General features: G+C 66.6%; 58 protein-coding genes, 3 tRNA genes and 1 pseudogene (1 of these 62 running past the window's edge). 41 read left to right on the top strand and 21 right to left on the bottom strand.

Features of this window, described 5'->3' with window-relative positions:
* The first annotated feature begins 78 nt into the window (after window positions 1-78).
* The 3 genes from carB (at window position 79) to QZX62_RS00715 (ending at window position 4,624) form a co-directional block, all read left to right on the top strand.
* Entirely contained in the window at window positions 79-3,438 is a 3,360-nt protein-coding gene (carB, locus tag QZX62_RS00705) for a carbamoyl-phosphate synthase large subunit (protein ID WP_294171437.1), read from the top strand.
* A gap of 87 nt (window positions 3,439-3,525) precedes the next feature.
* Window positions 3,526-3,999, top strand: coding sequence for a transcription elongation factor GreA (greA, locus tag QZX62_RS00710; RefSeq protein ID WP_294171438.1), 474 nt, complete (start codon window positions 3,526-3,528; stop codon window positions 3,997-3,999).
* 1 nt (window position 4,000) lies between these two features.
* Window positions 4,001-4,624, top strand: a complete 624-nt coding sequence (locus QZX62_RS00715; RefSeq protein ID WP_294171440.1) for a rhomboid family intramembrane serine protease — start codon at window positions 4,001-4,003, stop codon at window positions 4,622-4,624.
* Here the strand turns inward: QZX62_RS00715 and QZX62_RS00720 are convergent.
* From QZX62_RS00720 to QZX62_RS00740, 5 genes are all read right to left on the bottom strand, one after another.
* Window positions 4,621-4,845, bottom strand: coding sequence for a DUF4170 domain-containing protein (locus QZX62_RS00720; RefSeq protein ID WP_294171442.1), 225 nt, complete (start codon window positions 4,843-4,845; stop codon window positions 4,621-4,623). The two genes, QZX62_RS00715 and QZX62_RS00720, sit on opposite strands and share 4 nt — an antisense overlap.
* A 121-nt stretch (window positions 4,846-4,966) precedes the next feature.
* The gene (locus tag QZX62_RS00725) at window positions 4,967-5,509 is read right to left on the bottom strand and encodes a hypothetical protein (RefSeq protein ID WP_294171444.1); all 543 of its coding nucleotides are present in this window, start codon (window positions 5,507-5,509) and stop codon (window positions 4,967-4,969) included.
* The gene (locus QZX62_RS00730) at window positions 5,509-5,862 is read right to left on the bottom strand and encodes a hypothetical protein (RefSeq protein WP_294171445.1); all 354 of its coding nucleotides are present in this window, start codon (window positions 5,860-5,862) and stop codon (window positions 5,509-5,511) included. Before QZX62_RS00730 ends, QZX62_RS00725 begins: the two co-directional genes overlap by 1 nt.
* Entirely contained in the window at window positions 5,859-6,212 is a 354-nt protein-coding gene (locus QZX62_RS00735; protein ID WP_294171447.1) for a phage holin family protein, read from the bottom strand. The genes QZX62_RS00730 and QZX62_RS00735 overlap by 4 nt, the downstream gene beginning before the upstream one ends.
* A gap of 4 nt (window positions 6,213-6,216) precedes the next feature.
* A complete protein-coding gene (locus QZX62_RS00740; RefSeq protein ID WP_294171449.1) occupies window positions 6,217-6,990 on the bottom strand; it encodes a hypothetical protein in 774 nt (257 codons plus the stop codon).
* Window positions 6,991-7,137: 147 nt separating this feature from the next.
* Here QZX62_RS00740 and eno point away from each other — a divergent pair, with 147 nt between their 5' ends.
* From eno to QZX62_RS00755, 3 genes are all read left to right on the top strand, one after another.
* Window positions 7,138-8,424, top strand: coding sequence for a phosphopyruvate hydratase (gene eno / locus QZX62_RS00745; protein WP_294171450.1), 1,287 nt, complete (start codon window positions 7,138-7,140; stop codon window positions 8,422-8,424).
* A gap of 2 nt (window positions 8,425-8,426) precedes the next feature.
* Window positions 8,427-8,855, top strand: a complete 429-nt coding sequence (locus QZX62_RS00750; RefSeq protein WP_294171451.1) for a nuclear transport factor 2 family protein — start codon at window positions 8,427-8,429, stop codon at window positions 8,853-8,855.
* Between the two features lie 131 nt (window positions 8,856-8,986).
* On the top strand, window positions 8,987-9,310 hold the full coding sequence (locus tag QZX62_RS00755) for a hypothetical protein (protein WP_294171452.1): 324 nt from the start codon (window positions 8,987-8,989) through the stop codon (window positions 9,308-9,310).
* A 6-nt stretch (window positions 9,311-9,316) separates the two neighbouring features.
* Here QZX62_RS00755 and QZX62_RS00760 read toward each other — a convergent pair whose 3' ends face one another.
* On the bottom strand, window positions 9,317-9,766 hold the full coding sequence (locus QZX62_RS00760; protein ID WP_294171453.1) for an Lrp/AsnC family transcriptional regulator: 450 nt from the start codon (window positions 9,764-9,766) through the stop codon (window positions 9,317-9,319).
* 291 nt (window positions 9,767-10,057) lie between these two features.
* Here QZX62_RS00760 and QZX62_RS00765 point away from each other — a divergent pair, with 291 nt between their 5' ends.
* The 6 genes from QZX62_RS00765 to QZX62_RS00790 all read left to right on the top strand — a co-directional run bounded on the left by QZX62_RS00765 (window position 10,058) and on the right by QZX62_RS00790 (window position 14,548).
* Window positions 10,058-10,375, top strand: a complete 318-nt coding sequence (locus QZX62_RS00765) for a septum formation initiator family protein (RefSeq protein WP_294171454.1) — start codon at window positions 10,058-10,060, stop codon at window positions 10,373-10,375.
* A gap of 74 nt (window positions 10,376-10,449) precedes the next feature.
* Window positions 10,450-11,505 (top strand): pyruvate dehydrogenase (acetyl-transferring) E1 component subunit alpha, encoded by a 1,056-nt coding sequence (gene pdhA / locus QZX62_RS00770; RefSeq protein WP_294171455.1) that lies wholly within the window; start codon window positions 10,450-10,452, stop codon window positions 11,503-11,505.
* Window positions 11,505-12,935, top strand: a complete 1,431-nt coding sequence (locus QZX62_RS00775) for a pyruvate dehydrogenase complex E1 component subunit beta (RefSeq protein WP_294171456.1) — start codon at window positions 11,505-11,507, stop codon at window positions 12,933-12,935. The genes pdhA and QZX62_RS00775 overlap by 1 nt, the downstream gene beginning before the upstream one ends.
* Before the next feature lie 43 nt (window positions 12,936-12,978).
* A complete protein-coding gene (locus QZX62_RS00780; RefSeq protein WP_294171457.1) occupies window positions 12,979-13,551 on the top strand; it encodes a hypothetical protein in 573 nt (190 codons plus the stop codon).
* 111 nt (window positions 13,552-13,662) lie between these two features.
* Window positions 13,663-14,079: an EF-hand domain-containing protein gene (locus QZX62_RS00785; RefSeq protein ID WP_294171458.1), complete on the top strand. Its 417-nt coding sequence runs from the start codon at window positions 13,663-13,665 to the stop codon at window positions 14,077-14,079.
* 58 nt (window positions 14,080-14,137) lie between these two features.
* Complete coding sequence (locus QZX62_RS00790) at window positions 14,138-14,548, top strand: BLUF domain-containing protein (protein ID WP_294171459.1); 411 nt, start codon at window positions 14,138-14,140, stop codon at window positions 14,546-14,548.
* Here QZX62_RS00790 and trmFO read toward each other — a convergent pair whose 3' ends face one another.
* Complete coding sequence (gene trmFO / locus QZX62_RS00795) at window positions 14,549-15,877, bottom strand: methylenetetrahydrofolate--tRNA-(uracil(54)-C(5))-methyltransferase (FADH(2)-oxidizing) TrmFO (RefSeq protein WP_294171461.1); 1,329 nt, start codon at window positions 15,875-15,877, stop codon at window positions 14,549-14,551.
* A complete protein-coding gene (locus tag QZX62_RS00800) occupies window positions 15,874-17,160 on the bottom strand; it encodes a sugar transferase (protein ID WP_294171462.1) in 1,287 nt (428 codons plus the stop codon). The genes trmFO and QZX62_RS00800 overlap by 4 nt, the downstream gene beginning before the upstream one ends.
* 164 nt (window positions 17,161-17,324) lie before the next feature.
* Between QZX62_RS00800 and QZX62_RS00805 the strand changes: the two genes are divergently transcribed.
* A complete protein-coding gene (locus tag QZX62_RS00805) occupies window positions 17,325-17,711 on the top strand; it encodes a hypothetical protein (protein WP_294171463.1) in 387 nt (128 codons plus the stop codon).
* Here QZX62_RS00805 and QZX62_RS00810 read toward each other — a convergent pair.
* Window positions 17,708-17,920 carry a hypothetical protein gene (locus QZX62_RS00810; RefSeq protein WP_294171464.1) on the bottom strand — a complete coding sequence of 71 codons (213 nt, stop codon included), beginning with the start codon at window positions 17,918-17,920 and terminating at the stop codon, window positions 17,708-17,710. The genes QZX62_RS00805 and QZX62_RS00810 overlap by 4 nt on opposite strands.
* Window positions 17,921-18,067: 147 nt before the next feature.
* Here QZX62_RS00810 and lon point away from each other — a divergent pair, with 147 nt between their 5' ends.
* The 3 genes from lon (at window position 18,068) to QZX62_RS00825 (ending at window position 20,933) form a co-directional block, all read left to right on the top strand.
* Window positions 18,068-20,470 (top strand): endopeptidase La, encoded by a 2,403-nt coding sequence (gene lon / locus QZX62_RS00815; RefSeq protein WP_294171465.1) that lies wholly within the window; start codon window positions 18,068-18,070, stop codon window positions 20,468-20,470.
* A gap of 75 nt (window positions 20,471-20,545) precedes the next feature.
* A complete protein-coding gene (locus QZX62_RS00820) occupies window positions 20,546-20,818 on the top strand; it encodes an HU family DNA-binding protein (RefSeq protein WP_294171466.1) in 273 nt (90 codons plus the stop codon).
* Between the two features lie 40 nt (window positions 20,819-20,858).
* Window positions 20,859-20,933 (top strand) — tRNA-Val (locus QZX62_RS00825).
* A 9-nt stretch (window positions 20,934-20,942) separates the two neighbouring features.
* Here the strand turns inward: QZX62_RS00825 and QZX62_RS00830 are convergent.
* A complete protein-coding gene (locus QZX62_RS00830) occupies window positions 20,943-21,371 on the bottom strand; it encodes an HIT family protein (RefSeq protein ID WP_294171467.1) in 429 nt (142 codons plus the stop codon).
* A gap of 64 nt (window positions 21,372-21,435) precedes the next feature.
* Here QZX62_RS00830 and QZX62_RS00835 point away from each other — a divergent pair.
* The 9 genes from QZX62_RS00835 (at window position 21,436) to QZX62_RS00875 (ending at window position 27,491) form a co-directional block, all read left to right on the top strand.
* Window positions 21,436-21,512 (top strand) — tRNA-His (locus QZX62_RS00835).
* A gap of 28 nt (window positions 21,513-21,540) precedes the next feature.
* The gene (locus QZX62_RS00840; protein ID WP_294171468.1) at window positions 21,541-22,590 is read left to right on the top strand and encodes a Glu/Leu/Phe/Val dehydrogenase dimerization domain-containing protein; all 1,050 of its coding nucleotides are present in this window, start codon (window positions 21,541-21,543) and stop codon (window positions 22,588-22,590) included.
* Between the two features lie 45 nt (window positions 22,591-22,635).
* Window positions 22,636-23,400, top strand: a complete 765-nt coding sequence (locus tag QZX62_RS00845) for a heme ABC transporter permease (RefSeq protein ID WP_294171469.1) — start codon at window positions 22,636-22,638, stop codon at window positions 23,398-23,400.
* Window positions 23,397-23,528, top strand: a complete 132-nt coding sequence (locus QZX62_RS00850) for a hypothetical protein (RefSeq protein WP_294171470.1) — start codon at window positions 23,397-23,399, stop codon at window positions 23,526-23,528. Before QZX62_RS00845 ends, QZX62_RS00850 begins: the two co-directional genes overlap by 4 nt.
* Window positions 23,525-23,974 (top strand): cytochrome c maturation protein CcmE, encoded by a 450-nt coding sequence (gene ccmE / locus QZX62_RS00855; RefSeq protein WP_294171471.1) that lies wholly within the window; start codon window positions 23,525-23,527, stop codon window positions 23,972-23,974. The genes QZX62_RS00850 and ccmE overlap by 4 nt, the downstream gene beginning before the upstream one ends.
* Entirely contained in the window at window positions 23,971-25,890 is a 1,920-nt protein-coding gene (locus QZX62_RS00860) for a heme lyase CcmF/NrfE family subunit (RefSeq protein WP_294171472.1), read from the top strand. The genes ccmE and QZX62_RS00860 overlap by 4 nt, the downstream gene beginning before the upstream one ends.
* Window positions 25,883-26,413: a DsbE family thiol:disulfide interchange protein gene (locus QZX62_RS00865; RefSeq protein ID WP_294171473.1), complete on the top strand. Its 531-nt coding sequence runs from the start codon at window positions 25,883-25,885 to the stop codon at window positions 26,411-26,413. The genes QZX62_RS00860 and QZX62_RS00865 overlap by 8 nt, the downstream gene beginning before the upstream one ends.
* 26 nt (window positions 26,414-26,439) lie before the next feature.
* Window positions 26,440-26,817, top strand: a complete 378-nt coding sequence (locus QZX62_RS00870; RefSeq protein ID WP_294171474.1) for a cytochrome c-type biogenesis protein — start codon at window positions 26,440-26,442, stop codon at window positions 26,815-26,817.
* On the top strand, window positions 26,817-27,491 hold the full coding sequence (locus QZX62_RS00875; protein WP_366926170.1) for a tetratricopeptide repeat protein: 675 nt from the start codon (window positions 26,817-26,819) through the stop codon (window positions 27,489-27,491). Before QZX62_RS00870 ends, QZX62_RS00875 begins: the two co-directional genes overlap by 1 nt.
* A gap of 36 nt (window positions 27,492-27,527) precedes the next feature.
* Here the strand turns inward: QZX62_RS00875 and QZX62_RS00880 are convergent, their stop codons facing one another.
* Together QZX62_RS00880 and ald are read right to left on the bottom strand one after the other, a co-directional pair.
* Window positions 27,528-27,752, bottom strand: a complete 225-nt coding sequence (locus tag QZX62_RS00880; RefSeq protein WP_294171476.1) for a DUF3072 domain-containing protein — start codon at window positions 27,750-27,752, stop codon at window positions 27,528-27,530.
* Window positions 27,753-27,815: 63 nt separating this feature from the next.
* A complete protein-coding gene (ald, locus tag QZX62_RS00885) occupies window positions 27,816-28,919 on the bottom strand; it encodes an alanine dehydrogenase (protein WP_294171477.1) in 1,104 nt (367 codons plus the stop codon).
* A 119-nt stretch (window positions 28,920-29,038) separates the two neighbouring features.
* On the opposite strand from ald, the gene QZX62_RS00890 reads away from it, so the two are divergent.
* From QZX62_RS00890 to QZX62_RS00900, 3 genes are all read left to right on the top strand, one after another.
* On the top strand, window positions 29,039-31,000 hold the full coding sequence (locus QZX62_RS00890) for a potassium transporter Kup (RefSeq protein WP_294171479.1): 1,962 nt from the start codon (window positions 29,039-29,041) through the stop codon (window positions 30,998-31,000).
* A 115-nt stretch (window positions 31,001-31,115) separates the two neighbouring features.
* The gene (locus QZX62_RS00895; protein ID WP_294171481.1) at window positions 31,116-31,682 is read left to right on the top strand and encodes a PRC-barrel domain-containing protein; all 567 of its coding nucleotides are present in this window, start codon (window positions 31,116-31,118) and stop codon (window positions 31,680-31,682) included.
* A complete protein-coding gene (locus QZX62_RS00900) occupies window positions 31,679-32,182 on the top strand; it encodes a 2'-5' RNA ligase family protein (RefSeq protein ID WP_294171483.1) in 504 nt (167 codons plus the stop codon). The genes QZX62_RS00895 and QZX62_RS00900 overlap by 4 nt, the downstream gene beginning before the upstream one ends.
* On the opposite strand, the gene QZX62_RS00905 is transcribed toward QZX62_RS00900, so the two are convergent.
* A complete protein-coding gene (locus QZX62_RS00905) occupies window positions 32,179-32,592 on the bottom strand; it encodes a DUF3775 domain-containing protein (RefSeq protein WP_294171485.1) in 414 nt (137 codons plus the stop codon). The two genes, QZX62_RS00900 and QZX62_RS00905, sit on opposite strands and share 4 nt — an antisense overlap.
* A gap of 155 nt (window positions 32,593-32,747) precedes the next feature.
* On the opposite strand from QZX62_RS00905, the gene QZX62_RS00910 reads away from it, so the two are divergent.
* A tRNA-Met gene (locus QZX62_RS00910) sits at window positions 32,748-32,824 on the top strand.
* Between the two features lie 95 nt (window positions 32,825-32,919).
* On the opposite strand, the gene QZX62_RS00915 is transcribed toward QZX62_RS00910, so the two are convergent.
* Window positions 32,920-33,798, bottom strand: a complete 879-nt coding sequence (locus QZX62_RS00915; RefSeq protein ID WP_294171486.1) for a phosphatase PAP2 family protein — start codon at window positions 33,796-33,798, stop codon at window positions 32,920-32,922.
* 449 nt (window positions 33,799-34,247) lie between these two features.
* Between QZX62_RS00915 and proS the strand changes: the two genes are divergently transcribed.
* From proS to dnaE, 5 genes are all read left to right on the top strand, one after another.
* Window positions 34,248-35,570, top strand: a complete 1,323-nt coding sequence (gene proS, locus QZX62_RS00920; protein ID WP_294171487.1) for a proline--tRNA ligase — start codon at window positions 34,248-34,250, stop codon at window positions 35,568-35,570.
* Window positions 35,567-36,817: a lipoprotein-releasing ABC transporter permease subunit gene (locus QZX62_RS00925; RefSeq protein ID WP_294171488.1), complete on the top strand. Its 1,251-nt coding sequence runs from the start codon at window positions 35,567-35,569 to the stop codon at window positions 36,815-36,817. Before proS ends, QZX62_RS00925 begins: the two co-directional genes overlap by 4 nt.
* A complete protein-coding gene (locus QZX62_RS00930) occupies window positions 36,810-37,505 on the top strand; it encodes an ABC transporter ATP-binding protein (RefSeq protein WP_294171489.1) in 696 nt (231 codons plus the stop codon). The genes QZX62_RS00925 and QZX62_RS00930 overlap by 8 nt, the downstream gene beginning before the upstream one ends.
* A gap of 444 nt (window positions 37,506-37,949) precedes the next feature.
* Window positions 37,950-38,900, top strand: a complete 951-nt coding sequence (locus QZX62_RS00935) for a hypothetical protein (RefSeq protein WP_294171490.1) — start codon at window positions 37,950-37,952, stop codon at window positions 38,898-38,900.
* 60 nt (window positions 38,901-38,960) lie between these two features.
* On the top strand, window positions 38,961-42,395 hold the full coding sequence (dnaE, locus tag QZX62_RS00940; protein ID WP_294171491.1) for a DNA polymerase III subunit alpha: 3,435 nt from the start codon (window positions 38,961-38,963) through the stop codon (window positions 42,393-42,395).
* Window positions 42,396-42,483: 88 nt separating this feature from the next.
* Here the strand turns inward: dnaE and QZX62_RS00945 are convergent, their stop codons facing one another.
* The 5 genes and pseudogenes from QZX62_RS00945 to QZX62_RS00965 all read right to left on the bottom strand — a co-directional run bounded on the left by QZX62_RS00945 (window position 42,484) and on the right by QZX62_RS00965 (window position 45,807).
* Entirely contained in the window at window positions 42,484-43,131 is a 648-nt protein-coding gene (locus QZX62_RS00945; protein WP_294171493.1) for a hemerythrin domain-containing protein, read from the bottom strand.
* A 369-nt stretch (window positions 43,132-43,500) separates the two neighbouring features.
* Window positions 43,501-44,238: pseudogene (mtgA, locus tag QZX62_RS00950) on the bottom strand (monofunctional biosynthetic peptidoglycan transglycosylase); the annotation flags it as partial.
* A gap of 38 nt (window positions 44,239-44,276) precedes the next feature.
* On the bottom strand, window positions 44,277-44,456 hold the full coding sequence (locus tag QZX62_RS00955) for a hypothetical protein (RefSeq protein WP_294171494.1): 180 nt from the start codon (window positions 44,454-44,456) through the stop codon (window positions 44,277-44,279).
* Window positions 44,457-44,563: 107 nt separating this feature from the next.
* Entirely contained in the window at window positions 44,564-45,085 is a 522-nt protein-coding gene (locus QZX62_RS00960) for a pyridoxamine 5'-phosphate oxidase family protein (RefSeq protein ID WP_294171496.1), read from the bottom strand.
* Between the two features lie 71 nt (window positions 45,086-45,156).
* Window positions 45,157-45,807, bottom strand: a complete 651-nt coding sequence (locus QZX62_RS00965) for a carbonic anhydrase (RefSeq protein ID WP_294171498.1) — start codon at window positions 45,805-45,807, stop codon at window positions 45,157-45,159.
* Between the two features lie 187 nt (window positions 45,808-45,994).
* On the opposite strand from QZX62_RS00965, the gene QZX62_RS00970 reads away from it, so the two are divergent.
* From QZX62_RS00970 to QZX62_RS00980, 3 genes are all read left to right on the top strand, one after another.
* Window positions 45,995-46,327, top strand: coding sequence for a hypothetical protein (locus QZX62_RS00970; protein WP_294171499.1), 333 nt, complete (start codon window positions 45,995-45,997; stop codon window positions 46,325-46,327).
* An 88-nt stretch (window positions 46,328-46,415) separates the two neighbouring features.
* Window positions 46,416-47,330, top strand: a complete 915-nt coding sequence (lipA, locus tag QZX62_RS00975) for a lipoyl synthase (protein ID WP_294171534.1) — start codon at window positions 46,416-46,418, stop codon at window positions 47,328-47,330.
* 8 nt (window positions 47,331-47,338) lie between these two features.
* A complete protein-coding gene (locus tag QZX62_RS00980) occupies window positions 47,339-47,800 on the top strand; it encodes a type II toxin-antitoxin system RatA family toxin (RefSeq protein WP_294171500.1) in 462 nt (153 codons plus the stop codon).
* Here the strand turns inward: QZX62_RS00980 and QZX62_RS00985 are convergent.
* Window positions 47,761-48,267, bottom strand: coding sequence for a CinA family protein (locus QZX62_RS00985; protein ID WP_294171502.1), 507 nt, complete (start codon window positions 48,265-48,267; stop codon window positions 47,761-47,763). The two genes, QZX62_RS00980 and QZX62_RS00985, sit on opposite strands and share 40 nt — an antisense overlap.
* Window positions 48,264-49,403, bottom strand: a complete 1,140-nt coding sequence (locus tag QZX62_RS00990) for a bifunctional 2-C-methyl-D-erythritol 4-phosphate cytidylyltransferase/2-C-methyl-D-erythritol 2,4-cyclodiphosphate synthase (protein ID WP_294171503.1) — start codon at window positions 49,401-49,403, stop codon at window positions 48,264-48,266. Before QZX62_RS00990 ends, QZX62_RS00985 begins: the two co-directional genes overlap by 4 nt.
* Before the next feature lie 50 nt (window positions 49,404-49,453).
* Here QZX62_RS00990 and dusB point away from each other — a divergent pair, with 50 nt between their 5' ends.
* The 4 genes from dusB to hfq all read left to right on the top strand — a co-directional run.
* On the top strand, window positions 49,454-50,449 hold the full coding sequence (gene dusB, locus QZX62_RS00995; protein WP_294171505.1) for a tRNA dihydrouridine synthase DusB: 996 nt from the start codon (window positions 49,454-49,456) through the stop codon (window positions 50,447-50,449).
* A 67-nt stretch (window positions 50,450-50,516) separates the two neighbouring features.
* The gene (locus tag QZX62_RS01000; protein WP_294171506.1) at window positions 50,517-52,838 is read left to right on the top strand and encodes an ATP-binding protein; all 2,322 of its coding nucleotides are present in this window, start codon (window positions 50,517-50,519) and stop codon (window positions 52,836-52,838) included.
* Window positions 52,828-54,213 carry a sigma-54 dependent transcriptional regulator gene (locus QZX62_RS01005; RefSeq protein WP_294171508.1) on the top strand — a complete coding sequence of 462 codons (1,386 nt, stop codon included), beginning with the start codon at window positions 52,828-52,830 and terminating at the stop codon, window positions 54,211-54,213. The genes QZX62_RS01000 and QZX62_RS01005 overlap by 11 nt, the downstream gene beginning before the upstream one ends.
* Window positions 54,214-54,227: 14 nt before the next feature.
* A protein-coding gene (hfq, locus tag QZX62_RS01010; RefSeq protein ID WP_294171509.1) for an RNA chaperone Hfq crosses the window boundary here: on the top strand, window positions 54,228-54,428 show its 5' portion. Its footprint extends 294 nt past the window's final position; the window shows 201 of its 495 coding nt (coding positions 1-201); the start codon lies at window positions 54,228-54,230; its stop codon lies beyond the right edge, outside the window.

Raw genomic sequence — 54,428 nt, forward strand, 5'->3', positions numbered from 1 at the left:
CAGCTGCGTGACCCGCTGGGCGCGTGCCAACGACCTCAACGCCGTGTTCATTAGCTCCATCAAGTTTCCGGAACCCTGATGCCCCGCCGCACCGACATCTCCTCCATCCTCATCATCGGCGCGGGTCCGATCGTCATCGGGCAGGCAGCGGAGTTCGATTACTCGGGCAGCCAGGCGGTCAAGGCGCTGCGCGAGGAGGGCTACCGGGTCATCGTGGTCAACTCCAACCCGGCGACGATTATGACCGACCCCGAGCTGGTGCTTGGCGGGAGCCAAGACGGCGCGACCTATATCGAGCCGATCACGCCCGAGGCGGTGACGCGGATCATCGAGGCGGAGCGACCGGATGCGCTGCTGCCGACCATGGGCGGGCAGACGGCGCTGAACACGGCGCTGGCGCTCGACAAGGATGGAACGCTGGAGCGGCTCGGGGTGGAGCTGATCGGCGCCAATGCGGCGGCGATCGAGAAGGCGGAGGACCGGCAGAAGTTCCGCGACGCCATGGACCGCATCGGGCTGGAGTCGCCCAAATCCGCTATCGTTCATTCGGTCGAGGAAGCGATGGCGGCGCTCGACACCGTTGGCCTGCCGGCAGTGATCCGCCCGAGCTTCACGCTGGGCGGGACCGGCGGGGGCATCGCCTACAACCGCGACGAATATGCGGCGATCGTCCGGTCGGGCCTCGAAGCCTCACCCACGACCGAGGTGCTGATCGACGAAAGCGTGGTCGGCTGGAAGGAGTATGAGATGGAGGTGGTCCGCGACCGGGCCGACAATGCGATCATCATCTGCTCGATCGAGAACGTCGACCCGATGGGGGTGCATACGGGGGATTCGATCACCGTCGCCCCGGCGCTGACGCTGACCGACAAGGAATATCAGCGGATGCGCTCGGCCTCCATCGCGGTGCTGCGCGAAATTGGTGTGGAAACAGGGGGTTCCAACGTCCAGTTCGCAGTCGATCCGAAGACCGGGCGGATGCTGGTGATCGAGATGAACCCGCGGGTGTCGCGATCCTCGGCGCTGGCGAGCAAGGCGACCGGCTTCCCAATCGCCAAGGTCGCGGCCAAGCTGGCGGTCGGCTACACGCTGGACGAGATCGCCAACGACATCACCGGCGGCGCGACCCCGGCCAGCTTCGAGCCGACGATCGACTATGTCGTCACCAAAATCCCGCGCTTCACCTTTGAGAAGTTCAAGGGCGCGGCGGGGACGCTGTCGACCGCGATGAAGTCGGTGGGCGAGGTGATGGCGATCGGGCGCTCCTTCCCCGAAAGCCTGCAAAAGGCGCTGCGGGGGCTGGAGACCGGGCTGTCCGGACTCGACCGGGTGCGCGACCTGGAGCTGGCGTCGGACGAGCAGATCGAGGCGGAGTTGAGTGTGCCGACCCCCGACCGGCTGCTGGTCGCGGCCGAGGCGCTGCGGCATGGTTTCACGGTGGAGCGGATCAACGCCATCGCCGGTTTCGATTCCTGGTTCCTGGAGCGGCTGGCGGAGATCGTCCGGGCCGAGGGGCAGGTGCGGGCGCTCGGACTGCCGAACGATACGGCCGGGCTCCGGCGCTTGAAGGGGATGGGTTTCTCGGATTGGCGGCTGGCGCAATTGTCGCTGCGCTCGATCGGCGCGCCGCGCGGCATGAGCGAGGCGGTGGCGGCGAGCGGCGGCGGCATCGTCCATGACGCCATGCGGGCGATGTCGGGCGGGGTCACCGCTGACGAGGTGCGGCGGCTGCGCGAGCGGCTTGGCGTGCATCCGGTCTACAAGCGGATCGACAGCTGCGCGGCCGAGTTCGACGCGGCGACGCCCTATCTCTACTCGACGTACGAGGCGCCGCTGTTCGGCGAGCCGGAGGACGAGGCGGAGGTCAGCGATCGGCGCAAGGTCATCATCCTGGGTGGCGGTCCGAATCGGATCGGGCAGGGGATCGAGTTCGATTACTGCTGCTGCCACGCTGCCTTCGCGCTGCGCGACGCCGGGCTCGAGACCATCATGGTCAACTGCAATCCGGAAACGGTGTCAACCGATCCGGACACGTCGGACCGGCTGTATTTCGAGCCGCTGACGGCCGAGGACGTGCTGGAGATCGTGCGGCGGGAGCAGGCGCGGGGGCAGCTGCTGGGCGTGATCGTTCAGCTGGGCGGGCAGACGCCGCTCAAGCTGGCCGCCGAGCTGCAGGCCGCGGGCGTGCCGATCCTGGGGACCTCGCCCGACAGCATCGACCTGGCGGAGGACCGGGAGCGGTTCGCGGCGCTCGTGTCGCGCCTGCGGCTCAAGCAGCCGGAGAACGGCATCGCCCGCAGCCGCGACGAGGCGCTCACGGTGGCCGAGCGGATCGGCTATCCGGTGCTGCTGCGGCCGTCCTACGTGCTCGGCGGGCGGGCGATGGAGGTGGTCGACGGGCCCGCGCAGCTCGACAACTATATCGCGACCGCGGTGGCGGTGTCGGGGTCGAGCCCGGTGCTGATCGACCGCTATCTGCGCGACGCGATCGAGGTCGACGTCGATGCGCTGTGCGACGGCACCGAGGTGGTGGTCGCCGGCGTGCTGGAGCATATCGAGGAGGCGGGGGTTCACTCGGGCGACAGCGCCTGCTCCATTCCGCCGCACAGCCTCTCGCCCGAGATCGTGGCCGAGATCGAGCGGCAGACGCGCGAACTGGCGCTGGCGCTGAAGGTCCGCGGGCTGATGAACGTGCAGTTCGCGGTCAAGGATGAGCTGGTATACCTGATCGAGGTCAACCCCCGCGCAAGCCGTACGGTGCCCTTTACCGCCAAGGCGCTCGGGGCACCGATCGCTAAGGTGGCGGCCAAGCTGATGGTCGGCGGCAAGCTGGCGGAACTCGCCGCACTGCCGGAGATCCGCGGCCACATCGCGGTCAAGGCGCCGGTGTTCCCATTCGCCCGCTTCCCCGGCACCGACCCGGTGCTTGGACCGGAGATGAAGAGCACCGGCGAAGTCATGGGGATCGCTGGCGATTTCGACGTCGCCTTCGCCAAGTCGCAGCTCGGCGCCGGGGTCAGGCTGCCGCAGGGCGGGACGCTGTTCGTGTCGGTCAAGAACAGCGACAAGGAACTGGTCGTGCCCGCAGTGCAGGAGATGATCGACCTTGGCTTCTCGGTCATCGCCACCGGCGGGACGTGCGATCATCTGAGAAACTGCGGGCTGCCGGTCGAACGGGTCAACAAGGTGGCGCAGGGCCGCCCGCACATCGTCGACCGGATCGTCGACGGCGAGGTGGACATCATCTTCAACACCACCGAGGGCTGGCAGTCGCTGAAGGACAGCCAGTCGATCCGGGCCACCGCATTGAACCGCAAGGTGCCCTATTTTACAACGGTCGCCGCCAGCCAGGCGGTGGCCCGCGCGATCGGTGCAATGCGGGGGCGCTCGCTTGAAGTCCGCTCCTTGCAGTCCTATTATTCCGCCCTCGAAAGATAACTCCCTTCATCCAGCCAAGCGAAGCGTTCCCGGCCCAGGCGGACGCGGCGCGGCGGATACCAGAACAAGAAAAGGAACGGGGCTACCATGGCGAGCGACAAGGTGCCGATGCTGGCCGAGGGCTATCGCCAGTTGGAGGACGAGCTGAAGCGGCTCAAGTTGGAGCGGCCGCAGATCGTCGACGCGATCGAGGAAGCGCGTGCCCACGGCGACCTGTCGGAGAATGCCGAATATCATGCCGCCAAGGAGCGCCAGGGCCAAGTCGAGGCATCGATCGCGGAGATCGAGGACCGGCTGAGCCGCGCGCTGGTGATCGATCCGACGACTTTGAGTGGCGACAAGGTGGTGTTCGGTGCGACCGTCAGCCTGATCGACGAAGATGAGAAGAAGATTCGCTATCAGTTGGTCGGCCAACAGGAGGCGGACGCCAAGGTCGGCCGGATCAGCTACAATTCGCCGCTCGGCCGCGCGTTGATCGGCCGGCAGGTCGGCGAGGAGGTGGAAGTGACCACCCCGTCCGGCGATCGCTATTACGAGATCGAAGGCATCGAGTTCGTTTGAGGTGACTCTTCGCAGCGCCACCCTTGTCCTCGCGGCGCTGACGAGCGTTGTGTCATTGGCGCTACTCGCCGGTGGCATGGTCGATGCGGCGGCGGGGATGATGGGCTTCATCCCGGCGCGGTTGTCCGGAATGCTGGACCTGCCGGGCGCGCTTCCCGCGATTTCGACGCCGTTCAGCTGCACGCTGGTCCACGGCGGCTTCTTTCACCTGTTCTTTAACATGTTCATGCTGCTGGTCTGCGGCGTCGCGGTCGAGCGCGTGCTCGGGGCGGGGGCGCTGGTGGCGCTGTATCTGGTGAGCGCGATCGTCGCGGCGCTGGCACAATTGAGCGTCGACCCGTCCGGGGTAGCTCCGGTGATCGGAGCGAGCGGAGCTGTCAGCGGGGTGCTCGGCGCCTACGCGTTGAGCTTCGGTCGGCCCAAGCGCCTGTCGGCGTCACCGGCAGTGAACCGGGCCGTGCACATCGTCTGGCTGGCGCTGGCCTGGACCGTGCTGCAAGTGGCAGTAGGCTATGCCGCCGGCGCGCAGGGCCTGATGCTCGCCACGCCGGCGCATGTGGGCGGGTTCCTGACTGGCCTGGTGCTGCAGCGACCGCTGCTGCTGTGGCGGTATCGGAAGGCCTAGGCCTTCCGCTCCACCTCGGGCTCGAGCAGCCGATGCAGGTGGACGACCACATATTTCATCTCGGCATCGTCCACCGTGCGCTGGGCGTTGGCGCGCCAGGCGTCCTCGGCGTCCGCATAATTGTCGAACAAGCCGACGATGTGCATGTCATTGAGATTGACGAAGTCCAGGCCCTGCGGGTCCTGCACGCGGCCGCCGAATACGAGGTGAAGCTTGCTCATGGGGCGAGGCCGTTAGCATAGGGTCGAGCGGCGCCCAACCCGTCATCGCGTGGTTAGCGGGAACGAAGCGATCCAGTGGCTTCGGAGAAGCTAGATCGCTCCGTTCTGCTTGCGATGAGCGTTAAAGGTTCGAGCCGGTGCCGCCAGTCGAGGTGCCGCCAGTCGAGGTGCCGCCAGCCGAGGTGCCGCCAGCCGAGGTGCCGCCAGCCGAGGTGCCGCCGCTGCTGTCGGTCGTCCCCGACGACCCGCCGCCGCTCCCCGAACTGCCGCCGCCCATGCCAAGGAACTCGCGGAACTTTTCGCCGGCCATCTCGTCGAACTTCTGCTTGCTCATGTCGCGAGCGCGATCCACCGCCCCGGTACCGGCGGTGGTGAGCTTGGTCCCGAGCGGCGCAAGCAGTTCCTTTTCCTTGCGGGATGCAGGCAGCACCGCACCGAGCACGGCGCCGAGCGCCGCACCCGCTCCGACCGCGATCAGCGGCGAGTTGTTGATCTGCTGCGAGGCCTTCTGAGTGGCGCCCGAGGCGCGGGCCCGGGCGCCGGTGCTGCTACTGCTGCTGCCGGAGTAGCTGCTGGTGGTGCTGCCGCCGGTGCTGCCGAAATCGTCCGTGCCGCCGCCCAGACGATCGCTGTCCAGGGTCGCCGATTTGTTGCTCTTAGCCATTACTGATACCTTTCCGAAGAGGCCGCGCGGCGGCGGCCCGTGTTTTCGTAATCGTCTCCGCGCGCGTTCTTGCGGCGGAAGAGTCCGGTGACTGCCCGGAACAGCGGCTTGCGGGCGAGCAGAAGCAACACGCCGGCGCCGATCCCTGCCGCCACCCCCGGCTTCTGCTTGGCCGCAGTCACCGCGCCGTCGGCGGCGACGATGCTCTTGTCCTTGGCGGTCTGCACCGCGTCGGAGGCAAGCTTGCCCGGCGCGAGCCGCGCCTTGAGCTCGTCGACGTCGCCCATCAGCCGAGCCTTGGCGGCATCCGCCTCGCCCCGGGCGCGGGCCTCGCGCACCTGGATCTCGCTCATGCCTTGCCTCCAGCGGCCGCTTTGCCCTTGGTATAAGCGAGATAGCCCAGGACTCCGGCGATCGCGCCCAGGATCAGCACCGTCAGCACACCGGCGAGCCAGTCCTTCATGACCGCGGACAAGGCCACGAACAGCGTCGCGCACAGCGCACCGAACGCCCCAAGCGCGAACAGCAGCGCGGCGACGCCGAGGATGAGCGGGTTGAGGAGCGCCTTGCCGCGCTCGGTCCCGATCGTCTTGTAGTAGTTGACCTCGGCCTTGGCGTAGGCCTTGCCGCCTTCCACCACGCGGTGGAACAGGTCGCCTACGCTTGGCTGCTCGCCATTCGCCGTTTCCGTGCGATAGAGCATCGGATCACCCGGCGGTGCCGGTCCGGTCGTTGTTACGGTTACCGGTGCCATATTGGCTCTCCTCCAATCCGATCTTGAGCAAGCGTGCGAGGCCGAAGCCGAGCACGGCGGCGCCCGTCAGGGCGACGGTGGGGCTCTTGCGCACCAGCGCGCGCGCATCGTCCACCAGCTCGTCGGGGTTTTTGTTCTGCAGCGTCGTGGCATAGCCGTTGATCGCCTGGCTCGCCTTGCGGGCGTACTCGCCATACTGGGGCCCGAGCCGCTCTTCGATCTGCTGAACCGTGTCGTCGACGATGCCGGCGATGTTGGTCAGCGTGGAGCTGCCGCGCTCGAGGCCCTGGCTGGCCAGGCCGTGAATCTTGTTCTTGCTTTCATCGCGCAGCTTGCCGCCCGCATTGGAGACGAGGCCGCGAACACCCGAGCTCTTGCCGCCAGTGCCGCTGCTGTCGCTACTATTGCCGCCGCTGCTGCCCGCACCCGCAGTGCCGCCCATGGAGGCGCTTCCGCCAGTGGCCGTGCCGCTGCTGCCGAGAGCGCTGTTGCCGGCGGTCGCAGCGCCGGTCGTGCCGCCAGCGCCGGCGCCGGTGATCAGCGCGTCCGTTGCATCGCTGCTGTCGGTGGTGCGGGTCTGCCCGCCCGTGGCGTTGGTCTGGGTCGAGGTGGTCGCGGCCGAGCCGGCAGTGCCGCTGCGGCCGGTGCCGCCCGTACCGCCGCCGCTGCCGGCGCCTCCGATGATCGTATCCGTGCCTTCCGGCAGCTTGTTGTTGGGGTCAGCCATGATGGCCCTCCTGTTGGTTAACCGTTCTGCAAGGGAGAACACGAAAGCGCCGCGCACGTTCCGACCCCGTGCCGAATGTTGCCGCATCGGCCATGCGCCGATACAGGCGCCGGGCGAAGCGAACCCTTGCAAAGGTGCCTCAAGCCCATGACTGCCATTCTGAACATCCACGCCCGTCAGATCCTCGACAGCCGCGGCAATCCCACGGTGGAGGTGGACGTGACGCTCGAGGACGGGAGCCTAGGTCGGGCGGCGGTCCCGTCAGGGGCTTCGACCGGCGCGCACGAAGCGGTGGAATTGCGCGACGGCGACAAGGGGCGGTGGGGCGGCAAGGGCGTGACCGAGGCGGTTGAGGCGGTGAACGGACCGATCGCGGACGCCATCCTCGGCTACGAGGCAGAGGGCCAGGAAGAGGTCGACGCTCAGATGATCGAACTTGACGGGTCGGAGAACAAAGGCAAGCTCGGCGCCAATGCGATCCTGGGGGTCAGCCTGGCCGTGGCGCGGGCTGCGGCGGAGGCGCGCGGGCTGCCGCTGTACCGCTACGTCGGCGGGGTGGGGGTGAGCCTGCTCCCGGTGCCGATGATGAACATCCTGAACGGCGGCGCCCACGCGGACAATCCGATCGACTTCCAGGAGTTTATGGTGATGCCGGTCGGCGCGGAGAGCTTCTCCGAAGCGCTGCGCTGCGGGGCGGAGATCTTTCATGCGCTCAAGGCCAAGCTGCACGATGCCGGGCTGTCCACGGCGGTCGGGGACGAGGGCGGGTTCGCGCCGAACATCGCCTCGGCGCGGGCGGCGCTGGACTTCATCGGTGAGGCGACTGGAGCGGCGGGGTACAAGCTCGGTCGCGACGTGCTAATCGCGCTCGACTGCGCCGCGACCGAATTTTTCAAAGACGGCAAGTACGAGATGACGGGGGAAGGCACGAGCTTCTCACCGGACGAGATGGCGGCCTACCTCGAGGAGCTTGCCCGCGACTATCCGATCGCTTCGATCGAGGACGGCATGGGCGAGGACGACATGGCCGGGTGGAAGGCCTTGACCGAGCGGCTGGGCGGGCGCGTGCAGCTGGTCGGCGACGACCTGTTCGTCACCAACGAGCGGCGCTTGGCGCAGGGCATCGCCGACGGGATCGCCAACTCGATCCTGGTCAAGGTCAACCAGATCGGCACGCTGACCGAGACGATCAATGCAGTGCGGCTGGCGCAGACCAGCGGCTATACCGCGGTCATGAGCCACCGCTCGGGCGAGACGGAGGACTCGACCATCGCCGACCTGGCGGTGGCGCTCGGCTGCGGGCAGATCAAGACGGGCAGCCTGGCGAGGAGTGATCGCACCGCGAAGTACAACCAACTGCTACGGATCGAAGAAGAGCTTGGGGATGTGGCGCGGTATGCCGGACGGGCGGCGGTGAAGGCTTATGCGGGCTGACCATGGCTGATGCGTTGACCATCGTCGAAGGGCTCGAGAACCGGTGGATGCGAGCGTGGGTCGCGGGGGACGCGAAGACGCTGAAGTCGCTGACTTCCAGCAAGTTCCGACTGGTGGTCGCATCCAAGCCAAGCGTGCTGCTCGACTCCCGCAGCTGGTTGGACGCAGCGACAAGCCGCTTTCGCTGCAGCAGCTTCCGCTACGGCGACATCTACTCGCGATCGCTGGGTGCAACCGTCGTTTTCGGGACCAGGATGGAGATCCTTGCATCGCTCGACGGTGAGGACTGGTCCGGGCAGCTCTGGGTCACCGACCTTTGGCAGAAGTCCCCTGTTCGCCGGAGGTGGGTCATGGCCGAACGGCACCTTTCGCGACCTGAGGAAAGCCCGCAAGTTCCCCGGCTGATCCAGTCGTTGCAGCTCTGGCGCTGAGCTAGCGCCACTTCCGCGGCCCAGCGGCAGCCGCGGCGTTCGCCGAGGTGATCCGCTTTCGTGAAAAAACGCCGGACACGAAGCTGCGCAGTCGCGTTCTGAAGGGGCGATACCGCACTGTGGAGTGACGCATGCTGATTCAGGTGAACCGGGACAATCAGGTGGACGAGCGGGAGGCTCCGACGGAGCTGGTCGAGGGGATCGTAGAGAAGCGGCTCGGCCGCATCCTCGAGAAGGTAAGTGCGATCGAGGTGCATGTGGGACACACCAAGACGAGCCGCACGGACCAGCCGGAAATGCGCTGCTCGGTCGAAGTGCGGCCGCTCAACCTGGGCCCGGTCGCGGCGTCGGCGGAAGGGGTTGGCACCGAGGCCGTCGTCCGCTCGGCCTGCGACAAGGTGCTGCACGCCTATGACAAGGTGATCGGCAAGCAGAACGCACGCGCCAGCGCCTGATCCGCCTCATACCGGGTAGGCGGTGGTGTATTTGACTCGCTCCATGGCGAAGTTGCTGGTCACGTTCTTGAGCGGGACGGCGCCGATCAGGCGACGGTAAAAGTCGTCGAACCCGGCCATGTCGCGAACGGCCACGCGCAGGAGATAGTCGGTCTCGCCGGCCATGCGGTAGATCGCCATCACTTCCGCCATGGCTGCGACCGTTTCCGTGAACTGCCGCAGCCACTCGGGGCTGTGGTCGCGCGCCTCGATGCCGACGAAGACGTTGAGGCCGAGCCCGATTGCCTGCGGGTCGACCAGGGCGACTGTGCGCTGGATCACGCCTGCGGCGCGGAGCTTCTGGATACGGCGCCAGCAGGGCGTGGGGGAGAGCCCAACCGCCGCCGCCACCTCGGCCACCGGCTGGTCGGCATCCTCCTGCAGCAGGTGGAGGATCTTGCGGTCGGTATCGTCCATAGCGTCGAATTGCCCCGGATTGGAAGAATGTTGCACTTGGCCGATTGAGCTTGCACGATCAACGTTATTTGCTTGGTCCTCTTTGCTGCACCGCAACTCGCGGCTAAATAGAGGGTGTCCACCCCGGAACGAGGTTCTGGCGGAGCACGCAAGATTATTCCAATTTGCGGGGTGGACACCCTCCTTTTGAACAACTTGGCCCCGGTGGAGCGATCCGCCGGGGCCGTTTTTATTTGCGCGCTCTTTAACCAAGCCCTTGCCAAGGCTGTCGCCTTCTGATTCTGTGTCTTTATGGGGCGGGCAACACAGAAGAGTTTCGGGCTGATCCGGCGGGCGGCGCTGCCGGCGCTGGCGCTGGTGATCATCGGCACCTTCGGCGGGCATGCGGTGGCCGGGCCCAATGGGTTGCTGGCGCTCGGTGGATACCATCGCGACCTGGAGCAGCGGAAGCGCGAGCTCGCGCGGCTGGAAGTGCAGCGCGACCAGTTGAAGCACCGTTCGGCCCTGCTCGATCCGCGCAAGGCCGATCCCGACATGGCCGACGAGCTGGTCCGCCGCGACCTCGGCTTGATCCGCCCCGACGAGGTAATCGTCCCGCTGGAGGATTGAGGCTCGGCACGGTTGCCCTGACTCGGCTAGCGCTCATATAGGACGCGCGCGTAGCTCTATCCGAAAGGCCCACCGTGGCGCGTTCCGCCAAGACCCAAGCTGCTCCAGCCGCCGTGCCGCTCACGCCCAATCGCCAGCGCCCGCAGCAGCCTGAGCGATACCAGGCGAGCAAGGAAGAACTGCTCGAACTGTACAAGCAGATGCTGCTGATCCGCCGTTTCGAGGAGCGGGCGGGGCAGCTCTACGGGCTGGGGCTGATCGGCGGCTTCTGCCACCTCTACATCGGGCAGGAGGCGGTGGCGGTCGGGCTGCAGTCGGCGATGACCGTCGGCAAGGACAGCGTGATCACCGGCTATCGCGACCACGGTCACATGCTGGCCTATGGCATCGACCCCAAGCTGATCATGGCGGAGCTGACGGGGCGGGCCGCCGGCATCTCCAAGGGCAAGGGTGGCTCGATGCACATGTTTTCGGTCGAGCATGGCTTCTACGGCGGGCACGGCATCGTCGGCGCGCAGGTCAGCCTGGGCACCGGGCTGGCGTTCAAGCATCAGTATTCGGACGACGGCGGCGTATGCCTCAGCTACTTCGGCGACGGCGCGGCCAACCAAGGGCAGGTCTACGAGAGCTTCAACATGGCCGAGCTGTGGAAGCTGCCGGTCATCTATGCCATCGAGAACAACCATTATGCCATGGGCACCAGCGTCGAGCGCTCGGCGTCCGAGCCCGACTTCTACAAGCGCGGCGAGAGCTTCCAGATCCCGGGTATCCAGGTCGACGGGATGGACGTGCTGGCGGTGCGCGGAGCGGCGGCGGTCGCGCTGGAGTGGACCCGGTCGGGCAAGGGCCCGATTATCCTGGAGCTCAAGACCTATCGTTACCGCGGCCATTCGATGAGCGATCCAGCCAAGTACCGCACGCGTGAGGAAGTGCAGAACTACCGCGAGAACCAGGACCCGATCGATCGCGCTGGCAAGGAGTTGGCGGCGTTGGGTGTGGCCGAGGATGCGCTCAAGGCGATCGACAAGGAGATCAAGGAGATCGTGGTGCAGGCGGCCAAGTTCGCGGAGGAAGCCCCGGAGCCGGAGGCGGCCGAGCTGGCCACCGAAGTGCTGGTGGAGCGCTACTGATGGGGGTCGAGCTGAAGATGCCGGCGCTGTCGCCGACCATGGAAGAGGGCACGCTCGCCAAGTGGCTGGTCAAGGAAGGCGATAGCGTCAAGTCGGGCGACATCCTGGCCGAGATCGAGACCGACAAGGCGACCATGGAATTCGAGGCGGTCGACGAGGGGACCATCTCCCAGATCCTGGTGCCGGAGGGCACGGACGGGGTGAAGGTCGGCACTGCGATCGCGGTGATGAACGGGGAAGGGCAAAGTGCCGCGCCAGCACCGGCGTCGGCGGCGCCTTCTGCCGCGGCACCCGAGAGAGCGGTTCCGCCGACGCCGTCCGACCAGCAGACCCAGGTTACGCACGTCGAGCTGCCGAAACAGCAGCAACAGCCTGCGACCGGAACCCAGCAGCTGGTTTCCGCCGCTGCTCAGACTCGGACCGACCTGGAGGTACCTGCCGGCACCGCGACCCAGGAGGTCACGGTACGCGAGGCCTTACGCGACGCCATGGCCGAAGAGATGCGCCGCGACGAGCGGGTGTTTGTGATCGGCGAGGAGGTCGCGCAGTATCAGGGGGCCTACAAGGTTACCCAGGGGCTGCTCGACGAGTTCGGGCCCAGGCGCGTGGTCGATACGCCAATCACCGAGTACGGCTTCGCCGGGCTGGGCTCGGGCGCGGCGATGGGCGGGCTTCGACCGATCGTCGAGTTCATGACCTTCAACTTCGCCATGCAGGCGATCGACCACATCATCAACTCGGCCGCCAAGACGAACTACATGTCGGGCGGGCAGATGCGTTGTCCAATCGTGTTCCGCGGGCCCAACGGCGCTGCGAGCCGGGTGGCGGCGCAGCATAGCCAGAACTTCGGCCCGTGGTACGCCAGCGTGCCCGGGCTGGTGGTCATCGCGCCATATGACGCTGCTGACGCCAAGGGGCTGCTCAAGGCCGCGATCCGGTCCGAGGACCCAATCGTGTTCCTAGAGAACGAGCTGCTCTACGGGCAGCAGTTCGACGTGCCGCAGGTGGACGATTGGGTGCTGCCGATCGGCAAGGCTCGGGTAATGCGCGAGGGGCGCGACGTCACCATCGTCAGCTACTCGATCGGCGTCGGCGTGGCGCTGGAGGCCGCCGACACGCTGGCGGGCGAGGGGATCACGGCGGAGGTGATCGACTTACGCACACTGCGCCCGCTCGACCGGCAGGCGGTGCTGACCTCGCTGGCCAAGACCAACCGAATGGTGGTGGTCGAGGAAGGCTGGCCGACCTGCTCTATCTCGTCGGAGATCATGGCGATCTGCATGGAGGAAGGCTTCGACGACCTCGATGCGCCGGTCATGCGGGTGACGGATGCGGACGTCCCGCTGCCCTATGCCGCCAATCTGGAGAAACTGGCACTGATCAAGGCCGAGGATGTAGTGAAGGCGGCCAAGGCAGTCTGCTATCGCTAAAGCGCCGAAGCGCGACCGCGACCTTGTCCGGCTGCATTGGCCGGTGGAGCTGCGGCCCGCGTTCGATGCGCTGCTCGGGGTCGATGACGCCATGGCGGAGGCGGCGCTCACCGCGAGCCAGCCGGCGCTCGGCGCGATCAAGCTGGCGTGGTGGCGGGAGGCATTTGAGAAGCTCGACGCTGCGCCAGCGCCGCCCGAACCGCGGCTGCAGGCGGCTGCGTCCGAGCTGCTGCCTCGTGGCCTCCATGGGCGCCGCCTCGCCGAGCTCGAGGACGGCTGGCTAAGCTTGATCGACGACACCGAGGATCTGGCGAGGGTCGAGGAACACGGCCGCGCCATGTTCACCTTGGCCGGCGATCTGCTGGGGCGGCCGGACCCGGTGCTCGCGCGTGCCGGGGCGACCTGGGCGCTGGCCGACGTAGCGCGACGAACAGGCGAGCCGCGGTATCTCCAAGCGCCAATGCAGCCCGGCCACGTGCCGAGACCGCTGCGCCCCCTTACCATGCTGGCCGCCCTTGCCGGCCGTGACGGGCGCCGCGGATGGCCGCCGGAGCCCGAGGCGACGCCGCAGCGTGCCTTGGCGATCCTGCGGCATCGGCTGACCGGAAAGCTGTAAGGCAGCACCCTTCGTTAAGGCTTTGGAGCCATCACGCGCTTCGCCGGATCTCACGACGTTTTGGAGAGCTCCCATGAGGCGTTTTTCGCCGGGGTTGCGGCGCGCTTCCTGATGATGACCGGAGCGTTCCTTCTATGGCAGGGCAAGGCGCAGGAGGCGCCGCTGCCGGACGCGCCAGCGATGGCAGCCGAGGAAGCTGGCGGCGCCTTGCTTCAAGCACCCCCGAGCGCGCGCCGGCGCGCGCCGGAAGCCAGCCCCAAGTCGCGCGAAGAAAAGCGCTTCGCCCGAGCCGACAAGGACGACGATGGCCGGATCACCCGCGACGAGCTGTTCGAACCGCGCAAGAAGGCCTTCGCCAAGCTCGACAAGAACGGCAACGGAGCGCTGAGCTTCGAGGAATGGGCAGCGCGCACGGTGGACAAGTTCGCGGGTGCCGACAAGGACCGCTCAGGCTGGCTTACCGGGCCGGAGTTCGCGACCACGGCACCCAAGCCCGCCAAGCGGAGAGCCAGCTGCGCCTGCGGTTAGCGGCTTCGATCGGCCTAGAGCCTTGTGTGCGGCGGCATGATGTAGCAAATGCCGGCCGATGGAGCTGAAATCGCTCACTTATACCAGCTGGGCGCGACCCGGCATCAGCGACGCGGACATCGAGGCGATCCTTCGTTCGGCCCGTACCAACAATCCGCTCGACGGGCTCACCGGGGTGCTGATCTTTAATGGGGGCGCCTTTGTGCAGATTCTGGAAGGCAGTGAGCAGGCGGTGAACGAGATCGTCGGCCGCCTTTGCACCGACAAGCGTCATTCCAATCTCTTCATTCGCGAAGAGCGGCTGATCGAGGAGCGGGCATTTCCCGATTGGTCCATGGCTTATCTGCGGCTCGAGGACGACGAGTTCCTCGGGGAGGACAAGGTGCAGCGTGCGCTGGCCCGCAGCATGCCCGAGTCCACGCGCAACATCATCAAGGCACTGACACAGTCGATGCCCGTGGCGCGCTGATCAGGCGGGCTCCAGCATGGCACTTTCCAGCCAGGGGTCGAAGGCGCCGCGGGCCCGGTCGGTGTACAGCTTCTTGCGGTCGGCCTTGCGGGTGCGTCCCGGGATGGGCGGCATCAGGCCGAAGTTGACGTTCATCGGCTGGTAGGTCTCGGCTTCCGCGCCGCCCGTGATGTGTCCCAGCAGCGCGCCCATCGCGGTCTCGGCCGGTGGCGGCGGCACCGTGCGGCCGGCCAGCTCGGCAGCGGCGAACCGGCCGGCCAGCAACCCGATCGCGGCGCTCTCCACATAGCCCTCGCAGCCAGTGATCTGCCCGGCGAAGCGGATGTTGGGCCTGCTTCTGAGGCGCAGTTCGCGGTCCAGCAGTTCGGGCGAGCGGATGAAGCTGTTGCGGTGGATGCCGCCGAGCCGCGCAAACTCGGCCTTCTCCAGGCCGGGGATGGTGCGGAAAATGCGGACCTGCTCGGCATGCTTCAGCTTGGTCTGGAAGCCGACCATGTTCCACAGCGTACCGAGCGCATTGTCCTGGCGGAGCTGCACCACCGCATGGGGCCAGCGGCCGGTACGCGGATCGTCCAGGCCGACGCCCTTCATCGGGCCGTAGCGCAGCGTCTCGATCCCGCGCTCGGCCATCACCTCGATCGGCATGCAGCCCTCGAAGTAAGGGGTGTCGCGCTCCCAATCCTTGAAGGCGGTCTTCTCGCCGGCGTTGAGGGCGGCGACGAAGGCTTCGTACTGCTCCCGGTTCATTGGGCAATTGATGTAGTCCTTGCCGCCCTTATCCCAGCGCGCCGCCATCCAGCACACGCTCATGTCGATGCTGTCGCGGTGGACAATAGGGGCGATCGCGTCGAAGAAGGCGAGGGCATCACTGCCGGTCTCCGCGGCGATCGCCTCGGCGAGGCCGGAGCCGGTCAGCGGGCCGGTGGCGATGATCGCCGGGTGCTCGGGGAGGCTGTCCACCCGCTCGCGCACCACAGTGATGTTGCGGTGCTTTTCGACCGCGTGGGTCACTTCCGAAGCGAAGCCGTCGCGGTCGACCGCCAGCGCCGATCCGGCAGGCACCCGGTGCGCATCCGCCGCCCGCATGACCAACGAGCCCAGGCGTCGCATCTCCTGGTGCAGCAAGCCCACCGCATTGTTGTCGGCATCGTCCGAGCGGAAGCTGTTGGAGCAGACCATCTCGGCCAAGCGGTCGGTGTCATGCGCGGGCGTGGTGTCGCCCCCGCCGCGCATCTCCGACAGGCGCACCCGCCACCCCGCCTCGGCGAGCTGCCACGCCGCTTCCGAGCCGGCGAGCCCGCCGCCCACGATCTGGATGTCGTGCGTCATCGTGCGCCGAACCCGTTCAACATGGTCCGGGCGGTCTTAAAAAGGATCAGCACGTCGAGCCAGGGACTGAAATATTTGATGTAGTAGAAGTCATATTGAAGCTTGCGGTGCACCTCGCCGACCTCGGCGACATGGCCTTGGTTGGTCTGCGCCCAGCCGGAGATGCCGGGCTTCACCACATGGCGGTAGCGATAAAAGGGCAGTTCGCCCACATACCAGTGGGACAATACCTCGGCCTCAGGTCGCGGGCCAATCCAGCTCATCTCCGCGCGGAGAATGTTGAAGATCTGGGGCAGCTCGTCGATACGCGTCCGGCGGAGCAGTGCGCCGACGCGCGTGACCCGCGGGTCGAGCTCCCCTGTCATGGCGGCCGCCCGGGCGTCGGCGGGATGGCCGCTGCCCGCACGCATGGTGCGGAACTTGAAAACGGTGAACTGGTGGCCGCGGTGCCCGATACGGACCTGCCGAAAGAAGATCGGCCGGCCATCGTCGATCAGGGTGGCGAGAGCCGCCACGGCCATCACCGGCGCGAGCACCGGCAGCAAAGCCAAAGCGACGAGCCAGTCAATCAGCGTTTTCAGGTGAAAATAACCGCGCGCCGGGACCAGGGATCCGAAGCTGTTCTCCGACAGGTGGGCGATCTCCACTCGTCCCGTCAGCGACTCGCGCAGCGGTTTGACCTGGTAGACGATGGTTCCGGCAAGCGCGGCATCGGCCAGGAAGCGCTCCCATTCGGCGGGCAGGTCGGCCGTGAAGTCGGCCACCAGGGCGTCGCAACGGCTCAACGATGTGAGCTGCGGACCGGGCAGGGCAATCCAGAGCACGGTCTCGATTTCCGCCAGCCGCTCCACCCCGCCGAACGGAACAACGCCGATCCGCAACCGGCTGCGACGCTGCACCAGGAAGTACAGGAGGTAGAACCAGAGAACGTGGACGAAGAAGCCCAGCAGAAAGCCGAGACGGTCATAAGGCAGGCGGGCGAAGAAGAAGAAGGCCAGGACCAGGCCGTGAGCGGCGGCCGCGGTGGGCAGGATGACGTAGCTGGAGCGGATGCCCGGGTAGGGCTCGATCGACAGCCGCATCCAGAAGGCGATGGCGACCGCCACCACATTGGCCAGGAACGCGTTCCAGGTTGCGGGCTCGAGCAGGGTATGCGGCACGAGGAAGGCGCGGGTGAGAACGGGCACGCTTCCGGCGAGCAGCATCGCGCCAAGCAGCTGGGCGCGGCGGCGGATCAGCCACGCACGCCGGCCGCGGCTTCGAACCGGGTTGAGCTGCAACATAATTGCTCGCTTCTAGTGAGGCGCCCACACCCGGCAAGTATTTTGGCGTTGCAGCGACCCGGCCTTGGGCCGGCGCCTGCAACCGCTTGTTCCCCGAGCCGTTTAGCTGCAATAATGGCGGTTCGAACCAACGGGGCATGGGCTCCAGCAGCGGGAGTTCGAAGATGATTGCAGCGCGCATGGCCTTGTGTGTTGGACTTCTGGCGTGCGGCACCGCCGCCGGAGCCCAGAGCTGGACCCCCGGGTCAGAGATCGCCGGGCAGACGGTGCAGGTCGACACCAACGGGGTGGTGAACAACATCACCTTCAACCCGGACGGGTCGGCGATCATCACCACGCCGTCCGGACGTGCGGTGCCCGCCAGCTGGACGGCAAGCGGCAGCCAGCTCTGCCTCACCGCCGGGGGCCCGGCCGAGTGCTTCCCCTACGCCCAGGCCTTTCAGGCCGGCCAGCCGGTCACGCTGACCAGCAGTTGCAACGCGACTTCCCGTTGGCTGGCCACCAACACCAACCAACCGGCCACGCAGCGGCCGGCCGGCGAGCGCGGCTAAGCCGGTTCGGAGCCTCCGTCGGCGCTGCCCGAGCGGATCGGGGCGCCGAGCTTGCGCGCGATCCGGGCGACTTCCTCGTCGCTTGGCGGCTGGGGCAACTCCTGCCCGGGCGTGACCGCTTCGTCCGGGATGCCTGGTCCGGTCCCCGCGATCGTTTCGTTCACCGCCGCTTCGTTCGGGCCGGTGCTGATCTTCTCACGATCTTCCATGGTGCGTCCTCCAGCTTCGAAGCGGATAAAGCCGGCACGCGCAAAGGCGTTCCCACCGGTCGACCAGTTGATTGATTAGCGCGGGCGGTCGCACCATATGCGCCGTGGATTGCAGCTTGTTCCCGGCGCTGCGCAAGGAGCCGTTTGTTGACCCTCAAGCTTCCTATTCTTCCGCTGCGCGACATCGTTGTGTTCCCGCACCGGATCGTTCCCCTGTTCGTGGGCCGGGAGAAGTCGGTGGCGGCGTTGGAAGCAGCGCTGACCGCCGACAAGCAGATCTTCCTGGTTGCCCAGCTCGATCCCGCTGAAGACGATCCGCAGCGCGACGCTCTGTACGACCTGGGCGTGGTGGCGACCGCCATGCAGATGCTGAAGCTACCCGACGGCACCGTTCGCGTACTGGTGGAAGGCGCGCGCCGGGCGCGGCTGCTGAGGCTGGAGGAGGCCGACGGGCACCTGCTGGCCGAGATCGAAGAAGTTGAGGAGGAGGCCGCGGACGGGCCTGAAGCGCAGGCACTGATGCGTTCGGTCGTCGACCAGTTCGAGAACTATGCCAAGCTCAACAAGCGCTTGCCGGCAGAGACCAGCATCCAGCTGAGCGAGATTGAGGACGCATCTGCGCTGGCCGATGCGGTCGCCTCCAACCTGTCGGTCAAGGTGGCCGACAAGCAGGCGATCCTGGGCGAGCTCAAGCCACAGCGCCGGCTGGAGATGGTGTTCGCCTTTATGGAAGGCGAGCTCGGCGTGTTGCAGGTCGAGAAGAAGATCCGCAGTCGGGTCAAGCGCCAGATGGAGAAGACCCAGCGCGAATATTACCTCAACGAGCAGCTGAAGGCGATCCAGCGCGAGCTGGGCAACGACGACGGCGAGGGCGGCGACGAGCTGGCTGAGCTGGCTGCCAAGATACGCAAGACCCGGCTGAGCAAAGAAGCCAAGGTGCGCGCGACCGCCGAGCTTAAGAAGCTTAAAGGTATGGCGCCGATGAGCGCTGAGGCGACGGTCGCGCGCAATTACCTGGACGTGCTGCTCGGCCTGCCATGGGGCAAGAAGTCGAAGCTCAAGCGCGACATCGCCGAAGCGCAGCGGGTGCTCGACGGGGATCATTATGGGTTGGAAAAGGTCAAGGACCGGATCGTCGAGTATCTGGCGGTGCAGGCCCGGACCAACCGGCTGAAGGGGCCAATCTTGTGCCTGGTGGGGCCGCCGGGCGTCGGCAAGACCTCGCTTGGCCGCTCCATCGCTAAGGCGACGGGCCGCGAGTTCGCGCGGCAATCGCTGGGCGGAGTGCGCGACGAGGCGGAGATCCGCGGTCACCGCCGGACCTACATCGGCTCGCTGCCGGGCAAGATCATCTCCAACCTCAAGAAGGCGGGGACCAGCAATCCGCTGTTCCTGCTCGACGAAATCGACAAGCTCGGCCAGGATTTCCGCGGCGATCCCGCATCGGCGCTGCTGGAGGTGCTCGACCCCGAGCAGAATGCCAAGTTCCAGGACCATTATCTGGAGCTCGACTACGACCTGTCGGACGTGATGTTTGTAACCACCGCCAACTCGCTCGACATGCCGCAGCCGCTGCTCGACCGGATGGAGATCATCCGGCTCGAGGGCTACACGGAGGACGAGAAGGTCGAGATCGCCCGCCGCCATCTCATCCCCAAGCAGATGGAAGCGCACGGCCTCAAGGCCGAGGAGCTGGTCTTTGCGGACGATGGTCTGCGGGCGATCCTGCGCTACTACACGCGGGAGGCGGGCGTCCGGACGCTCGAACGCGAGCTGGCCAAGGTGGCGCGCAAGGCGTTGCGCCAAATCCTCGAAGGCAAGATCGAGGGTGTCACGGTTACGGAAGGCAACCTCCAGGACTTCCTGGGCGTACGCCGCTACCGCTTCGGGGTCGGCGAGGAGGAGGATCAGATCGGCGCGGTCACCGGGCTGGCCTGGACCGAGGTCGGCGGCGAGCTGCTGACGATCGAAGCCGTGACCGTTCCCGGCAAGGGGCAGATCAAGACCACCGGCAAGCTTGGCGACGTAATGCAGGAGTCGATCCAGGCGGCGATGAGCTTCGTCAAGGCGCGAGCCCCGGCCTATGGCGTGAAGCCATCGATCTTTGCGCGCAAGGACATCCACGTCCACCTGCCCGAGGGCGCGGTTCCAAAGGACGGTCCGTCCGCCGGCATCGGCATGGTGACAGCGATGATCTCGACCCTGACCGGCGTTGCCGTGCGCCGCGACGTGGCGATGACCGGCGAGGTCACGCTGCGCGGCCGCGTGCTGCCGATCGGCGGCCTCAAGGAGAAGCTGCTGGCGGCGCTGCGCGGCGGCATCACGACGGTGCTAATCCCGGAGGAGAACGAGAAGGATCTCGCCGAGCTGCCCGCCAACCTGAAGGAGCAGCTGACGGTGGTGCCGGTCGCCCACGTCGACCAGGTGCTGGAGCTCGCCCTGTCCGAGAAGCTGCAGCCGATCGAGTGGACTGAAGCCGACGAACATGCCGCCGAGCCGACGCCGCACGGCCACGGCACAGCCGATGCTGGTGTCGGTCTGCGGCATTAGGCTGGACGTAGCGGTGAGTTGGGGAGTTAAGGCGGCGCGTCCGGTTGCCGGGCGAGCCAGTGGAGCGTGTTGTCGATGAACAAGCAGGAACTCATCACCCAAGTTGCCGATCGTGCCGGGTTGAACCGGAACGACGCGGCCCGGGCTGTCGAGACCATGCTGGAGGTGGTTACCTCGACGCTGAAGCGAGGCGACGAAGTGCGGCTCGTGGGGTTCGGCAATTTCTCTGTGACGCGACGCAAGGCGTCCGTCGGCCGCAACCCGCGCACAGGCGAGCCACTGCAGATCGCCTCCAGCGCCAACCCCAAATTTCGCCCAGGCAAGGTACTGAAGGACGCCGTTCAATAGTGGACAGGCCAGCGGTGCTCCTCTAGGGGGCACCCGGCATGGGCGCGTAGCTCAGTGGTAGAGCACACCCTTCACACGGGTGGGGTCGTAGGTTCAATCCCTACCGCGCCCACCATGCTCCGACTCAGTCCTTGGCAGCGCGATTTCGCAGGTCCGTGACCAGCGCCGCGGGTGCCGGCTGCGAGTCTCTGAGGTTCGGGACTCCGGGCCAGCCCAGGTCCGGAAAGTCGGTGCCGTCATATGCGCGGGCGCCTTCGTATCGCGGCACCACGTGAAAGTGGACATGGGGGTCCACCATCATCAGCATCAGGTAGTTGATCCGCTCGTAAGCGACGAGTTCGCGCAGGAGGCGCTCCGCCAGCGAGACCAACTCCCGCTGTTCGGCAAAGGCCTCCTCCGGCAAGTCGCCGTAAGCCAGCGCTTCGGATCTGGCGCACAGCACCAAGCTGCCGAGCGTGACCTGGGCAGGGCGAACCAGCAGGGCCCAATGCTCGGTCTCAACGATCGCCGTCGCCGGGTAGCCGAACTTGGTCAGGGTCGCGTGCGCCATCATGCCCTCGCTTGCGCTATCGTTTCATGAACCTTAAGGGACGCGCGCGCCCTGCCAAGGGTTCATGGCGATCGTAGCTCAGCTGGTTAGAGCATCGGTTTGTGGTACCGAGGGTCGCGGGTTCAAGTCCCGTCGGTCGCCCCATCTCTCCCGTTTCAGCAGCAGGAACGCAATGACCACGCTTTGGGGCTTGCCCGACTTCGACGCGCACGAGGAAGTGCATTTCATCACCGACGAGGCCAGCGGCCTGCGGGCGATCGTTGCGATGCACTCGACCCATCTCGGGCCGGCGGCGGGCGGGTGCCGTTTCTGGCACTACCCGGAGGACGGCAAGGCGCTGACCGACGCCCTGCGGCTGTCGCGGGGAATGAGCTACAAGAACGCCATGGCCGGCCTGCCGCTGGGCGGCGGCAAAGCGGTGATCCTGGCCGGCGAGGACAAGAACAAAACGCCCGCCATGCTGGCGGCGTTCGGCCGGGCGGTCGAGGGTTTAAGCGGACGCTACGTTACGGCGGAAGACGTCGGCATCAACGTGGCCGACATGACGGAGGTCAGCCGCCAAACCCGCCACGTCGCCGGCCTGCCGGTCGCGCAGGGGGCGGTCGGCGGCGACCCGGGGCCGCATACCTCGCTCGGCGTGTTCCTGGGCATCAAGGCCGCGGTTCGCCGGGCGCTGGGCAAGGACAGTTTGGACGGCCTCCACGTCGCCCTGCAGGGCGCGGGGAGCGTGGCGGGCGGCGTCGCGATGCACGCGGCGGCCGAGGGCGCGCGATTGTCGATCGCCGATGTCGACGGCCCGCGCGCGCAGAAGCTAGCCGACGCTACCGGCGCCACGGTGGTGGACCCGGCCGAGATCATGACGGTCGAAGCGGACGTGTTCAGCCCTAACGCGCTCGGCGCGATCCTCACCGAGACCTCGATCGCGGCTTTACGGACGCCGATCGTCGCGGGCGGCGCGAACAATCAGCTGGCCATCCCTGCCGACGGCGAGCGGCTGAAGCAGCGCGGCATTCTCTATGCGCCCGATTATGTGATCAACGCCGGCGGCATCATCAACGTGTCGACCGAGTATCTGCGCGACGGCGACGCTTCGGTGGTGCGCCGGCGGATCGAGGGCATTCCCGAGCGGCTGGAGCGGATCTGGGTGGAGAGCGAGGCGAGCGGCCGCGACCCGGCAGCGGTGGCGGACGCCATGGCCCGCCAGCTCATCGGACGCGGCTGAGCGGTTCCCAAGCGCGGCCCCGTGCACTAGATAACCGCACGCCCGATGCATCGCTTCGCCAACCCCGTACGCTTTCTCAAGATCGCTCGTCCCGCGACCGCGTGGTTGCTTGGGCTCGGCCTGGTTCTGACCGCCGCGGGAGTGCTCGGCGGGCTGTTCGTCACGCCGCCCGATTACTTGCAGGGCGAGACGGTGCGCATCCTGTACATCCATGTCCCGACCGCCTGGCTGGGCATGGGCGGCTGGACCGGGATCGCGGTCGCCAGCCTCGCGACCATAGTCTGGCGGCACCCGCTCGCGAGCGTCGCCGCCCGCGCGATCGCTCCCGTCGGCGCGACCTTTGCCTTTCTGTGTCTCGCGACCGGCTCCATCTGGGGGCGCCCGACCTGGGGCACCTGGTGGGAATGGGACGGGCGGCTGACCTCCATGCTGGTGCTGTTCTTTCTCTACCTCGGCAATATCGCCCTGGCCGCGGCTGAGCGGGAGCGCGGTCCGGACGGGCGGATCGCCGCCATCTTCGGGCTGGTCGGGGCGGTGAACCTGCCGATCATCCATTTCTCGGTGCAATGGTGGCGCACCCTGCACCAGGGCGAGAGCATCAAGCTGACCGGCTCGTCGATCGCCCCCGAGCTGCTGTGGCCGCTGCCGCTCACCCTGTTCGGCTTCTCCGCCCTGTTCGGCGCCGCGGTGCTGATGCGGATGCGGACGGAGCTGGCGCAGACCCGGATTGAGGCACGGCTGAGGCGCATGGCCGCGGCTAGCGCAGGACGGGGCGCTTCGACAGGCTCAGGACAGGCGGCGGCCGTATGAACCAGCTGCTGTTCGTCGCCGCGGCCTACGCGGCCGTGCTGGGCGGGGTCGGCGGCCTACTGGCCCTGTCCGCAACGGCGATGCGCCGGGCCGAACGCGCTGCCGACGCGATGAGCGAGCGCCGATGAGGGCAGCGCCCAAGCACCAGCGGCTTGCCCTGGTGCTGCTTGCCATGGCCGCGCTGGTCGGCGCGGCGCTGCTCGCCATGTGGGGGCTGGGCGATCGCGCGGCCTATTTCCGGACGCCCCAGGACATCGCGGCCGGGCGCGCCGACGTCGGTCAGCCCCTGCGGCTTGGCGGCATGGTGCAGCAGGGCTCGATCGAGAAGCAACCGGACGGCGTGTCGATCCGCTTCGTGGTGACCGATGGTCCGGCGAGCGTCCCCGTCCAGTTTCGCGGGATCACGCCCGACCTGTTTAAGGAAGGCAGCGGAGTGGTCGCGGAGGGCCGCTTGACGCCGGCCGGAGTGTTCACCGCGGACACCATCCTCGCCAAGCATGACGAGCGCTACATGCCGCCGCAGCTGGGCAACCAGGCGGCGGAGCTGGCGACCCGGCAGACGCTCGACCGATGATCGCCGAGGCGGGTCTCGCCGCATTATGGCTGGCCGCGGCGCTGAGCCTGCTGCAGCTCGTCGCCAGCCTGGCGGGGCCGCGCGTTCCGGAACTGCGGCGGCTAATCGTGCCGGTGGCGGCAGCCCAGGGTGCGTTGACCCTGTTCGCCTTTCTGATGCTCCTGTGGCTGTTCCTGCGGACCGACCTGTCGGTGCAGCTGGTGGCCGCGAACAGCCATTCCATGAAGCCGTGGATCTATCGCTTTGCCGGTACCTGGGGCAACCACGAAGGGTCCATGCTGCTGTGGGTGACCGTGCTGACGGTCGCGGGCGCGCTGCTGGCGCTGCTCGAGCGGCGGCTGCCCGAGCGGACGCTGCACGCGACGCTGGGCGCGCAGGCGGCGCTGGCGTTGGGCTTCTTCGCCTTTCTGCTGCTCGCCTCCAACCCGTTCGCGCGCCTGGTGCCGGCGCCGCGGCAAGGTCTCGGCCTCAATCCCCTGCTACAGGACCCCGGCTTAGCCTTCCATCCGCCAACCCTTTACTTCGGTTATGTCGGCCTGTCGGTTGCCTTCAGCCTGGCGGTCGGCGCGCTACTGACCCGCGAGGTCGGGCCGGCGCTGGCCCGGACGATGCGCCCGTGGGTGCTGGGCGCTTGGGTGCTGCTGACGGTCGGCATCACGGCGGGAAGCTATTGGGCCTATTACGAGCTCGGCTGGGGCGGCTGGTGGTTCTGGGACCCGGTCGAGAACGCCTCGCTGATGCCGTGGCTGGCGGCGACGGCCCTGCTCCACTCGATCAGCGTTCTCGCTGCCCGCGGAGGGCTGCGCACCTGGACCATCATGCTGGCGGTGGTCGCCTTTTCCATGTCGATGGTCGGCACCTTTCTGGTCCGCTCGGGCATCCTGACGTCGGTGCATAGCTTCGCCGTCGACCCGGCGCGGGGCAGCTTCATCCTCGCCTTGCTGGCCCTCTACGTGGGCGGCGCGCTGTTCCTGTTCGCCACCCGCGTCGGCACGGTAAAGGAGGGCGCCGGGTTCGACATCGTCAGCCGCGAGGGCGCGCTGGTCCTCAACAACCTGCTGCTGAGCGTGATCCTAGGCACGGTGTTCGTCGGTACGCTCTACCCGCTGTTGGCCGAAGCGGTGAGCGGCGAGAAGCTGTCGGTCGGCCCGCCATACTTTAACGCGGTAACCGGCCCGTTGACCCTGGCCCTGGCGCTGCTGCTGTTCATTGGGCCGCTGCTGCGGTGGCGACGGGACAGCCGGCCTAACGCACCTCGGATCGCCGCGCCGCTGGTCGTGACGGTGCTGGCCTTTGCGGCAAGTTTCGTGCTGGACCCGGCGATGAGTGCCCTGGCGCGGCTCGGGTTGGGGGTAGCGGCGGGGCTGGCGGTCGCCAGCCTGCTGCCGCTCGCCGGACGGAACCTCCGGCGGACGCCGCTGGCGACCTGGGGCATGGTGATCAGCCACTTGGGGGTAGCGGTGGCCATCGCCGGTGCCGCGGCGGATACCGCGTTCACGGAGGAAACTCTCGCGGCAGCGCGCCCGGGCGAGACTCTCGCCGTGGGTCCATGGCAGGTCCGCTTGGGAAGCGTCGTGCCCGTTGCCGGACCCAACTGGACGGCGGTTGAGGGCCGCCTCTCGGCCAGCCGCGGTGGGCGAACGATCGATCTACAGCCGCAGAGCCGCTTCTTCTCCGATCCGCCGACCGAGACCAACGAGGCCGCCATCCGCACCTTGTGGGACGGGCAGCTCTACGCGGTGATCAGCGGCGCCGAGGACGGGGGGCGTTGGCAGCTGCGTCTCTGGTGGAAGCCGTTGGTGACGCTGATCTGGCTCGGCGGCGGATTGATCGCCCTGGGTGGTCTGCTGGCCCTGCTCGGCCGCTGGTGGCGCGGCCGCCGCCGGGTGCGCGAACCGGAGCTGGCCTATGCGTAGGCGTTGGTGGCTGGCGGTGCCGCTGGTCATATTCGCGTTGTTCCTGCTGGCGGTCGGCTGGCGATTGAGTGCGCCGCCCGATGCCACCGTCAAGTCCCGGCTGGTGGGACGGGCCATGCCGGAGTTCCAGCTGCCCGCGGCGACACCGGGCAGGCCTGACTTGCGATCGGCGGACCTGGCCGGGGGAGGGCCCAAGCTGGTCAACCTGTTCGCGAGTTGGTGCGTGCCGTGCATCGCCGAAGCGCCGGTGCTGGGCGAGCTGAAGGGGCGGGGTGTGACCATCCATGGCATCGCCATCCGAGATGCGCCGGCGGATGTGGCGGCATTCCTCCGCGACCATGGCAACCCTTACCGCCGCATCGGCGCCGACCCGCGCAGCCAGGTACAGATGACGCTCGGCTCGTCCGGAGTGCCGGAAAGCTTCGTGGTCGATGGCCGCGGCGTGATCCGCTACCAGCATATTGGGCCGATCATGCCTCAGGACGTGCCGACGGTGCTGGCCGAGCTGGAGAAGGCGGGGTGAGGGTTCCTCTCGCCGGATTGGCGTTGATGCTCGCAGCTCCCGCCGTTGCCGACAGCGGCCAACCCGCGGCGCCCTATGCCTACCGGCAGCTCACCGACCCGGAGCAGGAGGCCCGGGCCAAGGCGCTGATGGAGGAGCTGCGCTGCCTAGTCTGCCAGGGCCAGTCGATCGCCGACAGCGATGCCGAGCTCGCAGGCGACATGCGCAGCCTGGTGCGGGAGCGGATCGCGGCCGGTGAAAGCCCTGAGCAGGTGCGGTCCTGGCTGGTCGAGCGCTATGGAAGCTGGGTAAGCTACGCGCCCGTCCTCGGAGCGGACACCTTGCTGCTTTATGCCGCGCCGTTGCTGTTGCTGCTGCTCGGCGGGCTGCTGGCGGCGCGGCGCTTGAAGCGGCGTGCGCGGTGATGGGCTGGCTGATCCTAGGCGGACTCGTGGCGCTCACCGCCGCTGCGCTGTGGTGGCTGGGACATCTCCGGAGCGCGCAGGCGCAGCTGGTGCTGGGGGCGTTGATGATCGGGGGTGCCGGCTATGCGCTTCAAGGGGAACCCGGCCTGCCGGGAGCGCCGCGGGAGGCCGGGCGCCGGGCAGCCTCGCTGCCGCTGACCGAGCCGCGCCAGGCCATGCTGGGCCGGTTCAACTCAAGCGACCGCTGGCTGACCATTGCCGACAGCTTCGCCTCGCGCGGCAACACCGAGGACGCGGTGGGCGTGATCCGCTCCGGTTTGCGGGCGGACCCGGACGACCTCGGCTTGTGGATCGGGCTGGGCAATGCGCTGGTCGATCATGCCGGGATGGTCACTCCGGCATCCACGCTGGCTTACGCGCGAGCGAGGGAGCTCGCACCAAGGCACCCGGCGCCATTGTTCTTCGAGGGGCTGGCGCTGGCCCGGTCGGGCAAGCGGGACGAAGGACTCGCGCTTTGGCGCCGGGCACTGGCGCTAACCCCGCCGGGCACGAGCTACCGGCCGATGATCGAAGGCGGAGTGGCGGCGCTGGCGGGACGTGCCCGTCGCCGCTCCCGTAGTTACCCCGGCCCTGAGCCGGGGTCCGCCTTCCTTCGCAATCGAACAAGCAAGTAAGCCGGATCCCCGGGTCGAGCCCGGGATGACGATCGCCTACTTGCCCCTGCCAGTCTTATCCTGAAGCTGGTCGATCTTCTTGGATGCGTCGGCCTTGTTGAGCTCGGGATCGAACTCCTCGCCGGCTTCCTCGCTCAAGGTCTCAAGATAGGAAGCCTGCGCGCCGGTCATTGGCTCACCGCCGGTGGTCCAATGGTCGGGGTCCTTGACCGCATTGCCGGTCGGATGAGCCTTGGGGTCGTCGGGAATTTTGTCGGACATTGATGCACCTTCTCAAGAGTTTGAGTTGGTGCACTAACGGTCGCGTTCTTTTTATGTTCCCGTCTATGCCGCGGCTGCGAACGGCAGGTCGAGCGCTTCGGCAACGGTCTCGTGCCGGATCTGGCCGCCCGATACATTGAGCCCGTTGGCAAGGTGCGGATCCTGCCGCATCGCCTCTTCGGCGCCGAGGTTCGCAAGCTTTAGCGCGAAGGGCAGGGTGGCGTTGTTGAGGGCGAAGGCGGAGGTGCGCGACACGGCGCCGGGCATGTTGGCGACGCAATAGTGGATCACTCCGTCGACCTCGAACACGGGGTCGTCGTGGGTGGTGGCCCGGCTGGTCTCGAAACAGCCGCCCTGATCAATTGCGATGTCGACCAGCACCGAGCCGCGCTTCATGGTCTTGAGCATGTCGCGAGTGACGAGCTTGGGCGCGGCGGCCCCGGGCACGAGCACCGCGCCGATCACCAGCTCGGCTTCTTCCACCGCGCTAGCGATGGAGGCTTTGGTGGCGTAGGCGGTCTTGATCTGGCTGGAGAAGAACATGTCGAGTTCGGCCAGCCGCTCCATGCTGATATCGTAGATGGTGACGTCGGCGCGCATGCCGACCGCCATCTGCGCCGCGTTAACGCCAGACACCCCGCCGCCGAGGATCGCCACCTTGGCGGGGGCAACACCAGGGACGCCGCCCAAGAGCACGCCGCGGCCGCCCTGCTCCTTTTCGAGATAGTGGGCGCCAACCTGTACCGACATGCGGCCCGCGACCTCGCTCATCGGCTTGAGCAGGGGCAGCGCGCCCGTGCGCGACGTCACCGTCTCATAAGCGATACAGGTCGCGCCCGACTTCATCAGACCTTCGGCCTGAGGCTTGTCGGCCGCGAGGTGGAGGTAGGTGAACAGCAGGTGGTGCGGCCTCAGCAGGGCGATCTCGTCGGGCTGGGGTTCCTTGACCTTGACGATCATCTCGGCCGTGTCGAACAGCTCGGCTACGCTGCCGACGATGGTCGCGCCCGACCGCTGGTAGGCGCTGTCCGGACAGTCGATCCCGCCGCCCGCCCCCGACTGCACGAAGACCTCGTGTCCAGCGGCCACCAGCTCCTTCACGGACGCGGGCGTGAGCCCGACCCGATATTCGTGGTTCTTGATCTCCTTGGGGACACCGACGCGCATTCCGTTCGCTTTCATATGACTAGGTTAAGGTCGTTGGCGCGGCCCTATAGACCGGATGCGGCGCGGAGTGCCAGCCGATTGCGGGACCACAACGCTCCTGCTAGAGCGCCCCGCCGCCGATGAACATCACCGCAACCGGAGCCGCCGTGTCGGCCCCCGCGAATGAGGGGGTTACGGACACCAGCCATGTCGGGGGCCATGCACCGCAGGGCTCGCTCGCGAAGCTTGCGGTCGGCGCGGTGGGCATCGTTTTCGGCGACATCGGCACCTCCCCCATCTACGCCTTTCGCGAGACCTTCGCCGGTCATCACCAGCTCGCTCCGGACGCCTTGCACATCTACGGCGTTCTTAGCCTGATATTCTGGTCGATGATGATCATCGTGACGCTGAAGTACGTCACCATCATCATGCGCGCCGACAACAAGGGCGAGGGCGGCAGCCTGGCGTTGCTGGCATTGATCAACCGATCGACCAGCGACAGGCGGCGCTGGACCGCCGGGATCGTCATGCTGGGCGTGTTCGCGACGTCGCTGTTCTACGGCGACAGCATGATCACGCCGGCGGTTTCCGTGCTGTCGGCTGTCGAGGGGCTGACGACGGTCAATCCGGCGTTCGAGCCTTACGTCATTCCGCTGGCGGTTGCGATCCTGGTCGGGCTGTTCGCCATCCAGTCGCGCGGCACCGCCAAGGTCGGGACGCTGTTCGGGCCGATCATGCTGCTGTACTTTACTGTGCTCGCGGGACTGGGCGTGCTGCACATTTTCAAGCACCCGCCAGTGTTGTGGCACATGCTGAACCCGGGCAACGCGCTGGCCTTCTACATTGCCGAGCCGCTGCCGGCCTTTATCGCCATGGGCTCAGTGGTGCTGGCGGTGACCGGCGCCGAAGCGCTGTACGCCGACATGGGGCATTTCGGGCGGCGGCCGATCCGGGTGTCGTGGCTCTACTTCGTGTTGCCCGCGCTGCTGCTCAACTACCTTGGGCAGGGTGCGATGCTGCTTAGTCAGACTCCCGCCGAGGCGCTCGAGACGGTCAAGAACCCGTTCTTCTATCTTGCCAGCGAATCCTTCCGGCTGCCGCTGGTCCTGCTTGCGACCTGCGCCACCATTATCGCCAGCCAGGCGGTGATCAGCGGGGCGTTCTCGGTCACCCAGCAGGCGATCCAGCTGGGCTTCATCCCGCGGCTGCGGATCACCCACACCAGCGAGACTGCGGCCGGGCAGATCTACATCCCGGTGATCAACTGGGCGCTGATGGTGATGGTGATCCTGCTGGTAGTCACTTTCCAGAGCTCGTCCAACCTCGCTGCAGCCTACGGGATCGCGGTCACTGGGGCGATGTTCATCGACACCCTGCTGCTCGCGGTGGTGTTTTTCTCCCTGTGGAAGTGGCCGGCGTGGAAGGCAGTGCCGCTGATCGCGCTGTTCCTGTTCGTGGACATCCTGTATTTCAGTTCCAACCTCCTGAAGGTGCCGGACGGTGGCTGGTTCCCGCTGCTGGTGGGCGCAGTCGCCTTTACCATGCTCACCACCTGGGCGCGGGGCCGCAAGCTGATGCTCGACCGCATGTCGGAGGCCAGCCTGCCGATGGAGGTGTTCATCAAGTCGGCCGCGGCTAGCGCCACCCGCGTTCCCGGCACCGCGGTGTTCATGACGACGTCCATGCGGGGCGTGCCCCACGCGCTGCTTCATAATCTCAAGCACAACAAGGTGCTGCACGAGCGGGTGATGTTGCTCACCGTCCGGATCGAGGACGTGCCTCATATCCCGGCCGAGAAACGGCTGCAGACAGAGGATTACGGCGCGGGCTTCTTCCGGGTGCTGCTGCGCTACGGCTTCATGGAGGAAGTCAACGTTCCCGCGGAGCTGAGCCAGCTCGAGAACTGCGGTCCGACCTGCAAGATGATGGACACCAGCTTCTTCCTCGCTCGCCAGACGCTGATCGCGTCGTCCAAACCGGGAATGGCAATCTGGCGCGAGCGCTTGTTCAGCTGGATGCTGCGCAATGCGGAAAGCGCCATGGAGTTCTTCAAGCTGCCGACCAATCGGGTGGTGGAGTTGGGCAGCCAGGTCGAGATCTGACGACCCGAACGGGCGGTGGGCAGGGTAGGCTTGCCTCCTGCCGACTGAGCGCCGGTATTCCGCTTCTGCCGAGACGAGCGCGTGAACCATGCGCCGCGCCGCAGGTTCACGCGCCATGGATCAGATCGCCTCCTGGGTCGCGACCGTCGCCACCATCTTCGCCGCCTGCCTCACCGCTTCGAACCTAGGTTCCCGGATCACCGGCTACGGCTTCATCGTCTTCACCGTCGGCTCGATCGCCTGGTTCACCCTCGGCATCCTGACCGGACAGCCGGCGCTCATTTGGACCAACATCGTGATGACGGCGCTGAACCTGTTCGGCGTGTGGCGCTGGCTCGGGCGACAGGCCAAGGTGGAGGACGGGGCACAGGCAGCAGCAGAGGAAAGCCGCGCGCTGCCGGGCGAAACGCTGTTCCCGGCGTCGTCGCTGAACAGCGCCAAGCTGGTGAGCGCCGACGGGGCGAACCTTGGCACCTGCGTCGACGCCATGCTGGGCTGCGGTAGCGGGCGGCTGCAGTATCTGGTCGTGGCCGAGGGCGGGCTGGCCGGGGTGGGGGAGACCTTCCGGCGGCTGGAGTGGGGGGATGCCCAGGTGCACGACGGGGCGGTGCAGACCAGGTTCGACGAGGGGCGCTTCTCCACGTTGCCCGAGCTCACCAAAGACAATTGGCCCGGACGATGAGCGCGTTGATTGTGACCGCGGAGCTTGGGGCACGGGACTTCGCCTGGCTTGACGGTGAGCGCCGCGCTTACTTCCCGCCGGAGCGCAACCAGCTGTCTGCGCACCTGACGATGTTCCATGCGTTGCCGCCGTCGGCCGAAGGCGAAGTGCGGCGAGAGCTTGCGCGGCATGTGGGCGGAGCGCCGCCCCGAGCGACGGTGGCCGGATTGATGAACCTGGGGCGGGGCGTGGCCTACCGGATCGTTTCGGATGAGCTTGAAGCCATCCGCGGGTCCCTGGCCGATCACTTCCAAGGCCTGCTCACCGCGCAGGATGGGCAGGGCTGGCGGCCGCACGTCACCGTTCAGAACAAGGTGGAGGCGGCGGAGGCGAAAGCGCTGCTGCGCTCCCTGGAGGCGGCATTCCGTCCGCGGCCGCTCGGCATCAGCGGCCTTGGGCTACATCGTTACCTCGGAGGGCCCTGGGAAGCGCTCGGCCGGTGGAGCTTCCGGGGCGCCTAGCTCAGTTCGCCCACGCCCTCGCAGGTCAAGTCGAAGGCCGCCATCCCGGCTTCGAGCACGGAGGCGAGCATGGGCAGGTCCATCAGCTCTTCGACCGCCCCGCTGCGCCCGGTGTCCATCGCCTCTTCCATGGCCTCGCTCCAGTCGGAAGCCTCATAGGTTCCTTGGCCGACCCAGCAGAAGGCGAGCACCTCGGCAAGCTGGTCCTCGCCCAGATCGTCGAACGCCTGCCGGAGCTCCTCTTCAACGCCCGTGTTGATGTCGTCCTCCAAGACCGACAATGCGCCTTCGTCCTCGTCGTCCACGTTGTCCGCGGCCTCGTCCTCGAACTCGCCGGGGGTCTGAGCTTCATACTCCCGCGCACGCAGGATGATGCGGCAAAGCGTGTCGAGGGGGGTCAGCGGGTCCATTTGACAATCTCCTGATTTGCCCGCTGAACACGGGGATGGAGCGGACGGTTCCACCGCGTTGACCGGCGCACGCCCCCCCACTATATGCCGCCCGCACCCGCCTGGCGGGCAGCCCGAGACCATCCGTTGGCCCCCTGGAGCCGCGGGCATCGTGGGGCGGAGTAGCTCAGCTGGTTAGAGCAGCGGAATCATAATCCGCGTGTCGGGGGTTCAAGTCCCTCCTCCGCTACCATCTTCTCCGGTCGACGACCTTGCCGGGGACAAGGGCCGCCAGAAGCGGTCGCACGGATCCGATGAACAGCCGCGCCGCAATCGGCGGAGGGTTCCTTAGGACACGATGGCCTTCAGCATGCCGGTCACTAGCGGACGCAGGTCGCCGCCCATGCGACCGGCCTCGAACAACAATCCGAAGGTGAGCGCGTAGGTTAGCGCCCGATAGCGCTCAAGAATGTACGACATCGGGGCCTTCACGAGCGCTGGCAGCACGGCACTGGCAAGGATAACGAGCACAATCCCATTCAGGGCCGAAAACACCACATCGCTGACGAAGTGGATGCCGGTCACCAGCCTTGGCAGAGCCACGGCAAACACCGCCCACCCAAAGGCGAACAGCCCAACTCGGCGTGAGTAGAGGTAAACGACGGTGCTCAAGCCAAACACCAGCGCGCATGTATCGCTCGGAAAGGAGCTGATGTCGCGCTGAGGCGCCCCGCCGAAGAACTGTGTGAAGGTATAGCCCGGCTGGAAGAACGGCCGCTCCCGATGGCCGATCAGCTCCTGAACTGCCATCGCCACGACGATGGAGATGAAGGAAGCAGCCAAACCCACGGCGATCCGCAATTGGAGCCGGTCCGTATCCGGCCGGTCATTGCTGGAGAACCAGCACCAGACCACGAGCATCAGCGACGGCAAGGTCTTGATCAGCAAAGCAGCCGTCAGCCAGTACGTCTGCCCGACGAATTGAGGATGGGCGTGGCCGAACCGGTTGAAGGCTTTGGCGCTAGCCGTATCGAAAGAGATGAGCCACGGCATCTCGAACTTCACTGCCCAGACGAGGAACAGCTGGATCAGGATCAGGGCGAAGCAAAAGAGCTTGGCCTGCCCGCTAAACTCAATGCCCGAGGAGGCGGAGAGATACCTGCCCAGCCTGGCCTGACTGTCGGGCTCGAGCCGCTTCGAAGAGACAGGCACCCGGGTGTCAAGCATAAATGACCCTTCTTCTATACGGCTCCTCAGACGGGCATCGATACACGGATTGTCACAAGATTGAAATAGTGTGTTCACGGTTTTGGAGTTAAGCGTAAGATAACGGGCTGGCCGGATTTGTACCCGCTGCTGCCGTCTCGTTGGCAAGTCGGGGCTTGGCCGAACGGCAAACGCCCGGACCGCTTGTTCAGCGACCCGGGCGTCCGCGTGACGACTGCTCGTCAGCCCCCTTTGGAGTGGTGCGGCAGCGGAAGCTCACTCCTCACCGCGGTCCTCCGGATCATCGGGCTTGCACCCATGACCGCTTGGAGAAAGGAGGCTAGGGTCACGGGCCCCGACTTGTCCACGGGAAGCTTCGCGGCCGTGACCTTTGCGTAGGCCCTGTGTCGGTCGCGCCACATGCCCGCTTGCATTGCCAGTTCAGCTTCTGCCCCCTAGGACGCGCGCCCATGCGCCTGTCCCAAGCCTTTCTGCCGGTCCTCAAGGAAAGCCCGACCGACGCCCAGATCGTCAGTCACAAGCTGATGCTCCGCTCCGGGCTGGTGCGGCAGACGGCCGCGGGCATCTACGCGTGGCTGCCGCTCGGCTACCGCGTGCTCAAGAAGATCGAGGGGATCGTCCGCGAAGAGCAGGACCGGGCGGGCGCAATCGAGTTGCTGATGCCGACGCTGCAATCGGCCGAGCTATGGCGGGAGAGCGGTCGCTACGACGCTTATGGGCCGGAAATGCTGCGCATCCGCGACCGGCACGAGCGCGAGATGCTCTACGGGCCGACCAACGAGGAGATGATCACCGTCATCTTCCGCGACGAGGCCCGCAGCTACCGCGACCTCCCGCGCACGCTCTACCATATTCAATGGAAGTTCCGCGACGAGGTGCGCCCGCGGTTCGGAGTGATGCGCGGGCGCGAGTTTCTGATGAAGGACGCCTACAGCTTCGACCTGGACGAGGCTGGCGCGCGGCAAAGCTACTATACGCAGCTGCTCGCCTATCTGCGCACCTTTCAGCGCATGGGCATCCGAGCGGTACCGATGAAGGCGGCGTCCGGGCCGATCGGCGGCGATCTTTCCCACGAGTTCATCGTGCTTGCTCCGACCGGTGAGAGCGAGGTGTTCTACGATGCCGAGTACGAGGGCATGGATTGGACCCAGTCGGGGCTCAGTTACGGCGATGCCGTGGGGCTGCAGGCGCTATTCGACCGCATCGGCCAGACCTACGCGGCGACCGACGAGACCCATGAAGAAACGCGCTGGGCCGAGGTGCCGGGCGAGCGGCAGCGGCAGGGTCGCGGCATCGAGGTCGGGCACATCTTCAACTTCGGCACCAAGTACAGCGAAGCCATGGGCTTTCGGGTGTCGGGGCCAGATGGCGCGATGGTGACGCCGCAGATGGGCAGCTACGGCATCGGCGTGTCGCGGCTTGTGGGGGCGATCATCGAAGCCAGCCATGACGAGGCCGGGATCGTCTGGCCGGAGGCGGTGGCGCCGTGGCGGGTGGGACTGGTGACCATGCGCGGCGACGACGCGGCAAGCGTCGCGGCCGCCGGCGACCTCTACGACAAGCTGACTTCGGCGGGGGTCGAGACGCTCTACGACGACCGGGACGAGCGGGGCGGGGCCAAGCTCGCCGGCATGGACCTCATGGGCCTGCCCTGGCAGCTCATCATCGGTCCGCGGGGCCTGGCGCAGGGGACAGCGGAGCTCAAGGATCGCCGCACCGGCGAGAAGCAGGAGCTTAGCCTGGAAAGCGCGTTGGCGAGGCTGACGGCGTGATCCTCAACCGCTACGAACGCACCATTGCCAAGCGCTACCTGTTGCCCGGCAAGGGCGAGGGGTTCATCTTCCTGGTCGCGGCGATCAGCCTGGGCGCGGTCGCGCTGGGCGTAGCGGCGCTGATAATCGTCATGAGTGTGATGAACGGCTTCCGGGCGGAGCTGTTCGACAAGATCGTCGGCTTGAACGGTCATGCTGTGGTTCAGGGATACGACGGCCGCTTGCCGGGGTGGCAGCAAATGGCTGCGCAGGCCAGGCGGGTTTCGGGCGTTACTTCGGCGACGCCGCTGATCGAACAACAGATGCTGGTGAGTGGAAACGGACGCGCCACCGGCGCGATCGTCCGCGGAATGCGGGTCGAGGACATCCGCACCAATCCCACCATTTCGGGCGGAGTCAAATCCGGCGACATCCGCTCCCTGACGCCGGGCAGCGACAGGGTTGCCATCGGCAGCAGGCTTGCGGAGTCCATTGGCGCTTACCCCGGCGGTACGATCAGCCTGATCAGCCCGGAGGGTCGTTCCACCCCAGTCGGTACCGTGCCGCGCATCGTCAGCTATACGGTGGGCGCCACCTTTGAGGTCGGCATCTACGATCTCGATAACCTGTATGTGCTGATGCCCATGGAAGACGCGCAGAACCTGCTCATGTTGGGTGAGGACGTCAGCACCATCGAAGTGGAAGTCGCGGCGCCCGACCGGATGAACGACCAGCTTGGCGCTCTGCAACAGATCGTCCAGGGCAGGGGCGTGGTGGTCGATTGGCGCTCCATGAACTCGGCATTGTTCGAGGCCTTGGAGGTCGAGCGGATTGCCATGTTCGTGGTGCTGTCGCTGATCATCCTGGTCGCGGTGTTCAACATCCTGTCCTCCTTAATCATGCTGGTCCGCGCCAAGACGCGTGATATCGCCATCCTCCGCACCATGGGCGCCAGCCGCCGCGGCATGCTCAAGATCTTCGTGACGGTTGGGGTGACCATCGGCTCTCTGGGGATCTTGCTCGGCCTGCTCCTCGGAGCGGTGTTTCTATTCTTCCGGCAGGCGGTGGTGAACGCCATCCAGGTTCTGACCGGTCAGAACCTGTGGGACCCCAGTGTTCGTTTCCTGTCCGAGCTACCCAGCAAGACGGACCCGCTGGAGGTGACCGCGATTGTTGTCCTGGCGCTGGTGCTGGCATTCCTGGCGACGCTCTATCCCGCCTGGAAGGCGGCGAGCACCGATCCGGTGCAGGTGCTGCGCTATGAGTGAGCCGGTCCTGGAGACCCGCGGCCTTGCGCGCAGTTTCGTCCAGGGCGACGTTACGATCGAAGTGCTCCGCGGCATCGACCTGGCGGTGCAGCCGGGCGAGATCGTGGCGTTGCTTGGGCCCTCAGGATCTGGCAAGTCGACCCTGCTCCAGGCGGTCGGCCTCTTGGAAGGCGGCTTCTCGGGCTCAATCCGGATCGCCGGCAAGGAAGCCGCGAGCCTCGACAACGACCAGCGCACGGAGTTGCGGCGCGACGCGCTCGGCTTCGTGTACCAGTTCCACCACCTGCTGGCCGATTTCGATGCAACCGAAAACGTGGTCCTGCCGCAGATCATCCGCGGCGCTGAAACGGACCAGGCGCATGACCGGGCCAAGCAGCTGCTGACCACCCTTGGTCTTGGAGCGCGGCTGGAGCATCGGCCGGCCAAGCTGTCGGGCGGCGAGCAGCAGCGGGTGGCGGTTGCGCGCGCCCTGGCAAACCGGCCACCGCTGGTCCTGGCGGATGAGCCGACCGGGAACCTCGATGAGGCTACCGCGAACGTGGTGCTCGCCGAATTTCTGGGGCTCGTCCGGGGCGAGGGCAGTGCCGCGCTGGTAGCAACGCACAATGAGCGACTAGCGGCAAAAATGGACCGGGTCGTTCGGCTGCACGACGGTCGGCTTGAGCCATTGGGACCAAATCGCCCCTGAAACGTTGCGCCCGTCATGCCAGATCGTCCGTCCGAGCCGCCCTTCGACCCGCGTGACCCGCGCAACCGTCCACCCCGCGACCCGCGTAACGAACCGCGTCAGGACCCCCGTTACGATCCGCGCAACGACCCGCGTCAGGACCCCCGTTACGACCCGCGCAGCGATCCGCGATATGACCCTCGCGAGGGAGGAGGCTTCGCTGCCGGCAGCGATCCCCGGCACGATCCGGCGGATCCCCGTTACGATCCGCGGTACGATCCCCGGGCGGACGCGCGCTACGATCCGCGGACGGACCCGAGGTACGACCCACGATATGATTCTCGTGCCGACCCGCGTTACGATCCCCGGCATGGGCCCGACCCGCGGTCGGGCGGATCGGTTCCGCCGCCCCCGCCTCCCGCGCCGCCGCTTGCAACGACCGAGCGGCCACGATCCCGGGGGCGGATGCTTGCCATTCTGGCGGGTCTCCTTGCGCTGCTGCTGATTGGCTTCTTCGCCTATCGCCTCACTCGGGCCGGGCCGGCTGAAGACCGCCTCAATGAAGCGGGTGCCGCAAGCGAGAACGCCGCTGTTGCAGAAGGGCCTGCGGAGCGCTGCGCTACCCAGCGCACCTATGAGTCGATCAAGCAGCAGCTGTTCCGCCGCGCCGCCCAGGTTCGCGGCACCGATCAGGCGGCGTTCGACCGCCTCGCCGCCTACGCCGTGGTGCGTGTCGATGCTCCGGTGCTCAAGCGTCAGGACGAGGAGCTCGGCACCCAGGTCTGCTCGGGCAACGTGTCGATCGACCTTCCGCCGGGGGTGGCGGTGGTCGGCGGCCGCCGCACCCTGACCGCTGAGATGGACTATGCGCTTCAGCCGGCAGCGGACCGCACCGGCGATGTGGTGACCCTGAGCGGCGCGGATGGGATCGTCGTCCCGCTGGCGACCCTGGCACGGACCGGCACCCAGCCGGGCTTGCCGCAGGCGGTTCAGCCGGGGCAGCCGCTGCCTCAGGCGCTGCCCCCGGGATCGCCGCAGCAGCCGGCACCCGTGCCAGTCCCGACTGCGCCCCCTCCGCCGCCCGCACCCACGCCCGCGCCACGTGCCGAACCCGCCCCCCCGCGAGCGGCCGCGGCCCGCCCTAGCTTCAACTGCGCCAATGCCCGCACTCGCGGCGAGCGCGCGGTGTGCGGCGATCCCGAGCTTGCCTCGCTCGATCGGCTGATGGCTGCGCAATATGTGGCGGCGCTGCGGCGGGCCGACTCCTCGGAGCGTGCGCTGCTGCAACGCACCCGCGACGCGTTCCTTGGGCATCGCGACCAGTGCACTTCCGACGCCTGCGTGGCGCAGACCTACCGCGGCCGCATGCGCGAGATTTCCGACATCATGTCGGGACGGTGGCAACCGCCGCGCTAAGCTGGGGATAACCGGGGCGGCGCGCTTGGCTCGGAGGCGCACCGCTCTATAGTGGGATCGATGGTCTTCGTTCCCCTTCGCGTCTTTTCCTCTTTCACCATGCTGGAGGGGGCGATGGAGCCCAAGACCATCGCTAAGACGGCGCGCAAGCTCGGCTTTCCGGCGGTTGGATTGACGGACCGGAACGGGCTGTACGCTGCCATGGCCTTCAGCGAGGCCTGCATGGGCGAAGGCGTGCAGCCCTTGATCGGCGCGACCCTTGGCCTGGCGCGTCCGGCCGACCTGCCGGGCACCCGCCTCGACTCGCTGGTGCTGCTCGCCAAGGATGAGGAGGGCTACGCCAACCTTTGCCGGCTAGTGTCCGCGGCGCACATGGAGCGGCCCGACAGCGACACCCCGCACGTCAGCCTGGAAGCGCTTGCCGCGCAGGCGGGCGGGCTCCTGGCGCTGACCGCCGGCGGTGAAGGCGCGGTTGCCCGTCTGCTGGCTGATGGGCAGGCGCGTGCGGCACGCGACTATCTCGAGCGGCTGCAGGCGATCTTTCCCGAGCGTCTGTACATCGAATTGTCACGTCGCGGGGACGGCGCGGAAGAAGCGGCGGAGAGCGCGCTCATTGATCTCGCCTACGCGTTCGACCTGCCGCTGGTCGCGACCAATCCCGCGGCTTACGCCGAGCAGGCCTTCCACCCGGCGCACGACGCGCTGCTGTGCATCGCCCAGTCCGCTTACGTCGAGAGCGCCGATCGGACGGCATCGAGCGAGCATGCTTGGCTGAAATCCGCGGGCGAGATGGAGGCGCTGTTCGCCGATCTGCCCGAAGCGCTGGCCAACACTGCCGTGATTGCCGAGCGCTGCGCCGTCGCCGCGCCCAAGCGCCGACCGATTCTCCCGCGGCTCAGCGACGACGAGGACGAGCAGCTGCGCCGGGACGCACGGGCGGGGCTGGAAGAGCGACTGGCCGACCGGGGGGAAGGCGATAAGGCGCCCTATCGCGAGCGGCTCGACTTCGAGCTCGACGTCATCGCGCGGATGGGCTTCTCGGGCTATTTCCTGATCGTCGCCGACTTCATCAAGTGGGCCAAGGCCAACGACATTCCGGTCGGCCCCGGCCGTGGTTCCGGCGCCGGCTCGGCGGTCGCCTGGGCGCTGACCATCACCGACCTTGACCCCATCGAACTCAACCTCCTCTTCGAGCGCTTCCTCAATCCCGAGCGCGTGTCGATGCCGGACTTCGACATCGACTTCTGCGAAACCCACCGCGACAAGGTCATCCAGTACGTCCAGGGCAAGTACGGCCGGGACCGGGTGGCGCAGATCATCACCTTTGGGCGATTGAAGGCGCGGGCAGTGCTCAAGGATACCGGCCGCGTGCTGCAGATGAGCTACGGCCATGTCGACCGGCTCGCCAAGCTAGTGCCCAACCACCCGACCGATCCCTGGACGCTGGAGCGCTCGCTGAACGGGGTGAGCGAGCTCGCGGCCGAGTACCGCGACGAGCCGCAGGTCAAGCGGCTGTTCGACCTGGCGATGAAGCTCGAAGGTCTGCCGCGGCATGCCTCCACCCACGCGGCGGGCGTGGTGATCGGCGACCGGCCGCTGCAGGAGCTGGTGCCGCTGCATCGCGACCCGCGCTCCGACATGCCGGTTACGCAGTTCGACATGAAATATGTCGAGGCGGCGGGGCTGGTGAAGTTCGACTTCCTCGGGCTCAAAACCTTGTCGGTGCTCAAGGAAGGGCAGCGGCTGCTTCGCCAGCGCGGCGTGGAGGTCGACTATGCCAAGCTGAAGTGGGACGATCCCCAGGTCTACGAGTTGCTCCAGCGCGGCGACACGGTGGGCGTGTTCCAGCTCGAATCCGAAGGCATGCGGCGGACGCTGGCGGCGGTGCGGCCGACCAGCTTCGGCGACATCATCGCGCTGGTGTCGCTCTACCGGCCCGGCCCGATGGACAACATTCCGCTGTTCGGCGACCGCAAGAACGGCCGGGTGCCGATCGAATACCCGCACCCGATGCTGGAAGAGGTGCTGGAGGAAACCTACGGCATCTTCGTCTACCAGGAGCAGGTGATGGAAGCGGCCAGGGTGCTGGCCGGCTACAGCTTGGGCGAGGCGGACCTGCTGCGCCGGGCAATGGGCAAGAAGATCCAGGCGGAGATGGACGCCCAGCGCGCCCGCTTCGTGGAGGGCTGCGCGGCGCACGCCATCACGCCAGCAAAGGCCAACGGGCTGTTCGACCTGATCGACAAGTTCGCGGGCTACGGCTTCAACAAGTCGCACGCCGCGGCCTACGCGCTGGTCGCCTATAATACCGCTTGGCTCAAGGCGCACCACCCGGCCGAGTTCTTTGCCGCCTCGATGAGCTTCGACATTCATCAGACTGACAAGCTCAGCCTGTTCGTCGAGGACCTGCGCCGGTCGGGGCTGGAGTTGCTGCCGCCTGACGTGAACGGGAGCCGTGCGGACTTCAGCGTCGAGGACGGCCGCGTCCGCTACGCGCTTGGTGCGCTCAAGGGCGTCGGTGAGAAGGCAATGGCCGACCTGGTTGTCGAGCGCGAGCGGAATGGACGGTTCAAGAGCCTGGACGACTTCGCCCATCGGATCGACCCGCGGCTGCTCAATCGGCGGCAGCTGGAGAGCCTCGCCGCCGCGGGCGCGCTGGACGGGCTGAACCCGAACCGCCCGGCGGTGCATGCGGGCGTGGAAACGATCCTCGCCCATGCGGCCAGCGCCGCGGATGCGCGGGAAAGCGGGCAAGGCGGGCTGTTCGGCGGTCCCGGCGAAGTTGCGGTCGCGCCCATCCGTTTGCCGCGCGATGCCCAATGGAGCCTGGCCGAGCGGATGGCGGCGGAACGCGATGCGTTCGGCTTCTACTTCTCGGCGCATCCGGTCGATCACCACAAGCACCTGCTGGCCGCGCACCGGGTCCGCACCTCAGCCGAGCTCGGTAGCATCCCCATGCCCGTGGATGGCGGCCGCACCGCCGCGACCATGGCCGGCCTGGTGGAGGAGGCCCGGTGGCGCACCTCGCAGAAAGGGCGGCGCTTCCTGATGGCGCGGCTAAGCGACAGCGCCGGACAGTTCGACGCGACGGTGTTCGACGATGAAGCGAGCGCCGCGGTGGAGGCGGCCGCCAAGGCGGGCGCCTGCGGCCTGCTGTCGGTCGAGGTGGACCGGCGTCCGGGCGAGGAGCAGCCGCGGGTCACCATCCGCCGCTTCCAGCCGCTGGACGAGCTGGCGAAACGGAGCAGGCTAGAGCTGAGGATCCGCTGCGAGGACGTCGCCTGCATCGAGGCGGTCGCCGCGGAGCTGCGCAAGGCGGCGGGCGGTACTGGGTTCGTGCGACTGGTCACCCGGCTGGCGAACGGACGCGAGGCCGTGCTGCTGCTGGGCAAGAACTATGCGCTCGATGCCGAGCTGGTCGCCCGGCTGGAGCGGCACACAGGTGCAGGGAGCATCGCTCTGGATGCAGCCGAGCCGATGCGGCTGGTGGGATGACGTAGAAAGGGCGGGTTCGGCATCGAGCCGATCCCGCCCTCCTGAAGCCCGGATCGAGTTCGGGGTGCTTTGGTCCGCCTGCGGCGGATCAAAGCATCTTCATGCCTTCCTTGTTCATGAGCGCGGTGATCTTCTTGTTCTGCTCTTCGCTGATCTCGTTCTTGAACCGCGGGTAGACCTGGTCCTCCTCCATCCGCGCATGCTCGGCGATGAGATTGCGGAACTCGCGGACGCGGACCAGGAACTCCGGCGAATCCTTGGGCATGTTGTCGAGCTCGTACAGGTAGGTCTTCACGTAGCCGTGCTCATGCTCGAGGTGGTCGGCGTCCACTGTCTCGTTGGCCTGACGAAGCGCCGGGTAGACGACGTTTTCTTCCTGATGGGCATGCTTCTCCAGCGCGTAGCTGAGCTTCTTGACCAAGGTCGCGCGCTTGCCTGTCTCGTTGTCGTCGGTCGCAAGCAAGGTATCGAAGGTCGCAAGCGTCGCCTTATGCTCGAGCTTCAGGATCTCGTCCCACTGATTGCCGGCAGCCATCGATGCGGATTTCTGCATCAGGAACTTGCGCGCCCAGTTCGCGCCGACCCCGATTACCGCACCTGCTGCCAGGGCGCCCAGCAGCGGGCCGGTGTTGGCGCTGGAGCCGAAGCTAAATGCGCTCCCGTCGGAACTGCTGTGCTTGCGCTCGGTGCGCCGGTCGGAACTCTTGTTGTCGCGGGTGTCACTACGGGTGGCCATCGTCTGCTCTCCTATCGGAATGGATTGCGGCTCCAACCGATGGGTGAGCAGCGGCGTTCCTGTTGCGAACAACTCTCATCCGCCTCACAGTGCGTTAACGGGCGACTCCTCAGCTTCGAAGGGTGGTGGAGCCTCGGCCGGAATCTCCGGCGACGGCGCTTCCTCGATCGGACCGTCCGTCTCTAGTGCCGGGTCACCCGCAGGCTGCGGCGCAACCTCCAAGGGCAAATCGCTGGCTTCCGGCAGATCGCGCACGACCTCCTGCAAAGGCGGGAGGGGCCTGGCGCTTTCATATTCCTCACCGGGCAGCCGCTGCGGCCTGCGGCTTGGCGGGGGAGCCCGGTTCACCGGGGCGGACGCACCCTGGTAGACGCAGCGGTCGAGGCCGTCGCGGGCAACCACGCCGACCCGCGCAGCGATGCTGTTGCCGTAGCGCCGGGTGAAGCCTGCGGGGGCGACGGCTCCGCGCTCCTTGGGCAGGGGCAGCACGGCCGCAATCCGCGCCGCTTCCTGGCGCGACATCGCACTGGCGTCATGACCGTAGTAGCGCTGGGCGCCGGCGTTCACGCCATAAGTGCCAACTCCGGTTTCGGCGAGGTTGAGGTAAACCTCCATGATCCGCCGCTTGCCCCAGATCTGCTCGATCAGCAGGGTGAACCAGGCTTCCAGCCCTTTGCGGAAGTAGCCTCCGCCCTGCCACAGGAAGGCGTTCTTGGCGGTCTGCTGGCTGATGGTGGAGCCGCCCCGGATCCGCCCGCCCGAGGCGTTGCTCTTCAAGGCATCCTCGATTGCCTCCAGATCGAAGCCGGAGTGCCGGCAGAACTTGCTGTCCTCCGCGGCGACGGCGGCGCGGACCATGTCGCGGTCAATCCGGTCGATGCCCATCCACTCACGATTGGCACCGCGCCCAACGAGCAGGTCGCTGACCATGGTCGCGGTAATTGGAGGATTGATGAAGCGATAGGCGACCACCCACAGCACGGACAGCAGCAGGAACGCTACCGCTAGCTTCAGAAAGAACAGCGCCAAGCGGCCGGGCAAGGAACGCCGGGTGCCTGCGCGCTTGTATCTGGGGATCGGAGAAGGCGAGGCAGCGCTGCGGGCCATGGGTTGGACCTAACGGCGGTATCGCCGGCTGCAAAGCGTCAGGAGCGAATGCGGGCGCCAGTCTCGTAATTGTCGGCCATTGCGCGCAGCACCTGCGCCGCCTCAAAATCGCATACCCCGGCCGCCAGCCTACGGCATTGCGCTGCCTTCGCCAGAAGGTCGGACGCGGGGGCTTCCCGAGCTACGACCTGCACGTTGGTGCCTGGTTGGTTTTTCAAGTCGGATCTCTTGTGAGCACCTAACAACAATCCGCCAGCCAAAGTCATGTTCCCGACTTCATGCGTAAGAAGGGTACTGTGGCAACGACGCTACAGCCGGCCGCCTGTTAGACCGAGACTTCCGCGCGATTGGCGCGCTGGTGGTCCTCGCCGGGATCACGCCCGAGCATCTTCAGGGCTGCCGCTACCAGCGTAGCGCCCGATTCCGACTTCCAGATGTCGGCCTTGTCGGTGTCGAAGCGCACCAACTGAACCTCCGGATCGTCCTTGCCGTTCTTGTACCAGCTGGCGACAAAGGGGTTCCAGAGTTTGTCTACCAGGGCCCGGTCGTTGACCAGCTCAAGCGTGCCATGGATGTGAGCGAACAGGTCATGTCCCTTGGACACATAGGTGGCCACGGCGCGGTTGCCGGTGCTGATACCCTGGACCAGATGATCGGACTTGGAACCGAAGAAGTAGATGGTTCCGCCATCCTCCTTGTCGCCGGCATCGGCAGTATCGATCTGCGCCGTCCAAGGCCGCGTGCGGCTGTCCTCCACGCCTTGCAGGCCGATCATCATGAACGGGGAGGAGGCGAGCTCCTTCCAGAACATCTGCTTCAGTTCCTGGTCGCGATTGGCGTCCGCCATCACCGTCTCCATCCAATAGGGTTTTGCAACCGAACGGCGCAGCGGAGCGGCGGTTCCGTCCTATTCATCACTCAAGCAGGGAGCTGTTCCCCGATGGGCTCGAAGTTATTTGTGCCCTCGCTCAGCAGCAGAAGCTCGCCGCGAGCGATGGAGAAATGACAACCGACGATTGCGAGTTCTCCGGCATCCTCCCGCGCACGCACGAAGGGGAAAGTCCGCAAGTTGAGCAAGCTCCCGCGAATGGCGTCCTCCTCCAGTCGGCGGGCAGCCTCTGCACCTGTGCCATGCGCCGCGGCAATGTCTCCTGCCCGCTGCTCGATCTGAGACATCCACCGAGCCACGAAGCCTCCCTCGCCGGCCGCCGCCCCATCGAAGCAACCGGTCAGCGCCGCAGCAATGCCGCCGCAGCTTTCATGCCCCATGACAATGATTTCGGGCACCTTGAGCTGGGTCACGGCGAACTCAAGCGCGGCCGAAACTCCGTGGCGGCCGCCGTCGGGTTCGAACGGCGGAACCAGGTTGGCGACGTTGCGGACCACAAAAATCTCGCCTGGATCCGTGTCAAAGATGGTGGCGGGGTCCGCTCGGCTGTCGCAACAGGCGATCACGACCGCCCGCGGAGTTTGCCCCTCGGCCAGCTTGCGCCAGCGGTGTTTTTCGGCCTCGTACCGGTTCGTTCGGAAGCGTTCGTAGCCGGCCAACAGATTGCCGAAACCCTTCATGGACCTCTCCCTTGTTCTGCCGAACGACTAGGAGGAGCCTTCCGGAGTGACAAGGCGTTCGGGTCAAGTGTCGCTTTGCGGCCACGTTTCGGCGTAGCGAGCAGTAGGTACGCTCCGGAGCCGGAACGAAAGCGACAGCTCTGCGGTTGAGTTAGCCGGTGGGTGGGTGAGTTTTGGAGTGCAAATCATGAAACATGCGATGCTGACTGCGGCGCTGGCGGGCGGACTGGCCCTGAGCGGCTGCGCGACCAACCCTTATGGCTCGGGCGATCCGTACGCCAACAATTCCAGGACGAGCCGCGCGGCGACCGGCGGCGTGCTCGGCGCGGCCACTGGTGCAGCGATCGGTGCGATCGTTCCAGGCGTGTCGGCGGTTGAAGGCGCCGTTGCGGGCGGCATCGCCGGTGCGGTCCTCGGCGCCGTGGTCAACGGGCGGCAGTATTACCGCGATACGCGCGGCGCCTGCTACTACGTCGACCAGTACGGGCGTCCGATCTACGACTACAACACGCGCTGCTAGCTGAACGACGGGGGCGGGGCCGTGCGCTCCGCCCACGTCCCACAAGCGCGGGGTGGCGCGGCAGGACTTCAATCGCTATCTGGCGGCGATGCTGACCACCGCCGCCCCCAAGCCGCGCAAACCGGACTGGATCCGGGTCAAGGCCCCGACCAGCCACGGCTATGCCGAGACGCGGCGGCTGATGCGCTCGCTGAACCTTGCCACCGTGTGCGAGGAGGCGGCCTGCCCGAACATCGGCGAATGCTGGACCAAAAAGCACGCCACCGTGATGATCCTGGGCGATACTTGCACCCGGGCCTGCGCCTTCTGCAACGTCAAGACCGGCATGCCGCGGGCAGTGGACCCGCTCGAGCCCGAGCATGTCGCCACGGCCGCGGCGGAGCTGGGCCTGGAGCACATCGTGGTGACCAGTGTCGACCGCGACGATCTCCCCGATGGCGGTGCGTCGCAGTTCGTCAAGGTGATCGACGCGCTGCGGCGGAACACGCCAAGCACCACTATCGAGATCCTGACGCCCGACTTCCGTAACAAGTCTGAGGCGGCGGTGGAGGCGATCGTCGCGGCTGGGCCGGACGTCTACAACCACAATCTGGAGACGGTGCCCCGGCTGTACCCGACCATTCGGCCGGGCGCGCGCTACTATGCTTCCCTGCGGCTCCTGGAGAACGTCAAGCGCCATGCGCCGCACATCTTCACCAAGTCTGGCGTGATGGTCGGCCTGGGCGAGCAGCGGCTGGAAGTGCATCAGGTGATGGACGACATGCGCTCGGCCGGGATCGATTTCCTGACCATGGGCCAGTATCTCCAGCCTACGCCGAAGCACGCTACCGTGGAGGAGTTCGTCACGCCCGACGCGTTCAAGGCCTACGCCGCGATCGCCCGAGCCAAGGGCTTTCTGCTGGTCGCCGCTTCGCCGCTGACCCGGTCGAGCTACCACGCGGGGGACGACTTCAAGAAGATGCAGGCGAACCGGGCGGAGCAGTTGGCGCGGGCAGGGCGTTAAGCCGGGCGATGCCCCGTCATAGCGAGACCAAGCATCTACCTTACTCTCCCGAGCAGCTGTTCGAGCTGGTCGCGGACGTGCGTCGCTACCACGAGTTCCTGCCGTGGGTCACCGCCGTGCGCGTGCGGTCATCTTCCGAAACCGAACTGCTCGCGGACCTGATCGTGGGCTTCGGCGCGTTCAAGGAGCGCTTCACCAGCCGCGTCCAGAAGGAACGGCCAAGCCGCATCTTGGTCGACTACGTCGAAGGTCCGCTTAAATACCTCAAGAACGAATGGCGGTTCGAACCTGCGGCCGATGGCGGCACGGAAGTCCATTTCTCCGTCGACTTCGCCTTCCGCTCGCGGATCTTCGAGACCCTAGCCGGGGCGATGTTCGACCGGGCTCTGCGCAAGATGACCGGCGCCTTTGAAGCGCGCGCAGCCGCGCTCTACGGCTCCAGCAGTTCCAAGGCGCAAAGCGCAGCCTGAAGCCGGATACCGGCGCGGCCATCGACCTCGTCGAACAGCTTGCTGTCGGCGAACACCCGGTCCGGATCCTCGCCGCGCTCCGCCCGGGCGAAGACCACCGTACCGACGGGCTTGGTTGGAGAGCCTCCATCCGGCCCCGCAATCCCGGTGATCGCTACCGCCACATCCGCATCCGACGCCTTCAGCGCGCCCTGAGCCATTGCCCAGGCAGTGGCCACGCTGACCGCACCGAAGGTTTCGACCACATCGGAACTGACCTTCAACACCTGCTGCTTGGCGGCATTAGAGTAGGTCACGTAGCCGGCCTCGAACACGTCGGAAGATCCGGGGATCTCGGTCAACGCAGCGCTGACCAGGCCGCCGGTGCAACTCTCCGCCACCGCGATGCGCCGGCCCGCGGCGCGGTTCTTGTTGATCACCTCGCGTGCCTTGTCGACGAGCTTTGCCGGCAGCAGCGCTTCCATCATCCGACCTCCATGCGGATCGAGGCGGCCGCCTGCGCCGCAATGCCTTCGCTCCGCCCGGTGAAACCCAACCGCTCGGTCGTGGTTGCCTTGATGCTGACCTGCGTCGGGCGCAGCTCCAGTATTTCCGCAACCCGTTGCTGCATGGCGGCGCGGTGCGGACCGACCTTGGGCGCTTCGCAGATGACCGTACAATCGACATGGTCGATGATGCCGCCGCGAGCCCGGATGAGCTTGGCCGCATGCGCCAGGAAGAGGTGGGAAGCCGCACCTTTCCACTGCGGGTCGGAAGGTGGGAAATGCTGGCCGATGTCGCCCAGCGCCGCCGCCCCGAGCAGCGCGTCGGTGATGGCATGGAGCACCACATCGGCGTCGCTGTGGCCAGCCAGGCCTTCAGGATGGTCGATTCGGATGCCGCCCATGACGATCGGGCCGGAGCCTGCAAAGCCGTGCACATCGAAGCCCATTCCCGTGCGGCTGACAAGGCGGGCGCTCAGCATGGCCTCGGCCTTCTCCCAATCTCCTGCCGAAGTAAGCTTATGCAGCATCTCATCTCCCGGAACCGTGGCGACCTTCAGCCCGGCGTTCTGCATGACGGTGGACTCATCCGTGTTCCGCGAAGTGCCTGCTTTCGCCATCGCAAACAGCAGGTCATCCACGTCGAATGCCTGCGGGGTCTGCACCCGCAGCAACTGGGTCCGATCGACGGTGCCGCGCAGCTCCCGATCACCTTTGGCCAGCGTATCCGCGACGGGCAGAACGGGGACCGCGCCATCGGCGCCTGCAAGGGCGTCGAGCAAGCGGTCGACCACGTCCGCTGGGCAGAAGGGCCGGGCGGCATCGTGGACCAGGACCACGCCCGAACCGACCGCGGCAAGACCCGCTCGCACGCTGTCGGCCCGTTGTTCGCCGCCAGAAATGAGTTCGCCTATGTCCAGCCCATCCAACGCAGCCCCAGCGAGTTGCTCCTGACCCGCTCCAATGACCACCCGCACCGCATCAACCCGGGGGTGACCGATCAGGGCCTCGACCGAGCGCCGCAGCACCGACTTGCCGCCGAGCGGCCGATATTGCTTGGGCACATCTCCGCCAAGGCGCTCTCCCTTGCCGGCGGCGACGATCAGGGCGGTGACGGGCATGGCCGTGCCTTGCCCGCTGCCTGCCGCTCCTGTAAAGGCGCGCGGCTCCCATGACGTCCTTAAAGCCCATCACCGTTGGTCCGGTCCGCATCGACGCGCCCGTCATCTTGGCGCCGATGACGGGCGTCACCGACCTGCCGTTTCGCAAAATCGTGAAGCGCTTCGGGGCCGGGCTGACCGTCAGTGAAATGATCGCCAGCCAGGCGATGATTCGGGAAACGCGGCAAAGCCTGCAGAAGGCGGCGTGGGACCCTGCGGAGGAGCCGGTGTCGCTGCAGCTCGCGGGCTGTGCGCCGGCTGAGATGGCCGAAGCGGCCAAGCTCAACGAGGGACGCGGCGCCGCGATCATCGACATCAACATGGGCTGTCCGGTCAAGAAGGTCGTAAACGGCGATGCCGGCTCGGCCCTGATGCGCGACCTGCCCCTGGCCGCCTCCATTATCGCGGCGACGGTCAAGGCGGTGTCTGTACCGGTGACGGTAAAGATGCGCATGGGCTGGTGTCATGAAAGCCTCAACGCGCCCGAACTCGCGCGTATCGCCGAGGACCTGGGCGCGCGGATGATCACCGTGCACGGCCGCACCCGCAATCAGATGTACAAGGGTAGCGCCGACTGGAGCTTCGTCCGGCGGGTAAAGGAGGCGGTCTCGCTGCCGGTGATCGTCAACGGCGACATCTGCTCGGTGAGCGACGCGCGCGAGGCCCTGCGGCAGTCGGCCGCGGATGGCGTCATGGTCGGGCGGGGCGCTTACGGCCGGCCGTGGCTGCTGGGGCAGGTGATGGCCGACCTGGCAGGGGAGGAGCGGCGCGACCCGAGCATGGACGAGCAACTCGCCATGATCCTCGAGCAATATGACGTCATGCAGTCGCTGTACGGCCGTCAGACCGGCGTGAACCTCGCCCGCAAGCATATCGGCTGGTACACCAAGGGGCTGCCCGGATCGGCCGAGTTCCGCAACAAGGTGAATGTGCAGGACGACCCGGCGGTGGTGGTCGCGATGCTGAAGGACTTCTACGCGCCCTGGCTGGCACGCCGGGCTGCCTGAAAAATCTTACAAGTAGCAGCAACAACTGTGTTCTTTGTGCAACGGAGCCGTGCTAGGCATGGCTTCGATGGACGCACGCACAGCCGGTTCCACGATCGCTGAGCAGCCGCCAAGCCTCCGGCGCTGGCTCGCGGCGGAACGCGCGAACGGCCGGTTCTACCGGGTAGCGGAACTGCTGACCGGCCTGGTGCTGCTCACCATGCTGGTTACCAGCTTGTCGGTGCTCCGTGGCGGCGATCCGTCGAGCCGCCTGTCCCCACCGATGATCGCACTTCTGCTGATCGCCAATCTCATCCCGGCAATCGCCCTGATGGTGCTGTTCTCCCGCCGCCTCGCGTTGCGCCGGGCCGAAGCTGGGGGGCTCGGGACCGGACGGTTGCACACACGGCTGGTGGCGCTGTTCTCCGTCATCGCCGCCGTGCCCACCGTCCTGGTGGCAATCTTCGCGTCGCTGCTGTTCCAGTCGGGCCTCGAATTCTGGTTCTCCGACAAGTCCCGCGGCATGCTGGAGAACAGCGTGCAGATCGCACGCACGATGTACGAGAACGAGGCTGAGCGGATCATGGCCCAGACGCTCGCCATGGGCGGCGACTTGTCCGGCTATCTGCGGCAATTAGCGTTGGACGATCCGCAGTTCGTCGACGCGTTCGGACGGGTGCAGCTGCTGCAAAGGGAATTCTCGGAAGGCATCATCTTCCGCGTCAGCGACAAGGGGGAGATCCTAACCGAGGTCCTGATCAATCCCTACGCGCGGGACCTGTCGGAGGAGATCACCACCGACAAGCTGACGGCGCTGCGCTCGCAGCCTGTTGTGTCGATCACTTCGGCGGACCGGATCGGAGCTCTGACACGCCTGGATTACGGGCCGAACACGTATGTATACGCCGCCCGCTACGATCCCGAGTTTCGTGCGCAGATCGGGCGCGGCGACGATGTCCTCGAGGATTACCGGGAGCTGGTCGCCCGATCCCGCACCAACCAACTGCGGTTCAACGCTGCGCTTCTGCTCGGGTCGCTGGTCATCGTCGGCCTCGCCATTTTCGTCGCCCTGAAGATTGCCGACCGCCTCGTCCGACCGGTCGGAGCGCTGGTCAACGCGGCGGGCAGGGTGGAGGAAGGGGACTTTTCCGCGCGGGTGCCAATCGAGCGCTCGGACGATGAGATCGGCGTGCTGGCCGCGGCGTTCAATCGGATGACCGGCCGGCTGGAGGAACAGACCGGTGCGCTGCGGGCGGCGAACACGCAGCTCGATACAAGGCGGGCCTTCATTGAAGCCGTTCTCGGCAGCGTCACGGCAGGCGTGGTGGCGCTCGGCACCAACCGGCACGTGCTGCTGATCAACCGTTCGGCCCAGGCGCTTCTTCAACATGGCGACGAGAGCGTTGAAGGCCGGCCGCTGGACGAGATCGGTCCGGAACTCGACGAGTTCCTCCGCGGCGACAAGCGCGAGGCTGACGTGCTGGTCCGTTCCGAGCATGGCCAGCGCACTCTGGCGGTCAAGCGGGTGCGCTACTCGGACGGTACCGTGCTGACCTTCGACGACATCACCGACCAGCTCGCCGACCAGCGTCGCGCCGCCTGGTCGGACATTGCCCAACGGATCGCCCACGAGATCAAGAACCCACTGACACCCATCTCGCTCGCGGCCGAGCGATTGCAGCGGCGGTACGGCAAGGAAATCTCCAGCGATCCCGAAACCTTTGGACGACTGACCGAAACCATCATCCGCCAGGTCGGCGACCTCCGCCGCATGGTGGATGAATTCTCCAATTTCGCGCGCATGCCCAAGCCGGTGTTCCGCGAGGAGAACGTCCACGACATCGCGCGCACCTCCCTGTTCCTGCACGAGGTCGCGCACCCGGGAGTTGGCTTTTCCTTGGAGCCGGCGGCGGGCGACATCCGCATGGTGTGCGATCGACGCCAGCTTGCCCAGGCGCTCACAAACGTTGTGAAGAACGCGGTTGAGGCGATCGAAGCCCGGCGCAACCGCGGCGAACACAGCCTGGCCGGCGACCGTGTGAACCTGGCCATCTGCGACAGCGACACGCAGCTGGTGATCGACGTCACCGACACTGGGATCGGCCTGCCCGAGGAACGCGACCGGCTCACCGAGCCCTATATGACGACGCGGGTGCGGGGCACGGGCCTGGGCCTCGCGATCGTCAAGAAGATCGTCGAGGAGCATGGCGGCGAGATCGCCTTTCTGGATCGCTCCGGCGGGGGCACCCATGTGCGTATCGCCTTCGACAAGGCGAGACTTGCCGTGCTCGCGCAGGCGGCCGCGGCGGAGGAGGAGAGCGGGGAGGGCACCGGGGAACCCGCTTCGCAGCGTCGCACTGACGACCCGGACAACATTGATAACGAGGAGCCGCGACGTAATGGCGCTTGAAGTGCTGGTGGTTGATGACGAGGCAGACATCAGGGAGCTGGTCGCGGGCGTCCTGGAGGACGAGGGCTATGCCGTCCGCTCCGCTGCCAACAGCACCGACGCGCTGGAGGCGATCGAGGAGCGGCGCCCCAGCCTGGTGCTGCTCGACGTGTGGCTGCAGGGTTCGCGCCTCGACGGCTTGCAGCTGCTCGAGGAGGTCAAGCGGCGTGATCCCACCATGCCGGTGCTGATGATCTCCGGCCATGGCAACCTCGACACGGCGGTGGCGGCGATCCGCGAAGGCGCGATCGATTTTATCGAGAAGCCGTTCGAAGCGGGTCGCCTGCTGCACCTGGTCGGACGCGCGACCGAGACCGATCGTCTACGTCGTGAGAACGCCACCTTGCGTGAGCGAGCCGGGCACGATGAGCAACTGAATGGTAGTTCGGTATCGATCAACACGGTCCGCGCGACCCTGAAACGCGTCGCGCCGACTGGTAGCCGCGTCATGATCACCGGCCCAGCCGGGGTCGGCAAGGAAATCGCAGCCCGTACCATTCACGGCTGGAGCACGCGGGCGTCCGCCCCCTTCATCGTCGTTTCGTCGGCAATGATGGCCCCTGAACGGGTAGAAGAGGAACTGTTCGGCGCCGAGGCCGAGGGAGTGGCAAGGCCGGGATTTCTGGAACAGGCGCATGGCGGAACGCTGTTCCTAGACGAGATCGCCGACATGCCGCTCACCACGCAAGGCAAGATCCTGCGGGTGCTGACCGACCAGAGCTTCACGCGGGTCGGCGGGTCGCGACCAGTCAAGGTCGACGTGCGAGTACTGTCAGCGACATCCCGCAGCCTTCAGGACGAGATCATGAACGGGCGTTTCCGAGAGGACCTCTACTATCGGCTCAACGTCGTCCCTGTCCGGATCCCGCCCCTGCGGGAGCGGCGCGAGGACATACCGGAGATCGCCCAGCACTTCCTGGCACGCTTCGCGGCCGAGCGGCGGGCGCCTTCGCCAAGCCTGTCGGAAGAAGCGTTGGCCGCTTTGCAGGCCCATGATTGGCCGGGTAACGTCCGGCAATTGCGCAACATCATCGAGCGGACGGTTATTCTCGCGCCGTCGGACCGGCTCGGGCGCATCGATGTTGATCTTCTGCCGCCGGAAATCATCGACGGCAATCGCTCCAACGGCGTCAACAGCGCGACTCTCTCGATCATGGGATCGCCGCTGCGGGAAGCGCGCGAAAGCTTTGAACGGGAATACCTCCGGGTACAGATCCGCCGGTTTTCCGGCAACATCTCCCGCACGGCGTCGTTCATCGGAATGGAGCGTTCCGCTTTGCACCGCAAGCTCAAGGCACTCGGCTTAGGCGACAAGGGACACAATGGCGAAGATTAGAAAAGGCGTAAGTAGTGCCGGATAAGCCCCTGAGTTTGCAAGATCATTTCCTGAACAGCCTGCGTCGTTCCAAGACTCCGGTCACGATCTTCCTGGTGAAAGGGGTGAAGCTCCAAGGCGTGATCACCTGGTTCGATGCTTTCTCCCTGCTGCTCCGGCGCGAGGGGGTGAACCAGCTGATCTACAAGCACGCGATGTCGACGATTATGCCTTCG

It is taken from the genome of uncultured Sphingomonas sp. (genome assembly GCF_902806265.1).
In the GTDB taxonomy this organism is placed as follows: domain Bacteria; phylum Pseudomonadota; class Alphaproteobacteria; order Sphingomonadales; family Sphingomonadaceae; genus Sphingomicrobium.

Coding starts and splice junctions, on each gene's coding strand:
- QZX62_RS00860 (WP_294171472.1), top strand. CDS start 23,971: ATGATCGCCGAGGCGGGTCTCGCCGCATTATGGCTGGCCGCGGCGCTG.
- carB (WP_294171437.1), top strand. CDS start 79: ATGCCCCGCCGCACCGACATCTCCTCCATCCTCATCATCGGCGCGGGT.
- QZX62_RS00720 (WP_294171442.1), bottom strand. CDS start 4,845: ATGAGCAAGCTTCACCTCGTATTCGGCGGCCGCGTGCAGGACCCGCAG.
- proS (WP_294171487.1), top strand. CDS start 34,248: ATGCGCCTGTCCCAAGCCTTTCTGCCGGTCCTCAAGGAAAGCCCGACC.
- QZX62_RS00760 (WP_294171453.1), bottom strand. CDS start 9,766: ATGGACGATACCGACCGCAAGATCCTCCACCTGCTGCAGGAGGATGCC.
- QZX62_RS00930 (WP_294171489.1), top strand. CDS start 36,810: ATGAGTGAGCCGGTCCTGGAGACCCGCGGCCTTGCGCGCAGTTTCGTC.
- dnaE (WP_294171491.1), top strand. CDS start 38,961: ATGGTCTTCGTTCCCCTTCGCGTCTTTTCCTCTTTCACCATGCTGGAG.
- QZX62_RS00895 (WP_294171481.1), top strand. CDS start 31,116: ATGGATCAGATCGCCTCCTGGGTCGCGACCGTCGCCACCATCTTCGCC.
- QZX62_RS00915 (WP_294171486.1), bottom strand. CDS start 33,798: ATGCTTGACACCCGGGTGCCTGTCTCTTCGAAGCGGCTCGAGCCCGAC.
- ccmE (WP_294171471.1), top strand. CDS start 23,525: ATGAGGGCAGCGCCCAAGCACCAGCGGCTTGCCCTGGTGCTGCTTGCC.
- eno (WP_294171450.1), top strand. CDS start 7,138: ATGACTGCCATTCTGAACATCCACGCCCGTCAGATCCTCGACAGCCGC.
- dusB (WP_294171505.1), top strand. CDS start 49,454: ATGACGTCCTTAAAGCCCATCACCGTTGGTCCGGTCCGCATCGACGCG.
- QZX62_RS00880 (WP_294171476.1), bottom strand. CDS start 27,752: ATGTCCGACAAAATTCCCGACGACCCCAAGGCTCATCCGACCGGCAAT.
- QZX62_RS00980 (WP_294171500.1), top strand. CDS start 47,339: ATGCCCCGTCATAGCGAGACCAAGCATCTACCTTACTCTCCCGAGCAG.
- QZX62_RS00850 (WP_294171470.1), top strand. CDS start 23,397: ATGAACCAGCTGCTGTTCGTCGCCGCGGCCTACGCGGCCGTGCTGGGC.
- QZX62_RS00990 (WP_294171503.1), bottom strand. CDS start 49,403: ATGCCCGTCACCGCCCTGATCGTCGCCGCCGGCAAGGGAGAGCGCCTT.
- trmFO (WP_294171461.1), bottom strand. CDS start 15,877: ATGACGCACGACATCCAGATCGTGGGCGGCGGGCTCGCCGGCTCGGAA.
- QZX62_RS00820 (WP_294171466.1), top strand. CDS start 20,546: ATGAACAAGCAGGAACTCATCACCCAAGTTGCCGATCGTGCCGGGTTG.
- QZX62_RS00900 (WP_294171483.1), top strand. CDS start 31,679: ATGAGCGCGTTGATTGTGACCGCGGAGCTTGGGGCACGGGACTTCGCC.
- QZX62_RS00870 (WP_294171474.1), top strand. CDS start 26,440: ATGCTCGCAGCTCCCGCCGTTGCCGACAGCGGCCAACCCGCGGCGCCC.
- QZX62_RS00970 (WP_294171499.1), top strand. CDS start 45,995: ATGAAACATGCGATGCTGACTGCGGCGCTGGCGGGCGGACTGGCCCTG.
- QZX62_RS00945 (WP_294171493.1), bottom strand. CDS start 43,131: ATGGCCACCCGTAGTGACACCCGCGACAACAAGAGTTCCGACCGGCGC.
- QZX62_RS00735 (WP_294171447.1), bottom strand. CDS start 6,212: ATGCTCTATCGCACGGAAACGGCGAATGGCGAGCAGCCAAGCGTAGGC.
- QZX62_RS00725 (WP_294171444.1), bottom strand. CDS start 5,509: ATGGCTAAGAGCAACAAATCGGCGACCCTGGACAGCGATCGTCTGGGC.
- QZX62_RS00785 (WP_294171458.1), top strand. CDS start 13,663: ATGATGACCGGAGCGTTCCTTCTATGGCAGGGCAAGGCGCAGGAGGCG.
- lipA (WP_294171534.1), top strand. CDS start 46,416: ATGCTGACCACCGCCGCCCCCAAGCCGCGCAAACCGGACTGGATCCGG.
- QZX62_RS00865 (WP_294171473.1), top strand. CDS start 25,883: ATGCGTAGGCGTTGGTGGCTGGCGGTGCCGCTGGTCATATTCGCGTTG.
- QZX62_RS00730 (WP_294171445.1), bottom strand. CDS start 5,862: ATGAGCGAGATCCAGGTGCGCGAGGCCCGCGCCCGGGGCGAGGCGGAT.
- greA (WP_294171438.1), top strand. CDS start 3,526: ATGGCGAGCGACAAGGTGCCGATGCTGGCCGAGGGCTATCGCCAGTTG.
- QZX62_RS00810 (WP_294171464.1), bottom strand. CDS start 17,920: ATGGAAGATCGTGAGAAGATCAGCACCGGCCCGAACGAAGCGGCGGTG.
- QZX62_RS00755 (WP_294171452.1), top strand. CDS start 8,987: ATGCTGATTCAGGTGAACCGGGACAATCAGGTGGACGAGCGGGAGGCT.
- QZX62_RS00800 (WP_294171462.1), bottom strand. CDS start 17,160: ATGTTGCAGCTCAACCCGGTTCGAAGCCGCGGCCGGCGTGCGTGGCTG.
- QZX62_RS00740 (WP_294171449.1), bottom strand. CDS start 6,990: ATGGCTGACCCCAACAACAAGCTGCCGGAAGGCACGGATACGATCATC.
- QZX62_RS00765 (WP_294171454.1), top strand. CDS start 10,058: ATGGGGCGGGCAACACAGAAGAGTTTCGGGCTGATCCGGCGGGCGGCG.
- QZX62_RS01000 (WP_294171506.1), top strand. CDS start 50,517: ATGGACGCACGCACAGCCGGTTCCACGATCGCTGAGCAGCCGCCAAGC.
- QZX62_RS00840 (WP_294171468.1), top strand. CDS start 21,541: ATGACCACGCTTTGGGGCTTGCCCGACTTCGACGCGCACGAGGAAGTG.
- ald (WP_294171477.1), bottom strand. CDS start 28,919: ATGCGCGTCGGTGTCCCCAAGGAGATCAAGAACCACGAATATCGGGTC.
- QZX62_RS00965 (WP_294171498.1), bottom strand. CDS start 45,807: ATGAAGGGTTTCGGCAATCTGTTGGCCGGCTACGAACGCTTCCGAACG.
- QZX62_RS00905 (WP_294171485.1), bottom strand. CDS start 32,592: ATGGACCCGCTGACCCCCCTCGACACGCTTTGCCGCATCATCCTGCGT.
- QZX62_RS00985 (WP_294171502.1), bottom strand. CDS start 48,267: ATGATGGAAGCGCTGCTGCCGGCAAAGCTCGTCGACAAGGCACGCGAG.
- QZX62_RS00875 (WP_366926170.1), top strand. CDS start 26,817: ATGGGCTGGCTGATCCTAGGCGGACTCGTGGCGCTCACCGCCGCTGCG.
- QZX62_RS00845 (WP_294171469.1), top strand. CDS start 22,636: ATGCATCGCTTCGCCAACCCCGTACGCTTTCTCAAGATCGCTCGTCCC.
- QZX62_RS00805 (WP_294171463.1), top strand. CDS start 17,325: ATGATTGCAGCGCGCATGGCCTTGTGTGTTGGACTTCTGGCGTGCGGC.
- QZX62_RS00790 (WP_294171459.1), top strand. CDS start 14,138: ATGGAGCTGAAATCGCTCACTTATACCAGCTGGGCGCGACCCGGCATC.
- QZX62_RS00935 (WP_294171490.1), top strand. CDS start 37,950: ATGCTTGCCATTCTGGCGGGTCTCCTTGCGCTGCTGCTGATTGGCTTC.
- QZX62_RS00750 (WP_294171451.1), top strand. CDS start 8,427: ATGGCTGATGCGTTGACCATCGTCGAAGGGCTCGAGAACCGGTGGATG.
- QZX62_RS00830 (WP_294171467.1), bottom strand. CDS start 21,371: ATGATGGCGCACGCGACCCTGACCAAGTTCGGCTACCCGGCGACGGCG.
- QZX62_RS00775 (WP_294171456.1), top strand. CDS start 11,505: ATGGGGGTCGAGCTGAAGATGCCGGCGCTGTCGCCGACCATGGAAGAG.
- QZX62_RS00960 (WP_294171496.1), bottom strand. CDS start 45,085: ATGGCGGACGCCAATCGCGACCAGGAACTGAAGCAGATGTTCTGGAAG.
- QZX62_RS00890 (WP_294171479.1), top strand. CDS start 29,039: ATGAACATCACCGCAACCGGAGCCGCCGTGTCGGCCCCCGCGAATGAG.
- QZX62_RS01005 (WP_294171508.1), top strand. CDS start 52,828: ATGGCGCTTGAAGTGCTGGTGGTTGATGACGAGGCAGACATCAGGGAG.